Source organism: Streptomyces sp. NPDC059443 (assembly GCF_042750105.1).
GTDB lineage: Bacteria > Actinomycetota > Actinomycetes > Streptomycetales > Streptomycetaceae > Streptomyces.
Genome location: NZ_JBHYVM010000035.1, coordinates 1 through 55,608, shown reverse-complemented (window position 1 = coordinate 55,608; position 55,608 = coordinate 1). Strand labels below are relative to the sequence as shown.

At 71.0% G+C, this 55,608-nt stretch carries 53 protein-coding genes (1 of these 53 only partly in view); 18 read left to right on the top strand and 35 right to left on the bottom strand.

Annotation, left to right across the window (positions count from 1 at the left end; translation table 11 throughout):
* Both ACFXDJ_RS28500 and ACFXDJ_RS28495 read right to left on the bottom strand, forming a co-directional pair.
* Positions 1–337 carry the 5' end (the start) of an outer membrane lipoprotein carrier protein LolA gene (locus ACFXDJ_RS28500; protein WP_384650453.1) on the bottom strand. 953 nt of this gene lie to the left of the window's left edge, so the window shows 337 of its 1,290 coding nt (coding positions 1–337); it begins with the start codon at positions 335–337; the stop codon falls past the left edge of the window.
* Positions 338–613: 276 nt separating this feature from the next.
* Entirely contained in the window at positions 614–1,624 is a 1,011-nt protein-coding gene (locus ACFXDJ_RS28495; RefSeq protein WP_384650451.1) for a polyprenyl synthetase family protein, read from the bottom strand.
* Positions 1,625–1,825: 201 nt separating this feature from the next.
* Here ACFXDJ_RS28495 and ACFXDJ_RS28490 point away from each other — a divergent pair, with 201 nt between their 5' ends.
* From ACFXDJ_RS28490 to ACFXDJ_RS28480, 3 genes are all read left to right on the top strand, one after another.
* Complete coding sequence (locus tag ACFXDJ_RS28490; RefSeq protein WP_384650449.1) at positions 1,826–3,343, top strand: peptide MFS transporter; 1,518 nt, start codon at positions 1,826–1,828, stop codon at positions 3,341–3,343.
* A 76-nt stretch (positions 3,344–3,419) separates the two neighbouring features.
* The gene (locus ACFXDJ_RS28485; protein WP_384650447.1) at positions 3,420–5,426 is read left to right on the top strand and encodes a CocE/NonD family hydrolase; all 2,007 of its coding nucleotides are present in this window, start codon (positions 3,420–3,422) and stop codon (positions 5,424–5,426) included.
* Between the two features lie 13 nt (positions 5,427–5,439).
* On the top strand, positions 5,440–5,868 hold the full coding sequence (locus ACFXDJ_RS28480) for a hypothetical protein (protein ID WP_384650445.1): 429 nt from the start codon (positions 5,440–5,442) through the stop codon (positions 5,866–5,868).
* Positions 5,869–5,905: 37 nt separating this feature from the next.
* Here the strand turns inward: ACFXDJ_RS28480 and ACFXDJ_RS28475 are convergent, their stop codons facing one another.
* Both ACFXDJ_RS28475 and ACFXDJ_RS28470 read right to left on the bottom strand, forming a co-directional pair.
* On the bottom strand, positions 5,906–6,103 hold the full coding sequence (locus ACFXDJ_RS28475; protein ID WP_384650443.1) for a DUF397 domain-containing protein: 198 nt from the start codon (positions 6,101–6,103) through the stop codon (positions 5,906–5,908).
* Complete coding sequence (locus ACFXDJ_RS28470) at positions 6,100–6,936, bottom strand: helix-turn-helix domain-containing protein (RefSeq protein WP_384650441.1); 837 nt, start codon at positions 6,934–6,936, stop codon at positions 6,100–6,102. The genes ACFXDJ_RS28475 and ACFXDJ_RS28470 overlap by 4 nt, the downstream gene beginning before the upstream one ends.
* A gap of 106 nt (positions 6,937–7,042) precedes the next feature.
* On the opposite strand from ACFXDJ_RS28470, the gene ACFXDJ_RS28465 reads away from it, so the two are divergent.
* Positions 7,043–7,282: a hypothetical protein gene (locus ACFXDJ_RS28465; protein ID WP_384650439.1), complete on the top strand. Its 240-nt coding sequence runs from the start codon at positions 7,043–7,045 to the stop codon at positions 7,280–7,282.
* Positions 7,279–7,617, top strand: coding sequence for a hypothetical protein (locus ACFXDJ_RS28460; protein ID WP_384650437.1), 339 nt, complete (start codon positions 7,279–7,281; stop codon positions 7,615–7,617). Before ACFXDJ_RS28465 ends, ACFXDJ_RS28460 begins: the two co-directional genes overlap by 4 nt.
* On the opposite strand, the gene ACFXDJ_RS28455 is transcribed toward ACFXDJ_RS28460, so the two are convergent.
* Together ACFXDJ_RS28455 and ACFXDJ_RS28450 are read right to left on the bottom strand one after the other, a co-directional pair.
* A complete protein-coding gene (locus ACFXDJ_RS28455) occupies positions 7,601–9,196 on the bottom strand; it encodes a hypothetical protein (protein ID WP_384650435.1) in 1,596 nt (531 codons plus the stop codon). The two genes, ACFXDJ_RS28460 and ACFXDJ_RS28455, sit on opposite strands and share 17 nt — an antisense overlap.
* 130 nt (positions 9,197–9,326) lie before the next feature.
* Positions 9,327–10,133: an HAD-IIB family hydrolase gene (locus tag ACFXDJ_RS28450; protein WP_384650433.1), complete on the bottom strand. Its 807-nt coding sequence runs from the start codon at positions 10,131–10,133 to the stop codon at positions 9,327–9,329.
* A gap of 139 nt (positions 10,134–10,272) precedes the next feature.
* Between ACFXDJ_RS28450 and fahA the strand changes: the two genes are divergently transcribed.
* The gene (fahA, locus tag ACFXDJ_RS28445) at positions 10,273–11,499 is read left to right on the top strand and encodes a fumarylacetoacetase (RefSeq protein WP_384650431.1); all 1,227 of its coding nucleotides are present in this window, start codon (positions 10,273–10,275) and stop codon (positions 11,497–11,499) included.
* A 148-nt stretch (positions 11,500–11,647) separates the two neighbouring features.
* Positions 11,648–12,268 carry a hypothetical protein gene (locus tag ACFXDJ_RS28440; RefSeq protein WP_384650429.1) on the top strand — a complete coding sequence of 207 codons (621 nt, stop codon included), beginning with the start codon at positions 11,648–11,650 and terminating at the stop codon, positions 12,266–12,268.
* Between the two features lie 70 nt (positions 12,269–12,338).
* Here ACFXDJ_RS28440 and nuoN read toward each other — a convergent pair whose 3' ends face one another.
* Genes nuoN through ACFXDJ_RS28370 form a run of 14 tightly spaced genes read right to left on the bottom strand, consistent with a single transcriptional unit; the run spans position 12,339 to position 28,210 of the window.
* Positions 12,339–13,988, bottom strand: coding sequence for an NADH-quinone oxidoreductase subunit NuoN (gene nuoN, locus ACFXDJ_RS28435; protein WP_384650465.1), 1,650 nt, complete (start codon positions 13,986–13,988; stop codon positions 12,339–12,341).
* Between the two features lie 5 nt (positions 13,989–13,993).
* A complete protein-coding gene (locus ACFXDJ_RS28430; protein WP_384650427.1) occupies positions 13,994–15,610 on the bottom strand; it encodes an NADH-quinone oxidoreductase subunit M in 1,617 nt (538 codons plus the stop codon).
* 1 nt (position 15,611) lies between these two features.
* Positions 15,612–17,507: an NADH-quinone oxidoreductase subunit L gene (gene nuoL / locus ACFXDJ_RS28425; protein ID WP_384650425.1), complete on the bottom strand. Its 1,896-nt coding sequence runs from the start codon at positions 17,505–17,507 to the stop codon at positions 15,612–15,614.
* Between the two features lie 9 nt (positions 17,508–17,516).
* Positions 17,517–17,816 carry an NADH-quinone oxidoreductase subunit NuoK gene (gene nuoK / locus ACFXDJ_RS28420; RefSeq protein ID WP_215025182.1) on the bottom strand — a complete coding sequence of 100 codons (300 nt, stop codon included), beginning with the start codon at positions 17,814–17,816 and terminating at the stop codon, positions 17,517–17,519.
* Positions 17,813–18,625, bottom strand: a complete 813-nt coding sequence (locus ACFXDJ_RS28415; protein ID WP_384650422.1) for an NADH-quinone oxidoreductase subunit J — start codon at positions 18,623–18,625, stop codon at positions 17,813–17,815. Before ACFXDJ_RS28415 ends, nuoK begins: the two co-directional genes overlap by 4 nt.
* Positions 18,622–19,248, bottom strand: a complete 627-nt coding sequence (gene nuoI / locus ACFXDJ_RS28410) for an NADH-quinone oxidoreductase subunit NuoI (protein WP_384650420.1) — start codon at positions 19,246–19,248, stop codon at positions 18,622–18,624. Before nuoI ends, ACFXDJ_RS28415 begins: the two co-directional genes overlap by 4 nt.
* Complete coding sequence (nuoH, locus tag ACFXDJ_RS28405; protein WP_384650418.1) at positions 19,241–20,611, bottom strand: NADH-quinone oxidoreductase subunit NuoH; 1,371 nt, start codon at positions 20,609–20,611, stop codon at positions 19,241–19,243. The genes nuoI and nuoH overlap by 8 nt, the downstream gene beginning before the upstream one ends.
* Positions 20,608–23,115: an NADH-quinone oxidoreductase subunit G gene (locus ACFXDJ_RS28400; RefSeq protein WP_384650416.1), complete on the bottom strand. Its 2,508-nt coding sequence runs from the start codon at positions 23,113–23,115 to the stop codon at positions 20,608–20,610. Before ACFXDJ_RS28400 ends, nuoH begins: the two co-directional genes overlap by 4 nt.
* Complete coding sequence (gene nuoF, locus ACFXDJ_RS28395) at positions 23,112–24,461, bottom strand: NADH-quinone oxidoreductase subunit NuoF (protein WP_384650414.1); 1,350 nt, start codon at positions 24,459–24,461, stop codon at positions 23,112–23,114. The genes ACFXDJ_RS28400 and nuoF overlap by 4 nt, the downstream gene beginning before the upstream one ends.
* Positions 24,461–25,210, bottom strand: coding sequence for an NADH-quinone oxidoreductase subunit NuoE (nuoE, locus tag ACFXDJ_RS28390; protein ID WP_384650412.1), 750 nt, complete (start codon positions 25,208–25,210; stop codon positions 24,461–24,463). The genes nuoF and nuoE overlap by 1 nt, the downstream gene beginning before the upstream one ends.
* Positions 25,207–26,532: an NADH-quinone oxidoreductase subunit D gene (locus tag ACFXDJ_RS28385; protein WP_384650410.1), complete on the bottom strand. Its 1,326-nt coding sequence runs from the start codon at positions 26,530–26,532 to the stop codon at positions 25,207–25,209. Before ACFXDJ_RS28385 ends, nuoE begins: the two co-directional genes overlap by 4 nt.
* Positions 26,532–27,266 (bottom strand): NADH-quinone oxidoreductase subunit C, encoded by a 735-nt coding sequence (locus ACFXDJ_RS28380; RefSeq protein ID WP_384650463.1) that lies wholly within the window; start codon positions 27,264–27,266, stop codon positions 26,532–26,534. The genes ACFXDJ_RS28385 and ACFXDJ_RS28380 overlap by 1 nt, the downstream gene beginning before the upstream one ends.
* A 14-nt stretch (positions 27,267–27,280) precedes the next feature.
* A complete protein-coding gene (locus tag ACFXDJ_RS28375; protein ID WP_329380917.1) occupies positions 27,281–27,835 on the bottom strand; it encodes an NADH-quinone oxidoreductase subunit B family protein in 555 nt (184 codons plus the stop codon).
* 15 nt (positions 27,836–27,850) lie between these two features.
* Positions 27,851–28,210, bottom strand: a complete 360-nt coding sequence (locus tag ACFXDJ_RS28370; RefSeq protein ID WP_008738438.1) for an NADH-quinone oxidoreductase subunit A — start codon at positions 28,208–28,210, stop codon at positions 27,851–27,853.
* Positions 28,211–28,984: 774 nt separating this feature from the next.
* Between ACFXDJ_RS28370 and ACFXDJ_RS28365 the strand changes: the two genes are divergently transcribed.
* The 4 genes from ACFXDJ_RS28365 (at position 28,985) to ACFXDJ_RS28350 (ending at position 31,346) form a co-directional block, all read left to right on the top strand.
* Positions 28,985–29,830 carry a C40 family peptidase gene (locus tag ACFXDJ_RS28365; protein ID WP_384650408.1) on the top strand — a complete coding sequence of 282 codons (846 nt, stop codon included), beginning with the start codon at positions 28,985–28,987 and terminating at the stop codon, positions 29,828–29,830.
* A gap of 387 nt (positions 29,831–30,217) precedes the next feature.
* Positions 30,218–30,556, top strand: coding sequence for a hypothetical protein (locus ACFXDJ_RS28360; RefSeq protein WP_384650406.1), 339 nt, complete (start codon positions 30,218–30,220; stop codon positions 30,554–30,556).
* A gap of 104 nt (positions 30,557–30,660) precedes the next feature.
* Positions 30,661–30,903: a hypothetical protein gene (locus ACFXDJ_RS28355; protein WP_384650405.1), complete on the top strand. Its 243-nt coding sequence runs from the start codon at positions 30,661–30,663 to the stop codon at positions 30,901–30,903.
* Entirely contained in the window at positions 30,897–31,346 is a 450-nt protein-coding gene (locus ACFXDJ_RS28350; RefSeq protein WP_384850764.1) for a DNA-binding protein, read from the top strand. Before ACFXDJ_RS28355 ends, ACFXDJ_RS28350 begins: the two co-directional genes overlap by 7 nt.
* A gap of 60 nt (positions 31,347–31,406) precedes the next feature.
* Here ACFXDJ_RS28350 and ACFXDJ_RS28345 read toward each other — a convergent pair whose 3' ends face one another.
* Complete coding sequence (locus ACFXDJ_RS28345; protein ID WP_384650401.1) at positions 31,407–32,705, bottom strand: geranylgeranyl reductase family protein; 1,299 nt, start codon at positions 32,703–32,705, stop codon at positions 31,407–31,409.
* A gap of 59 nt (positions 32,706–32,764) precedes the next feature.
* On the opposite strand from ACFXDJ_RS28345, the gene ACFXDJ_RS28340 reads away from it, so the two are divergent.
* Positions 32,765–33,334 carry a GNAT family N-acetyltransferase gene (locus tag ACFXDJ_RS28340; protein ID WP_384650399.1) on the top strand — a complete coding sequence of 190 codons (570 nt, stop codon included), beginning with the start codon at positions 32,765–32,767 and terminating at the stop codon, positions 33,332–33,334.
* Between the two features lie 184 nt (positions 33,335–33,518).
* Here ACFXDJ_RS28340 and ACFXDJ_RS28335 read toward each other — a convergent pair whose 3' ends face one another.
* From ACFXDJ_RS28335 to ACFXDJ_RS28305, 7 genes are all read right to left on the bottom strand, one after another.
* Positions 33,519–34,430 carry a glutaminase gene (locus ACFXDJ_RS28335; RefSeq protein WP_384663766.1) on the bottom strand — a complete coding sequence of 304 codons (912 nt, stop codon included), beginning with the start codon at positions 34,428–34,430 and terminating at the stop codon, positions 33,519–33,521.
* Between the two features lie 6 nt (positions 34,431–34,436).
* Entirely contained in the window at positions 34,437–35,129 is a 693-nt protein-coding gene (locus ACFXDJ_RS28330; RefSeq protein ID WP_384663768.1) for a demethylmenaquinone methyltransferase, read from the bottom strand.
* Positions 35,130–35,225: 96 nt separating this feature from the next.
* Positions 35,226–35,900: a hypothetical protein gene (locus ACFXDJ_RS28325; RefSeq protein ID WP_384663770.1), complete on the bottom strand. Its 675-nt coding sequence runs from the start codon at positions 35,898–35,900 to the stop codon at positions 35,226–35,228.
* A gap of 7 nt (positions 35,901–35,907) precedes the next feature.
* Positions 35,908–37,107: a cyclic dehypoxanthinyl futalosine synthase gene (gene mqnC, locus ACFXDJ_RS28320; protein WP_384663771.1), complete on the bottom strand. Its 1,200-nt coding sequence runs from the start codon at positions 37,105–37,107 to the stop codon at positions 35,908–35,910.
* Between the two features lie 171 nt (positions 37,108–37,278).
* Complete coding sequence (locus ACFXDJ_RS28315; RefSeq protein ID WP_384663813.1) at positions 37,279–38,031, bottom strand: prepilin peptidase; 753 nt, start codon at positions 38,029–38,031, stop codon at positions 37,279–37,281.
* 308 nt (positions 38,032–38,339) lie between these two features.
* Positions 38,340–39,149: an MBL fold metallo-hydrolase gene (locus ACFXDJ_RS28310; protein WP_384663811.1), complete on the bottom strand. Its 810-nt coding sequence runs from the start codon at positions 39,147–39,149 to the stop codon at positions 38,340–38,342.
* Between the two features lie 181 nt (positions 39,150–39,330).
* Positions 39,331–40,194, bottom strand: coding sequence for a menaquinone biosynthetic enzyme MqnA/MqnD family protein (locus ACFXDJ_RS28305; protein WP_384663809.1), 864 nt, complete (start codon positions 40,192–40,194; stop codon positions 39,331–39,333).
* A 237-nt stretch (positions 40,195–40,431) separates the two neighbouring features.
* On the opposite strand from ACFXDJ_RS28305, the gene ACFXDJ_RS28300 reads away from it, so the two are divergent.
* Positions 40,432–40,635, top strand: coding sequence for a cold-shock protein (locus ACFXDJ_RS28300; RefSeq protein ID WP_112451444.1), 204 nt, complete (start codon positions 40,432–40,434; stop codon positions 40,633–40,635).
* Positions 40,636–40,828: 193 nt separating this feature from the next.
* Here ACFXDJ_RS28300 and ACFXDJ_RS28295 read toward each other — a convergent pair whose 3' ends face one another.
* Positions 40,829–42,526: a lytic transglycosylase domain-containing protein gene (locus ACFXDJ_RS28295; protein ID WP_384850761.1), complete on the bottom strand. Its 1,698-nt coding sequence runs from the start codon at positions 42,524–42,526 to the stop codon at positions 40,829–40,831.
* 300 nt (positions 42,527–42,826) lie between these two features.
* On the opposite strand from ACFXDJ_RS28295, the gene ACFXDJ_RS28290 reads away from it, so the two are divergent.
* Positions 42,827–43,636 (top strand): thioredoxin domain-containing protein, encoded by an 810-nt coding sequence (locus ACFXDJ_RS28290; RefSeq protein ID WP_384658691.1) that lies wholly within the window; start codon positions 42,827–42,829, stop codon positions 43,634–43,636.
* On the opposite strand, the gene ACFXDJ_RS28285 is transcribed toward ACFXDJ_RS28290, so the two are convergent.
* The 3 genes from ACFXDJ_RS28285 to ACFXDJ_RS28275 all read right to left on the bottom strand — a co-directional run bounded on the left by ACFXDJ_RS28285 (position 43,617) and on the right by ACFXDJ_RS28275 (position 46,445).
* The gene (locus ACFXDJ_RS28285) at positions 43,617–44,315 is read right to left on the bottom strand and encodes a biliverdin-producing heme oxygenase (RefSeq protein WP_384658689.1); all 699 of its coding nucleotides are present in this window, start codon (positions 44,313–44,315) and stop codon (positions 43,617–43,619) included. The two genes, ACFXDJ_RS28290 and ACFXDJ_RS28285, sit on opposite strands and share 20 nt — an antisense overlap.
* Positions 44,312–45,472 carry a polyprenyl synthetase family protein gene (locus ACFXDJ_RS28280; protein ID WP_384658687.1) on the bottom strand — a complete coding sequence of 387 codons (1,161 nt, stop codon included), beginning with the start codon at positions 45,470–45,472 and terminating at the stop codon, positions 44,312–44,314. The genes ACFXDJ_RS28285 and ACFXDJ_RS28280 overlap by 4 nt, the downstream gene beginning before the upstream one ends.
* 184 nt (positions 45,473–45,656) lie before the next feature.
* Complete coding sequence (locus tag ACFXDJ_RS28275; protein ID WP_384658685.1) at positions 45,657–46,445, bottom strand: MBL fold metallo-hydrolase; 789 nt, start codon at positions 46,443–46,445, stop codon at positions 45,657–45,659.
* Positions 46,446–46,601: 156 nt separating this feature from the next.
* Here ACFXDJ_RS28275 and ACFXDJ_RS28270 point away from each other — a divergent pair, with 156 nt between their 5' ends.
* Entirely contained in the window at positions 46,602–47,279 is a 678-nt protein-coding gene (locus ACFXDJ_RS28270; protein ID WP_384658682.1) for a TetR/AcrR family transcriptional regulator, read from the top strand.
* A gap of 46 nt (positions 47,280–47,325) precedes the next feature.
* Here the strand turns inward: ACFXDJ_RS28270 and ACFXDJ_RS28265 are convergent, their stop codons facing one another.
* Positions 47,326–47,853, bottom strand: a complete 528-nt coding sequence (locus ACFXDJ_RS28265) for a winged helix-turn-helix transcriptional regulator (protein ID WP_384658679.1) — start codon at positions 47,851–47,853, stop codon at positions 47,326–47,328.
* Positions 47,854–47,954: 101 nt separating this feature from the next.
* Between ACFXDJ_RS28265 and ACFXDJ_RS28260 the strand changes: the two genes are divergently transcribed.
* On the top strand, positions 47,955–49,334 hold the full coding sequence (locus tag ACFXDJ_RS28260) for an MFS transporter (RefSeq protein WP_384658676.1): 1,380 nt from the start codon (positions 47,955–47,957) through the stop codon (positions 49,332–49,334).
* Here ACFXDJ_RS28260 and ACFXDJ_RS28255 read toward each other — a convergent pair.
* Positions 49,331–51,115, bottom strand: coding sequence for an AMP-dependent synthetase/ligase (locus ACFXDJ_RS28255; protein ID WP_384658673.1), 1,785 nt, complete (start codon positions 51,113–51,115; stop codon positions 49,331–49,333). The two genes, ACFXDJ_RS28260 and ACFXDJ_RS28255, sit on opposite strands and share 4 nt — an antisense overlap.
* A 117-nt stretch (positions 51,116–51,232) precedes the next feature.
* Between ACFXDJ_RS28255 and ACFXDJ_RS28250 the strand changes: the two genes are divergently transcribed.
* Positions 51,233–52,267, top strand: coding sequence for an AraC family transcriptional regulator (locus ACFXDJ_RS28250; protein ID WP_384658670.1), 1,035 nt, complete (start codon positions 51,233–51,235; stop codon positions 52,265–52,267).
* 84 nt (positions 52,268–52,351) lie between these two features.
* The gene (locus ACFXDJ_RS28245) at positions 52,352–53,530 is read left to right on the top strand and encodes a lipase family protein (protein WP_384658668.1); all 1,179 of its coding nucleotides are present in this window, start codon (positions 52,352–52,354) and stop codon (positions 53,528–53,530) included.
* Between the two features lie 51 nt (positions 53,531–53,581).
* Here ACFXDJ_RS28245 and ACFXDJ_RS28240 read toward each other — a convergent pair whose 3' ends face one another.
* Positions 53,582–55,186: an alpha/beta hydrolase gene (locus ACFXDJ_RS28240; protein ID WP_384658666.1), complete on the bottom strand. Its 1,605-nt coding sequence runs from the start codon at positions 55,184–55,186 to the stop codon at positions 53,582–53,584.
* Between the last annotated feature and the right edge of the window lie 422 nt (positions 55,187–55,608).

The following is a 55,608-nucleotide window of genomic DNA, read 5'->3' as shown; positions in this document are numbered from 1 at the left end:
CCCGGAAGGTGTGGGTGCCGTTCGCGAGCTGCGCGATCTTGTCCTGCGGGTCGGCGGAGCCCCCCGTGACTCCGGAGCCGCCGCCGATGCCGCTGAGCAGCCCGGACGCCATGGACGGCAGTCCGAGGTCGGTGCTGATCTTGGCGCTGCCGGACAGCTGCTGGACGTCCGAGGCGGCGATCTTCTCGATGAGCTGCTGGGCAGTCACCTTCGGAAGGTCGGGACCACCGGAGTTCGCGAAGGCCGGAACCATCGCGATCGTGCCGGCGACCACACCGAACACCGCGACCGGTACGGCGTACCGAGCGGCCTTGCGGGTCTTTGCGTTCGTTGCCATGTCTGTCTGCCCTACCTCTGTGTGTACGGCGGCGACCTACCCATCTTGCTGTACACGTCCACCCCGCGCCGCCACTCTCACCCGATCTGGTGGGGATGTGCCTCTATCTGACCAAAGCGGGAAGCGGAAAGCGTCAGACCCGGGAGCCAACTCCGCGTACACCCATGGGATGACACGACGAGGGCCCGGCATCCCCTACCCGTAGGGGATGCCGGGCCCTCGCCCGTGTCTTTCGGCCAAAGCCGTGCCGTGCCGTTCGGCCAAAGCCGTCCCGCGTCAGCCCGCGCGGTGCACCACGGCGTCGCACAGCTCCACCAGGGCCGACTTCGCGAAGCAGTCCGGCAGCGGGGCCAGCGTGGCCCGCGCGTCCTCGGCGTAGCGGATGGTGTCCCTGCGCGCCTGCTCCAGGGCCGGGTGGACCCGTAGCCGTGCCAGTGCCTCGGCATGCAGGGCGTCGTCCGTCAGATCGCCGTCCAGGAGCCGTACGAGGTCCAGGTCGTCCGGGTTCCCGTCGCGGGCGGCCATCTCGCGCAGCCGCAGCACGGGCAGCGTCGGGATGCCCTCGCGCAGGTCGGTGCCCGGGGTCTTGCCGGACTCGTGCGAGTCGGAGGCGATGTCGAGGACGTCGTCGGCCAGCTGGAAGGCGAGGCCGAGCCGCTCCCCGTACTGGGTGAGGATGTCGACGGCCATGTCGTCGGCGCCGGACATCAGCGCGCCGAAGCGGCAGGAGACGGCGACCAGCGAACTGGTCTTGCCGGCCATGACGTCCAGGTAGTGGTCGACGGGGTCGCGGCCGTCGCGCGGACCGGCCGTCTCCAGGATCTGGCCCGTCACCAGCCGCTCGAAGGCCTCGGCCTGGACCCGTACGGCCTCGGGCCCGAGGTCCGCCAGGATGTGCGAGGCGCGGGCGAAGAGGAAATCACCCGTCAGGACGGCCACGGAGTTGCCCCAGCGGGCGTTGGCGCTGTCCACGCCGCGGCGTACGTCCGCCTCGTCCATCACGTCGTCGTGGTAGAGCGTCGCGAGGTGGGTGAGCTCCACGACGACGGCGGAGGGGACGATTCCAGGCGCGTAGGGATCGCCGAATCGGGAGGCGAGCATCACCAGGAGCGGCCTGAACCGCTTGCCTCCGGCGCGCACGAGGTGCTGTGCGGCCTCGGTGATGAAGGGGACTTCGCTCTTGGTGGCCTCCAGCAGACCCGCCTCGACGGCGGCCAGTCCGGCCTGGACATCGGTCTCAAGAGCCTGGTCCCGCACGCTCAGTCCGAACGGCCCGACGACGGTCACGAGGGGTACTCCTGTCTGCTGACGATCACGTTGACGATCACATGGATTGTCGATGTGTCGCTGCCATCACTCAAGCCAGCGTATCCGGTCTGTTTTCGATCACCCAGGGCGCCTGTCCGGCCACGGCGCGGCCACTACACGCGCATCGCCCGATCCACCCCGGTATGTTCTTGAGGAGCCGAAACAACCGGAGAATACGCTTTGTCCAGAATTGCGACCGAAATAGACGAGCTTCCGGACCCGGAAGCGGACCAGCCGCCGCCCAGCGACGACCACGCCTTCCTCGGACACCCCCGGGGCCTGGCCACGCTGTCCGGACTGGAGGTCTGGGAGCGGTTCTCCTTCCTGGGCATGCAGGCCATCCTCGTCCTCTACTTCGCGGACGCGGTGGCCAACGGCGGCCTGGGGATGAACCCCGGCACCGCGGCCTCCGTCTCGGCGGCCTACGGGACCATGGTCTACCTCGTCTCCGTCGCCGGCGGGTGGCTCGCCGACCGGATCCTCGGTTCCTACCGCGCCGTGCTGTGGGGCGGCATCCTGATCGCCTGCGGCCACTACGCCATGGCCGTGCCGACCCCCGCTATGACCTGGGTGGGCCTCGGCCTGATCAGCGCCGGCACCGGCCTGCTCAAGCCGAACGTGGCCAGCATGGTCGGCAAGCTCTACACGACGGACGACCAGCGGCGCGACGCCGGCTTCGCCCTCTACTACATGGGGATCAACATCGGCGCCTTCGCGGGCCCGCTGATCACCGCCTGGCTCGGCGACCACAAGGGCTGGCACTGGGGGTTCTCGGCCGCCGCCCTCGGCATGACCGCGGGCCTGATCCAGTACGTCGCCGGCCGCCGCCACCTCGCCGGGCGCAAGCACTCGGCAGAGTTCGCGCTGGCACCCGACGCGATGCGCTCCGCCGTGTGGAGGATCGTCGGCGGGATCCTGGTCTTCGCCGCGCTCGCCACTCTTCTGGCGGTACTGGGCTGGTTGACGATGGGCCGCTTCGTCGACCTGCTCACCCTGATCTCGGTGATCGCGCCGGTCGTCTACTTCGCGGTCATGTTCCGCAGCGACCGGGTGACCTCCGAGGAGCGGGGGCGACTGCGCCCGTACGTGGTGCTCTTCCTGGCCTCGGTCGCCTTCAACTTCATCCTCTTCCAGGCGTACTCGACGATGATGCTGCTCGCCTCGACGAACGCCCGCACCGAGATCCTCGGGTTCACCTTCCCGGCGGGCTGGTACGCCTCCGCGCTCGGCGCGTTCGAGGTGCTCCTCGCCCCCGTGGTGGCCGCGCTGTGGGTCAGGATGGGCCCGCGCCAGCCGCACTCCTCCAACAAGATCGCCATCGGCGTGATCCTGGGCGGCCTCTCGTTCCTGTTGATGGTCGTCCCGACGGCGGGGCACGGCGGGGACACGTACAAGATGGCCGCCTGGTGGATCATCGGCTCCTACCTGCTGCTCGGCCTCGGCGACGTCCTGCTGGAGACCTCGGGCATGTCGGCCACCACGAAGCTCGCCCCGAAGGCCTTCGCCAGCCAGACCATGGCGCTGTGGTTCCTCTCGCTGGCCCTGGCCAACGGCATCCAGGCGCAGGTGGTCAAGGTCTACGGGCAGGTCTCCAACCCCGTCTACTTCGGCGTCAACGGAGCCATCGCCGTGGCCGTGGGCCTGGCCGTGATCGCCGCCGCACCGTGGCTCAAGCGCACGATGCACCCCGTCCACTGACCGGCCGTCCCCCGACCGGCGATCCACTGACCGGCCGTCCACTGACCTCCCCGAGGCGATTGGCGAGACATCCCCGATGATCATCCGTACCGATTTCCCCTACGGGACCACCCACGAGGACGTCCGGATCCCCATGCGGGACGGCACCGAGCTGTACGCCCGCATCTGGCGCCCGGTCACGGAAGAGCCCGTACCGGCCCTGCTGGAGTACCTCCCGTACCGCCTCACCGACTGGACGGCGCCGCGCGACTGGCAGCGCCACCCCTGGTACGCGGGCCACGGCTACGCCTCCGTACGGGTCGACGTGCGCGGCCACGGATGCAGCGGCGGCGACCCGGGCGACGAGTACGACGCCCGGGAACTCGCCGACGGGGTCGCGGTGGTGGAGTGGCTCGCCGCACAGCCCTGGTGCACGGGCTCGGTGGGGATGTTCGGAATCTCCTGGGGCGGCTTCAACAGCCTCCAGATCGCGGCGCTGGCCCCCCAGGCGCTCAAGGCGGTGGTCACCGTCTGCTCCACGGACGACCGCTTCGACAACGACGTGCACTACATGGGCGGCTCGCTGCTGGCCGTGGACATGCACGCGTGGGCGGCGACCATGCTCGCCTTCACCGCCCGCCCGCCGGACCCGCTCTACGCGGGCGACGGATGGCGCAACCAGTGGCTCTCGCGCCTCGGCGCGGTCGAACCCCTGATCCACACCTGGCTGACCCACCAGACCCGCGACGAGTACTGGCGCCACGGGTCGGTGTGCGAGGACTACGGGGCGATCGGCGCGGCCGTCCTCGCCGTCGGCGGCTGGCACGACCCCTACCGCGACACCGTGCTCCGGCTGGTCTCGGCCCTGCCCGCCGACCGGGTGCGCGGGCTGATCGGCCCCTGGTCGCACCAGTACCCGGACCGGGGACTGCCGCCGGGGCCCGCCATCGGCTTCCTCCAGGAGACCCTGCGCTGGTGGGACCACTGGCTGAAGGACAAGGACACGGGCGTCATGGCCGAACCCCTCCTCCGCTCCTGGATCTCCGAGTCGCACCCGCCCGCCACCACCTACGAAACCCTGCCCGGCCGGTGGGTCGGCGACCCGTCCTGGCCCTCGCCGAACGTGGACCCGGTGACGTACGCCTTCCAGGGCGCGCCGGTGGTCGTGGCCTCCCCGCAGCACACCGGCATGGACGCGGGCCGCTTCTTCCCCTTCGGCAACGACGCCGACCTGCCGCCGGACCAGCGGGAGGAGGACGCGAAGTCGGCCTGCTTCGAGTTCCCCGTCGGGGACGGCGCCGCCCCGGTGGAGATCCTGGGCCGGCCGGTGGTGCGGCTGCGGATCCGGATGGACGTGCCGTACGGGCAGGTCGTCGCCCGCCTCTGCGACGTGGCTCCGGACGGCTCCTCGACGCTCGTCACGCGGGGCGTGCTGAACCTGTCCGCGCGTCAGGGCCGGGAGAAGGCGGTCCCGTGGCCGGTGGGCTCGTACGAGGACGTCCACTTCGAACTGAACGGCATCGGCCACTCCTTCCCACCGGGACACCGCATCCGCCTGGCCCTGTCCTCGGCCTACTGGCCGTGGATCTGGCCCCGGGCCGGCTCCGAGCGGGGCTGGATCCTGGACCCGGCGGGCAGCGCGGTGGAACTCCCGGTCCGCGACCCCTCGTCGGACGGCGAACCGATCCTCTTCGAGGCCCCGGAGCAGTCGGAGCCGCTGGGGGTGTCCTACCCCGCGACCCTGGACGCGCCGAGGCCGGAGCGGCTCGTCGTACGGGACGTCGCGCGGGGCGTCTGGCGGCTGGAGGTCGACCCCCGGTACGGGGGCACGCGGGTGTATCCGGACGGGCTGGAGTTCAGCGAGGACGCGCGGGAGATCTACGAGATCCAGGAGGCCGATCCGCTGTCGGCCCGCACCCACTCGGACTGGACCGTGCGGCTGCACCGGCCGGAACTGGGCTGGGACGTCTCGGTGATCACCCGCTCGGAGATCTCGTGCGACGAGGGCGGCTTCGTGACCTCGAACGAGGTCGTCTGCCGCGAGGGCGACGAGGTCCTCTTCCACCGCACGTGGGAACGACGGATCCCCCGCGCGGCGGTCTAGCTACGCTCTTCGGATGCTGGATTTCCTGATCGGCCTCTTCGGAGGAGCCCTGGCGACGTCGGCCGACGAGCAGCGCCGGTCCCGAAAGCGGGCCCGGAAGTTCGCGGCGGGCGAGGAAGTGTGCTTCGAGGCGTGCGTCCTGGGCGACCGCCCCTACTGCCGCCCGGAGGCCATGGTGTTCCTCTGGGCTTCCGGCGGGGAGCCGGCCCTGCACATGACGCCGACGGAGGTCCCCGGCCTCAAGCGCAGCCGGCTCCCGGCGGACCGGCTGGAGCTCACCGGGATCCGCCGAAGGGAGCGGACGGACTCCCCGCTGATGCGCGACTTCTGGCGGGTGGCGGAGTGCCGCGACGGGGACACCCGGATCCTGATCGGGTGCGATCCGGCGGCGATGACGCTGCTGAGCAGCGTCCTGGAGCGGGCCGCCACCGCGACCGGGTAGGGACCCCGGGCAACCCGCCCGGGGCCCGACCGGGCCGTCAGCCTCCGGCTTTGACGCGGTCCACGAAGGCGGAGAACGCGGCGGCGGTGAAACCGACGACCGGGCTTTCAGAGAGCTTCGAATCCCGGACGGGGACGACACCGCGCGAAGCGACGAGGTTGGTGGCGACCTCGACGCACTGACCGCCGTTGTCGCTGTAGGAGGACGTGAACCAGCGGGGGGATTCGGTCGTCACGAGGTGCCCTTTCGTAGCTGATCGATCATGGCCACGGATGCCGCCTGGGTGCATGCCTCGGCCTGGAGCTGATGGTAGGCCGTCAGCATGGGCACCACGGAGTTGTTCTCCCGCTCCAGATGGCCCCGTTGGGCGGATTCCGCGTAGGACATGATCGAGCGATCCTGCAACGTCAGCACAGTGACCGGCAGGTTGAACGGCCTCCGCTCCCCCATCTCGAACGGTGCGACCTGGAGCACCGTGTTCGGCCGTTCCGCGAATTCGAGCAGCCTCGTGAACTGCTCCCGCATGACCTCGGGTCCGCCCAGCGGCCGCCGGATGCAGCTCTCGTCGAGCACCGCGAGGACCAGCGGCGGCGGGGTCCGCAGCAGCACCTCCTGCCGGTCCGCGACGATCGCGATGCGCTCGGCCGCCTGGTCCGGGGTGCTGGCCCCGCGCTTGACCGCGCTCTCGGCGAGCACCGTCGCATACTGCGGCGTCTGGAGCAGTCCCGGTATGACGCCGACCTCGTAGAGCCGGATCTCCACCGCCCGGCTCTCGTAGCCGAGGAACTCGGGGAAGCCCTCCAGCAGGACCCCGTGCCGGATCTCGCGCCACTGGCGTTCGAACGTGTCTTCCGTTCCCGCCGTGCCGAAGACGGCATCCGCACTGCGCGAGAAGCGCAGAGTCGAAATCTTGCGCCCGGTTTCCACCGCCGAGATGTGCGTGCTGGAGTAGCCCATCCGTTCGCCCAGTTCGTCCTGTTTCCACCCCCGCTCCTCCCGTGAGCTGCGCAGACGCGCTCCGAACGCCGCTTCGGGACCCGCCTCGGGATTCAACTCCTTGCGATTCACCGGCTCATGACCAACTTTCCGTTCCGTACTGGCAAGTTGAACTGTCCCCACGGCCGCGCCACGCTGAACCCACTGAGTAGTGCATCCACTACGGAGAGGCACGGCCATGTGTGGAATGCCCATTCCCCCTCCCCCCGCCCCCGGAACCCTCATGGTGGACACCGCCCGCGACGACCGCGTCGGGGAGTTCCGGGGCCTCGCCGGCCCGTACTGGGCGCTGCGGCCCGTGCGCGGCGGACCGGAGTGGGAGGCGGAGCCGCGCGACGTGCGGCCCGCCGATCCCATGGAACGGCTCCGCGCGGAGACCGCCCGGCGCAACGCCCGGAGCGCGGAGGGGCTGCTGTGAGCGGCGCAGGCCAGGTGTGCGGGGCGGCCGGCGCGCTGTCCGGCGTACACCTGGACGCGCTGGCCCGGCTGTCCCCGGCGCACCCCGGCGCCCTGCGGGCGGCGATCGGGGCGGGCCCGGAGCTGCGGTGCGCGCTGGAGCCGCACCCCGGACCGCACTGGGACGTGCTCCACGAGGGCCCGCCGGGGGCGGCGCTGTGGGCCCGCTGGGGCGGGGCGGCCCCGGACACGGTGGTCCCCGTACGGGACTGCCCGGCCCAGCACGCGGGCGAGGGCTGCGGGCACTACGCGTCCCACCCCGGAGGGCACGCCTGGGCGGCTAGTTCAGCGAGCTGAAGACGTGCTGCCACTGTCCGATCGCCTGGGTGACCTGTGAGGACGCGCTGACCGCGGCCGTGAGGGCGGCCAGGGCGTTGCGGCCGCGGCGTCGATTGCCTCCCGCATCCGGGTCGGCCATGGCCTCGGCGACTTCGGCGACGTTCTCCAACTGCTCGGCGCGACCCTGGGGGTCGAGGTCCGGATCGGCCTGGACCGCCGCGCTCAGGGCGTTGATCGCTTCCGCGGACTGGGTGTCGCCGCGCTGCATCACAGCGGCGACGTTCGAGCCGATGTTGTTCAACGTGTTCGCGATCTGCACGACACCGGCCTGAATGGTGATGTTGCTCTTCGGGACGTTCTCACCGGAGTGATCGGCATACTCGGGCATGGATTTCAGTACCTCCACCATGTAGTTCAAGGAAAGCGACACGAATATCCGGTGCATCCGGGAGCGGATGTGCGGAGCGGCCGAGGTGTCGTCCCATCGGCTCACCGCCCGGAACCCCTCGGTCGTCCGGTCGAACCGCTGGCGGATGTCGACCGTGAGGAAGTCCTTCAGCAGGTCGGCACCCTCGCCCCAGTCCCGGGCGTCCATCGAGAAGCTGCCGGGCCGCGCCTGCACGAGACGGCGGGCATGTCGTTCGACGTACTCGGAGATCCTGTCCTCGACCGCTTCCGCGACCGTGTCCGCTCTGACCCGGGCCACCCCCGGGGGAGACAGCCGCAGCGGCGCCTCGTAGGGCGGGAGGGCCCGTAACCTGCGAGCCGCGGCGGCCAGGTCCTCGGTCAGGCGCCGCAGGAAGGTCTCCAACTCCCCGTCCGGCCGTACCGGGGTGCCGGGCGCGTCGTAGGCGCGGTCGGGGGTGTCGCACCATTTCTGGAGCTTGCCGCCGTGCTCGCGCAGGGCGCGCACCTCGGCCGCGGCCTGCTCGTGCAGGTCGGCCAGCAGTTCGCTGCGGGCGTCCGCCCAGGCGACGGCCAGCCGGACCGCGCGGTCCGCCTCCGCTGTCAGCCGCCGGCCTTGCTGGACCCGGCCCCAGCCCCGGCCGTCGGTCCTGGCCCGGTAGCGCCCGGCGGGCAGGCCGCTCGCGGCCAGGGGACGCAGCCGGGCGGCGTGGGCGTCAGCTTCCTTCGCGACGGACCGGACGAGGCCGGCCACCACCTCGGCACAGAGCCGGCGGACCTGCTCGGGGTCGGGCAGCACCAGATCGGGCCGGGAGGGAAGCGGGATCCCGACGAGGCCGAGGGGCGCCATACCGGAATCCGACGGTTCGACGGTGGCCGGGGCGGGCCGGAACGCGGTGGTTCCGCTCTGCCTCCCCTGACTCTCCCGCCGCCAGCGGAGCGCCTCGGTGTCGGCCCGCGCCTGCTTCTCGCGCTCCGCCTCGTACTCCCGCCGCTGGCGTTCGGCCTCCCTCGCCTGCTTCTTGCGCTTCGCCTCGTACTCCTGCCGCCGGCGTTCGGCCTCCCGCGCCTGCTCCTGCGCCAGGCGCTCGGGCTCCACCTTCTTCGTCCAGAACAGCGCACCACCGCCGAGCAGGGAGAGCCAGAAGTACAGTTCCGCGGCCGACTCGCCCACCATGCTGAAGACGATCATCCCGAGGCACCAGAGAACGATTCCCCCGCACGCCACCAAAGGCCAGCCCCCGTCGCCCCATACCGCGGATCAACATGGTGCAACGACCGGTCCTCGGCGTGCCAGGTCCATTCAGGCCACGGCCGGGCCGTCAGCCGAAGAGCCGTTCCAGGACCACCGCGACCCCGTCGTCCTCGTTCGAGAGGGTGACCTCGTCGGCGACGGCCACCAGCTCGCGGTGGGCGTCGGCCATCGCGACCCCGTACGCCGACCACGCGAACATCGGGACGTCGTTCGGCATGTCGCCGAAGGCGATCGTCTCGGACCCGGCGACGCCCAGGATCCGCGCCGCCACCGCCAGCCCGCTCGCCTTGTCGATTCCCGGCGGCTGGAGCTCCACCGTGTGCTCCCCGGCCATGGTGACGTTGACCAGGTCCCCGACCACCCCGCGGGCCACGGCCGTCAGCTCGTCGTCGGACAGCCGCGGGTGCTGGAGCAGCACCTTGTTGATCGGGGCGGCCCACAGCCCGGCCCGCGAGCCCACCCGGACCGTCGGCAGGTGCGGGTGCCACATCCGGTAGCCCGGCCCTATCAGCATCTCCGCGTCGAGGCCCTCCTGGTTGACGGCCGCGTAGACCTCCCCGACCTCCGCCTCGATCTTCCCGAGGGCGACCTCGGCCAGCTCCCGGTCCATGGCCACGGAGTGCAGCAGCCGTCCGGCCGCCGCGTCGTAGACCTGTGCGCCCTGTCCGCACACCGCGAGCCCCGTGTAGCCGAGGCCGTCCAGGACGTGGCGGACCTGCGGCACGGGGCGGCCTGTCACGATGATGTGCCGGGCGCCGGCCGCGCGGGCGGTGGCGAGTGCGGCGTGGCTGCGGGCCGAGACGGTGTCTCCGGCGCGCAGCAGAGTCCCGTCCAGGTCGGTGGCCACAAGTGCATAGGGGAGGGCGGAAGTCACGCGTTCAAGGATACGGACCTCGGCGGACAAGTCTTACAAATTGCGCGAATCCGCCCTCCCACACGCCCCACCATCCCCTTAACCTGTCAACCAGCCCCCGGGACACCCCCGGACCGCGTCGAAAGCGAGGCAGAACCCCATGCCCCAGCCAAGCCCCCTCGATGTTCCCGAGGGCGACCCCTTCGGGCCGCACAACCTCCCCTACGGCGTGTACTCCACCGCCGGTGAGGCGCGGCGCCGGATCGGGGTCCGCATCGGCGGGCACGTGCTCGACGCGGGGGCGGCCGCGGCCGCGCTCGGATCCCCGTACGCCGGGCTGCTCGGGCAGCCCTCGCTCAACCCGCTGCTCGCGGCCGGCCGCACCGCCTGGCACGACGTGCGCCGCGCGCTGACCGCCTGGGTCACCGACCCCGGCCACCGGCCCTCCGTGGAACCGCACCTGCTGCCGCTGGACGAGGTCACCCTCCACCTGCCGTACGAGGTCGCCGACTACGTCGACTTCTACGCGAGCGAGCACCACGCGACGAACGTCGGGCGGATCTTCCGCCCGGACGGGGACGCGCTGACCCCCAACTGGAAGCACCTGCCCATCGGTTACCACGGCCGGTCGGGAACGATCGTCGTGTCCGGGACGGATGTCGTGCGCCCCTCCGGGCAGCGCAAGGCGCCCGCCGACCCGGCACCCGTCTTCGGGCCCTCCGTCAAGCTCGACATCGAGGCCGAGGTCGGCTTCGTCGTCGGCGCGCCCTCCGAGATGGGCCGCTCGGTGCCGCTGGGCGAGTTCGAGGACCACGTCTTCGGCCTCTTCCTGCTCAACGACTGGTCCGCGCGCGACATCCAGGCCTGGGAGTACGTGCCGCTCGGCCCCTTCCTCGGCAAGTCCTTCGCCACCTCCGTCTCCGCCTGGGTCACCCCGCTGGAGGCCCTGGACGCGGCCCGGGTCGCCCCGCCGGCCCGCGACTTCCCGCTCCTGCCCTATCTCGACGACTCCGGCGCGGACCGCCCCGGCGGCTTCGACCTGCGCATCACCGTGTCCATCAACGGGCAGGAGGTGGCGCGCCCGCCGTTCGCGTCGATGTACTGGACCGCCGCCCAGCAGCTGGCCCACATGACCGTCAACGGCGCTTCCCTGCGCACCGGCGACGTCTACGGATCGGGCACCGTCAGCGGTCCGGAGACCGACCAGCGCGGCTCCCTGCTGGAGCTCACTTGGAACGGCCGCGACGCCATCGAACTCGCCGACGGCAAGCGCACGTTCCTGGAGGACGGCGACACCGTCACCCTCACCGCCTGGGCCCCGGGCTCCGACGGCGCCCGCGTGGGCCTCGGCGAGGTCACCGGCCGCATCGTGGGCAGCCACCGCTAGGCCGTCCGGGCGGGGACCGGCAGGGGGACTCCCCCATTGGGCTCCGCCCGGGTGCGGTGGACGGTGCGGGCGGACAGGGTGGGCTGACGGAACCCGGGAGGGCCGTAGCCCCGTGGCCCCGCCCGCACCCCCACCGCGAGGAGTCCCCATGCCGGCCGCCCGTCACCGTCACCGTCACCGCTACTTGAGGACCGCCCTGACCTGCGCGGCCGCCGCCTCCCTCGCCCTGGCCGCCGTCCCCGCGGCCCAGGCCGTGGACGGTCCGGCGCCCGATCCGCACAATGCGCAGGCGATGCGCGACATGGCCACGGCGATGGCGGTGACCGCCAAGTACGTGGACGAGCGGGAGGCGATCAAGGACGGGTACGTCCCGCACGGCATGGAGTGCATGACCAACCCCTTCGGGGTGGGTTCCATGGGCTACCACTACGTCAAGGAGTCCAACTGGGGTCTGCTGGACCCCGCGAAGCCGACCGCGCTCCTCTACAGCACCGCCAAGGACCACAAGGGCCGCCGCAAGCTCCAGACGGTGGAGTGGATGTACGCCGACCGGGACCAGGACCTGAAGACCACGGACGACCGGCCGAGCATGTTCGGCCTCCCCTTCGACGGCCCGATGCCCGGCCACTGGACGGGCATGCCCAAGCACTACGACCTCCACATGTGGGCCTACGCGGAGAACCCGGCGGGCCGCTTCCACAACTGGAACCCCGCCCTGACCTGCCCGAAGACCTCCGCCGCCCCCACCCACCCGGCCCACTCGCACTGAGCCCGCACGCGACGGGGCCCGGCCCCCCCTGCGGAGGGGAACCGGGCCCTGGGCCGTACTCGTCAGCCGGTCAGCGGACGAAGGTGCTCGCCTGCCCCGCCAGGTCCAGGAAGTACTGGGGTGCCAGGCCCAGGACCAGCGTCACCGCCACGCCCACCGCGATCGTCGTCATGGTCAGCGGAGAGGGCACGGCCACCGTGGGACCGTCCGCCTTCGGCTCGCTGAAGAACATCAGGACGATCACCCGGATGTAGAAGAACGCGGCGATCGCGGACGAGATCACACCGACCACGACCAGCGCTCCCGCGCCGCCCTCCGCCGCCGCCTTGAACACGGCGAACTTCCCGGCGAAGCCGGAGGTCAGCGGGATGCCCGCGAAGGCCAGCAGGAACACCGCGAAGACCGCCGCCGTCAGCGGCGAACGGCGGCCGAGCCCGGCCCACTTGGACAGGTGCGTGGCCTCGCCGCCCGCGTCGCGGACCAGGGTGACCACGGCGAAGGCGCCGATCGTCACGAAGGAGTACGCGGCCAGGTAGAAGAGGACGGACTTGATGCCCTCCGCCGAGGTCGCGATCACACCGGCCAGGATGAAGCCCGCGTGCGCGATCGAGGAGTAGGCGAGGAGCCGCTTGACGTCGGTCTGGGTCACGGCGATGACCGCGCCCGCCAGCATCGTGACGATCGCGACGCCCCACATCACCGGCCGCCAGTCCCACCGCAGGCCCGGGAGGACCACGTAGAGGAGGCGCAGGAGGGCGCCGAAGGCGGCCACCTTCGTCGCCGCCGCCATGAAGCCGGTGACCGGGGTCGGGGCGCCCTGGTAGACGTCCGGGGTCCACATGTGGAAGGGGACCGCGCCGACCTTGAAGAGCAGGCCCATCAGGATCAGCGCGCCGCCGATCAGCAGCAGCGCGTCGTTGCCCATGGTCCCGGCGAGGGCCGGGTCCACATTGGCCACGGTGCCGTCGACCACGTCGGCGATCGCCGCGTAGGAGACGGAGCCCGCGTACCCGTAGAGGAGCGCGATGCCGAAGAGGAGGAAGGCCGAGGAGAACGCCCCGAGCAGGAAGTACTTGACCGCGGCCTCCTGCGACATCAGCCGCTGGCGGCGGGCGACGGCGCAGAGCAGGTACAGCGGGAGGGAGAAGACCTCCAGGGCCACGAACAGCGTCAGCAGGTCGTTGGCCGCCGGGAAGATCAGCATCCCGGAGATCGCGAACAGGACGAGCGGGAAGACCTCGGTGGTGGTGAAGCCCGCCTTGACGGCTTCCTTCTCGCTCTCGCTGCCCGGTACCGACGCCGCCTGCGCGGCGAAGGAGTCGACCCGGTTGCCGTGGGCGGCCGGGTCCAGGCGCCGCTCGGCGAAGGTGAAGACCGCGACGATCGAGGCCAGGACGATGGTGCCCTGGAGGAAGAGCGCCGGTCCGTCCACGGCCACGGCACCCATGGCCGCGATGTGCGCCTTGGTGCTGCCGTACCCGCCCGCGGCGAGAGCGACGATCGCGGCGAAGGCGGAGGCCAGCGCGGCGACGGCGAGGAACACCTGGACGTAGTAACGGGACTTGCGCGGCACGAAGGCCTCTACGAGGACTCCGACGATCGCCGCGCCCAGCACGATGAGCGTGGGCGAGAGCTGGGCGTACTCGATGTGCGGGGCCGGGATCTTGTCGATCGGCGCCGCGGCCGCCAATGTCGCCAGCTTGCTCTGGGCAGCAGTCATGGTGCTCACTTCGCCGCCTCCCCATTCTTGGCCTCGACCGCGACCTGCGGCTTCGGGTCCGTCTGCTTCACGTCCGACATGGTGTGCTTCACCGCCGGGTTGACGATGTCGGTGAGGACCTTGGGGTAGACGCCCAGTCCGATCAGCAGCGCGATCAGCGGGGCCACCACCAGGACCTCCCGCAGCCGGAGGTCCGGCATGGTGCGGACCTCCTCCTTCAGCGGGCCGGTCATGGTGCGCTGGTAGAGGACCAGCGTGTACAGCGCGGCCAGCACGATGCCGAAGGTGGCGATGATGCCGACGACCGGGTACCGGGCGAACGTGCCGACCAGGACCAGGAATTCACTGATGAACGGGGCGAGCCCCGGCAGCGACAGGGTGGCGAGCCCGCCGATCAGGAAGGTGCCGGCCAGGACCGGGGCCACCTTCTGCACCCCGCCGAAGTCGGCGATGAGCCGCGAGCCGCGCCGAGAGATCAGGAAGCCGGCGACCAGCATGAGCGCCGCCGTCGAGAGCCCGTGGTTGACCATGTACAGGGTCGCGCCCGACTGGCCCTGGGAGGTCATCGCGAAGATGCCCAGGATGATGAACCCGAAGTGCGAGATCGAGGCGTAGGCGACCAGCCGCTTGATGTCCCGCTGCCCGACCGCGACCAGCGCCCCGTAGACGATGCTGATCAGGGCCAGTACGAGGATCACCGGCGTGGCCCACTTGCTGGCCTCGGGGAAGAGCCCGAGGCAGAAGCGGAGCATCGCGAAGGTGCCGACCTTGTCGACGACCGCAGTGATCAGGACGGCGACCGGGGCGGTGGCCTCACCCATCGCGTTCGGCAGCCAGGTGTGCAGCGGCCACAGCGGGGCCTTCACCGCGAAGGCGAAGAAGAAGCCGAGGAAGAGGAGCCGCTCGGTGTTGGTCGCCATGTCGAGCGTGCCCGCGGCGCGGGCGGCGGTGATCTCCTGGAGCGAGAAGTTCCCGGCGACCACGTACAGCCCGATGACGGCGGCCAGCATGATCAGGCCGCCGACCAGGTTGTAGAGGAGGAACTTGACCGCCGCGTACGAGCGCTGCGCGGCCGCGTTCTCATCGGACCCGGAGTGTGCCCGGTCGCCGAAGCCGCCGATGAGGAAGTACATCGGGATGAGCATGGCTTCGAAGAAGATGTAGAAGAGGAAGACGTCGGTGGCCTCGAAGGAGATCACCACCATCGCCTCGACCAGCAGGATCAGGGCGAAGAACCCCTGCGTCGGCCGCCAGCGGGAGCCCGCAGCGAAGCTGCTTTTGGCTGCTTCCGTCTCCAGGGGGTCGGCGTCGTGCCAGCCGGCCCCGATGACGAAGGGCATCAGCAGCGCGGTGAGCGCGATGAGCGCCACCCCGATGCCGTCGACGCCCAGCTCGTAGCGGACCCCGAAGTCGGGGATCCAGGAGTGGGATTCGGTGAGCTGGTAGCGGGCGCCACCGGGATCGAAGCGGACCGCGACGAGCACGGCCAGGGCCAGGGTCGCCAGTGAGAAGAACAGGGCGAGCCATTTGGCGGCGGTCCGGCGGGCGGCCGGGACGGCCGCCGTCAGGACCGCACCGACCGCGGGTACCGCGGCCGTCACCGTCAGAAGCGGGAAACTCATCTCACACCGCCCTCATCAGCAGGGTCGCGGCGATCAGGACCGCCGTGCCCCCGAACATCGAGACCGCGTAGCTGCGGGCGTAGCCGTTCTGCAGCTTGCGCAGCCGGCCCGACAGCCCGCCGACACCGGCGGCCGTCCCGTTGACCACTCCGTCGACCAGGCTGTGGTCCACGTAGACGAGGGAGCGGGTCAGGTGCTCCCCGCCGCGCACCAGGACCACGTGGTTGAAGTCGTCCTGGTACAGGTCCCGTCGGGCCGCCCGGGTGAGGAGCGAGCCGCGCGGGGCGATGACCGGGACGGGCTTCTTGCCGTACATCGCCCAGGCGATGCCGACGCCGATCACGAGGACCACCATCGTGGACGCGGTCACCGTCAGGGCGCTGACCGGCGGGTTCCCGTGCTCGTGCCCGGTGACGGGCTCCAGCCACTTGAGGAACCGGTCGCCGATGCCGAAGAAGGCTCCGGCGAACACCGAGCCGAAGGCCAGGACGATCATCGGAAGGGTCATGGTCTTCGGGGACTCGTGCGGGTGCGGCTGGTGGCCTTCCGCATCAGGCTGCCAGCGCTGCTCGCCGAAGAACGTCAGCAGCATCACGCGGGTCATGTAGAACGCGGTGATCGCGGCGCCCAGCAGGGCCACGCCTCCCAGGATCCAGCCCTCGGTGCCGCCCTTCGCGAAGGCCGCCTCGATGATCTTGTCCTTGGAGAAGAACCCCGACAGGCCCGGGAAACCGATGATGGCGAGGTAGCCGAGGCCGAAGGTGACGAAGGTGACGGGCATGTACTTCCGCAGCCCGCCGTACTTGCGCATGTCCACCTCGTCGTTCATCCCGTGCATGACGGAACCCGCGCCGAGGAAGAGACCGGCCTTGAAGAACCCGTGCGTCACCAGGTGCATGATCGCGAAGACGTAGCCGATGGGGCCCAGGCCCGCGGCCAGGATCATGTAGCCGATCTGCGACATCGTGGAGCCGGCCAGGGCCTTCTTGATGTCGTCCTTCGCGCAACCGACGATCGCACCGAAGAGGAGCGTGACGGCGCCGACCACGGTGACCGCGAGCTGGGCGTCCGGAGCGGCGTTGAAGATGGCGCCCGAGCGGACGATGAGGTACACGCCCGCCGTCACCATGGTCGCCGCGTGGATCAGGGCCGAGACCGGGGTCGGGCCCTCCATCGCGTCGCCGAGCCAGGACTGGAGCGGCACCTGCGCCGACTTGCCGCAGGCGGCGAGCAGCAGCATCAGCGCGATCGCCGTGAGCTTGCCCTCCCCCGCCCCGGACACCGAGCCGAGCACCGGCCCGAAGGCGAAGGTTCCGAAGGTGGTGAACATCAGCATGATGGCGATCGAAAGGCCCATGTCGCCGACCCGGTTGACCAGGAAGGCCTTCTTCGCGGCGGTGGCCGCGCTGGGCTTGTGCTGCCAGAAGCCGATGAGGAGGTACGAGGCGAGGCCCACGCCCTCCCAGCCGACGTACAGCAGGAGGTAGTTGTCGGCGATGACGAGGAGCAGCATCGCGGCGACGAAGAGGTTGAGGTAGCCGAAGAAGCGGCGGCGGCGCTCGTCGTGCTCCATGTACCCGATCGAGTACACGTGGATGAGCGTGCCCACCCCGGAGATCAGCAGGACGAAGGTCATCGACAGCTGGTCGAGCTGGAAGCCGAGGTCGGCCTGGAAGCCTTCGACCGGGATCCAGCTGAACAGCCGCTGGTGGATGGCCCGGTCCTCGGCCCCGCGGCCGAGCATGTCGGCGAAGAGGGCGAGGCCGATGCCGAAGGAGACGGCGGCGAGCAGGGTGCCGAGCCAGTGGCCGGCCTTGTCGAGGCGGCTTCCGCCGCAGAGCAGCACCGCCGCTCCGAGCAGGGGCGCTGCTACCAGCAGCGCGATCATGTTCTCCACAGCGACCCCTTACAGCTTCATCAGGCTGGCGTCGTCGACCGAGGCCGAGTGGCGGGTACGGAACAGCGACACGATGATCGCGAGACCCACCACGACCTCGGCGGCGGCGACGACCATCGTGAAGAACGCGATGATCTGGCCGTCGAGGTTGCCGTGCATCCGGGAGAAGGTGACGAAGGCGAGGTTGCAGGCGTTGAGCATCAGCTCGACGCACATGAACACCACGATCGCGTTCTTCCTGATCAGGACCCCGGAGGCCCCGATGGTGAACAGCAGCGCGGACAGGTACAGGTAGTTGACCGGATTCACTTCGAGGCCTCCTCGCGGCCGAGCCGCTCGGACGACCGCTGCTCCAGCGCCTTCAGGTCGTCCAGCGCCTGGCTGGAGACGTCCCTGATCTGGCCGCGGCCGCGCAGCGTCTGGTTGACGGTGAGCTCGGACGGGGTGCCGTCCGGCAGCAGGCCGGCGACGTCCACGGCGTTGTGCCGGGCGTAGACACCGGGTGCGGGCAGCGGCGGGAGCTGCACGCCCTCGCGTACGCGGCGCTCGGCGAGCTCGCGCTGGGTGGCGGGCCGCTCGGTGCGCTCGCGGTGGGTGAGCACCATCGCGCCGACGGCCGCCGTGATGAGGAGGGCGCCGGTGATCTCGAAGGCGAACACGTACTTGGTGAAGATGAGCGTGGCCAGGCCTTCGACGTGTCCGCCGGAGTTGATCCGGCCGAGCCCGTTGAAGTGGGTGAGCCGGGCGTTGCCGAGGCCGGCGATCAGCAGGATGCCGAAGCCGAGTCCGCACAGGGCGGCCAGCCAGCGCTGCCCCTTGATGGTCTCGGTCAGCGAGTCCGCGGCAGTGACGCCGACGAGCATGACGACGAAGAGGAAGAGCATCATGATCGCGCCGGTGTAGACGACGACCTGGACGATGCCGAGGAAGTACGCGCCGTTGGCGAGGTAGAAGACCGCCAGGATGATCATCGTCCCGGCCAGGCTCAGGGCGCTGTGCACGGCCTTCTTCATCAGGATCGTGGACAGCGCGCCGATGACGGCGACCGTGGCGAGGACCCAGAACTGCACGGCCTCACCGGTGGAGGTGAGGGTGGCGGCTGCGGCGACGGTGCTCACGCCCCCACCCCCTCGGAGGCGACCCCGGGAGCGTCCTCGGAAGCGGTCTCCGAAGCGGTCTCGCCCTTGGACACGGCGACCTGGCGGACCGTGCCGGGAGCCGCCCCGGTCACCAGCCCCAGGTAGTAGTCCGTGTCCTGGGTGCCCGGGAAGATCGAGTGCGGAGCCTCGACCATGCCCTCGGTCAGCCCGGCGAGCAGCTGCTCCTTGGTGTAGATGAGCGATTCGCGGCTGGAGTCGGCCAGTTCGAACTCGTTCGTCATGGTCAGCGCCCGGGTCGGGCAGGCCTCGACGCACAGCCCGCACAGGATGCAGCGGGCGTAGTTGATCTGGTAGACCCTGCCGTACCGCTCACCCGGGGAGTAGCGCTCCTCCTCGGTGTTGTCCGCGCCCTCCACGTAGATCGCGTCGGCGGGACAGGCCCAGGCGCACAGCTCGCACCCGATGCACTTCTCCAGACCGTCCGGGTGGCGGTTGAGCTGGTGCCGCCCGTGGAAGCGCGGAGCGGTGGTCTTGTGCTGCTCCGGGTACTGCTCGGTGAGTCGCTTCTTGAACATGGCCTTGAAGGTCACGCCGAAGCCGGCCACCGGGTTCTGCCACTTCTCGTTCTCAGCGTCAGACATTCTCAGCACCCTCCTCTCGGTCACTGTCAGTATTCGCCGCGCCACTGACAATCAGCTCCCGCTCACTGCGAGGCCGCCTGCGCGGTACGGGTGCCAGGTGCTGGCCGGGCTTGGGCGGTACGGGGAATCCGCCCGCCAGCGGATCGAAGGGCTCGGCGGCGGCAGCCTGTCCGGCGACTTCGGCGGCCGCCTTCTCCTTCTTGTCGCGGAAGACGTCCACGACGAAGGAGAGCAGCAGCACCGCGACGACCGCGCCGCCGACGTAGAGCACGATCTCCGAGAAGTCGTAGCGCTCGTTGCGCAGCGCCCGGACGGTGGCGACCAGCATCAGCCAGACCACGGAGACCGGGATCAGCACCTTCCAGCCGAGCTTCATCAGCTGGTCGTAGCGCACGCGCGGGAGCGTGCCGCGCAGCCAGATGAAGAAGAACAGCAGCAGCTGGACCTTGATGACGAACCAGAGCATGGGCCACCAGCCGTGGTTGGCGCCCTCCCAGTACGTGGAGATCGGCGCCGGGGCCCGCCAGCCGCCCAGGAAGAGGGTGACCGAGACCGCGGAGACGGTGACCATGTTGACGTACTCGGCCAGCATGAACAGCGCGAACTTGATCGAGGAGTACTCGGTGTTGAAGCCGCCGACCAGGTCGCCTTCGGACTCCGGCATGTCGAAGGGGGCGCGGTTCGTCTCGCCGACCATCGTGATGACGTAGATGATGAAGGACACCGGCAGCAGCACGATGAACCAGCGGTCGCCCTGCGCCTCCACGATCTTCGAGGTCGACATCGACCCGGAGTAGAGGAAGACCGAGGCGAAGGCCGCGCCCATCGCGATCTCGTAGGAGATCATCTGCGCGCAGGAGCGCAAGCCCCCCAGGAGCGGGTACGTGGAGCCCGAGGACCAGCCGGCCAGCACGATGCCGTAGATGCCGACCGAGGCCACCGCGAGGATGTAGAGCATGGCGATCGGCAGGTCGGTCAGTTGCATCGTGGTGCGCTGGCCGAAGATGGAGACCTCGTTGCCCGAGGGGCCGAAGGGGATCACCGCGATGGCCATGAAGGCCGGGATCGCCGCGATGATCGGGGCGAGGACGTAGACGACCTTGTCCGCCCGCTTGACGATGAGGTCTTCCTTCAGCATGAGCTTCACGCCGTCGGCGAGCGACTGGAGCATGCCCCAGGGGCCGTGCCGGTTGGGGCCGATGCGCAGCTGCATCCAGGCGACGACCTTGCGCTCCCACACGATGGAGAAGAGCACGGTCACCATCAGGAAGGCGAAGCAGAACACCGCCTTGACGACGACGAGCCACCAGACGTCCTTGCCGAACAAGGAGAGGTCTTCGGCAGCGATCTGAACGGTGTTCACGCGCCCACCTCCGCAGTGGCGTCGCTGCTGTCGGCCGGGGTAGCCGGACCGATGCGTACGAGGGTTCCCGGGCGGGCGCCGGTATCGGCGAGGACCCCGGAGCCGGTGGAGTTCAGCGGGAGCCAGACCACCCGGTCGGGCATCTCGGTGACCCGCAGCGGCAGTTCCACGGAGCCGGCCGGGCCGGTCACCGCGAGGACGTCGCCGTTCTTCACACCCGTCTCGGCGGCCGTCGCGGCCGACAGCCGGGCGCTCGCCTCGTGCCGGGTGCCGGCCAGGGCCTCGTCCCCGTCCTGGAGACGACCCTGGTCGAGCAGGAGCCGGTGGCCGGCGAGGATGGCCTCGCCCGCGCCCGGCCGGGGCAGCGGCGCGGTGTCCGCGGACTGCTCGGCGGCCCGCGCCCCGGCCCACTGGCCGAGCCCGTCGAGCTCCCGGCGCACGGCGTGTACGTCGCCCAGGGCGATCGGCCGGTCGGCCGCGTCGGCCAGCATGTGCAGGACGCGGGAGTCGGCGGGGGCGAGCCGGCGGGTCATCTGCTCGGGCTTCAGCGCGGCCTCGAACGGCCGGACCCTGCCCTCCCAGTTGATGAACGCGCCCGGCTTCTCGGCGGCGGCCGCGACCGGGAAGACCACGTCCGCGTGGTCGGTGACCTCGCCGGGCCGCAGTTCCAGACTGACCACGAAGGCCTCCTGGAGCGCGAGCCGGGCGCGGGCCGGGTCCGGCAGGTCGTCAAGCTCCACGCCCGCGACCAGCAGGGCGGACAGCTCGCCGGTGGCGGCGGCCTCGACGATCTGGCCGGTGTCGCGGCCGTACCGGTGCGGGAGCTCGTCCAGCCCCCAGGCGGCGGCGACCTCCTCGCGGGCCCGCGGGTCGGTGGCCGGGCGGGCCCCCGGGAGCAGGGACGGCAGCGCGCCCGCCTCGACGGCGGCCCGCTCCCCGGCCCGGCGCGGGATCCACACCAGCCGCGCACCGGTGGCGGCGGCGGCCCGTACGGCGGCAGTCAGCGCTCCGGGGATCCCGGCCAGGCGCTCCCCGACGACGATGACCGCGCCGGGCAGGCGCAGCGCTTCGGCGGCGGCGTGACCGCCCTCTTCCAGACCGGTCCGCGAGGCGAGCGCGTCCAGCCATTCGGGCTCGGTGCCGGGGGCGGCGGCCAGCAGGGTGCCGCCCGCCTTCTCCAGCCCGCGGGTGGCGAAGGTGGCGACGGCGAAGGTCCGCTGCTTGTGTTTGCGGTGGGCCTTGCGCAGCCGCAGGAAGACGCCGGGGGCCTCTTCCTCGGCCTCGATGCCGACGAGGAGCACGGCCGGGGCCGCCTCCAGGGAGGCGTTGGTGACGCCCCGCCCGTCGAGGTCCTTGCCGGTGCCGGCGACGGAGGCGGCCAGGAACTCGGCCTCCTCCGCGCTGTGCACCCGGGCCCGGAAGTCGATGTCGTTGGTGTCGAGCACGACCCGCGCGAACTTGGCGTACGCGTACGCGTCCTCGACGGTCAGCCGGCCGCCGGTCAGGACCCCGGCCCGGCCGCGCGCGGCGGCCAACCCGTTCGCGGCGGCTTCCAGCGCCTCGGGCCAACTCGCCGGGGCGAGGACCCCGTCGGCGCCGCGCACCAGCGGGGTGGTGAGCCGGTCGGGGCGCTGCGCGTAGCGGAACCCGAAGCGGCCCTTGTCGCAGATCCACTCCTCGTTGACCTCGGGGTCCTCGGCGGCCATCCGGCGCAGCACCTTGCCGCGGCGGTGGTCGGTCCGGGTCGCGCAGCCGCCCGCACAGTGCTCGCACACGCTCGGGGAGGAGACGAGGTCGAACGGGCGGGAGCGGAACCGGTACGCCGCCGAGGTGAGGGCGCCGACCGGGCAGATCTGGATGGTGTTGCCGGAGAAGTACGACTCGAAGGGGTCGCCCTCTCCGGTGCCGACCTGCTGGAGCGCGCCGCGTTCCAGCAGCTCGATCATCGGGTCGCCGGCGATCTCGTTGGAGAAGCGGGTGCAGCGCGCGCACAGCACGCAGCGCTCGCGGTCCAGCAGCACCTGGGTGGAGATCGGGACGGGCTTCTCGTAGGTGCGCTTCTTGCCCTCGAACCGCGATTCGGCGTTGCCGTGCGACATCGCCTGGTTCTGGAGCGGGCACTCGCCGCCCTTGTCGCAGACCGGGCAGTCCAGCGGGTGGTTGATGAGCAGCAGCTCCATCACCCCGCGCTGGGCCTTGTCGGCGACCTCGGAGGTGAGCTGCGTCTTGACGACCATGCCGTCGGTGCAGGTGATGGTGCAGGAGGCCATCGGCTTGCGCTGGCCCTCCACCTCGACGATGCACTGGCGGCAGGCGCCGGCCGGGGAGAGGAGGGGGTGGTCGCAGAACCGGGGGATCTCGATGCCGAGCTGCTCGGCGGCCCGGATGACCAGGGTCCCCTTGGGCACCGACAGTTCGATGCCGTCGATGGTGAGGGAGATCTGGTCCGCGGGCGGGACCGCTGCCGCTCCTCCGCCGGAGGCTCCCGTAGTGGTCACGGTCATGCGGTCACCTCCGTGTCGGCCCAGAGGGTCGACTTCTTGGGGTCGAAGGGGCAGCCCTTGCCCGTGATGTGCTGCTCGTACTCCTCGCGGAAGTACTTGAGCGAGGAGAAGATGGGGCTGGCGGCTCCGTCGCCGAGCGCGCAGAACGACTTGCCGTTGATGTTGTCGGCGATGTCGTTCAGCTTGTCGAGGTCGGACATGACGCCCTTGCCGGCCTCGATGTCGCGCAGCAACTGGACCAGCCAGTACGTGCCTTCGCGGCAGGGCGTGCACTTGCCGCAGGACTCGTGGGCGTAGAACTCGGTCCAGCGGGTCACCGCCCGCACCACGCAGGTCGTCTCGTCGAAGCACTGCAGGGCCTTGGTGCCCAGCATGGATCCGGCGGCGCCGACGCCCTCGTAGTCCAGCGGGACGTCGAGGTGCTCGGCCGTGAACATGGGGGTGGAGGAGCCGCCCGGGGTCCAGAACTTCAGCCGGTGGCCGGGGCGGATCCCGCCGCTCATGTCGAGGAGCTGGCGCAGGGTGATGCCGAGCGGGGCCTCGTACTGGCCGGGGCCCACGACGTGGCCCGACAGCGAATACAGCGTGAAACCGGGGGACTTCTCGGTCCCCATCGCCTTGAACCAGTCCTTGCCCTTGTTCAGGATCGCGGGAACCGAGGCGATGGATTCGACGTTGTTGACGACAGTGGGGCACGCGTAGAGCCCCTCGACGGCAGGGAAGGGAGGACGCAGCCGGGGCTGACCGCGCCGGCCTTCGAGGGAGTCCAGGAGGGCCGTTTCCTCGCCGCAGATGTACGCGCCCGCTCCCGCGTGCACGGTGATGTCGAGGCTGAGCCCGCTCCCCATGACGTCCTGGCCGAGGTAGCCGGCCTCGTACGCCTCACGTACCGCCTCGTGCAGGCGCCGCAGTACCGGCACGGCCTCGCCGCGCAGGTAGATGAAGGCGTGTTCCGACCGGATCGCGTAGCAGGCGATGATCATTCCCTCGATGAGGGAGTGCGGGTTGGCGAAGAGAAGGGGGATGTCCTTGCAGGTTCCCGGCTCCGACTCGTCCGCGTTCACGACGAGGTAGTGCGGCTTTCCGTCGCCCTGCGGGATGAACTGCCACTTCATTCCGGTGGGGAAGCCCGCGCCGCCGCGCCCGCGTAGACCGGAGTCCTTCACGTACGCGATGAGGTCGTCCGGGGTCATCGCGAGCGCCTTGCGCAGGCCCTCGTAGCCCTCGTGGCGCCGGTAGGTCTCCAGCGTCCACGACTGCGGTTCGTCCCAGAACGCCGACAGCACGGGTGCCAGCAGCTTCTCCGGGCTGGTGCCGTTCTCGTGCATTTCAGCGGTCACCGTCATCACTCCCCCTCCTCGGCCGCGGCCTCGGCACGCGGGTGCACGACCTTGCCGAGCTGCGGGGACTCGCCCCGCGCGATGCGCAGGCCGATCAGCGACGCGTGTCCCGCGCCGCCGCTCGCCTCGACGGCGCCGGGGCGCTCGTCGGGGAAGCCCGCCAGGATCCGGGCGGTCTCCTTGTACGTGCACAGCGGCGCGCCCCGGGTCGGCTCGACCGGGCGGCCGGCCAGCAGGTCGTCCACCATGGCCTTGGCGGACTCGGGGGTCTGGTTGTCGAAGAACTCCCAATTGACCATCACCACGGGGGCGTAGTCGCAGGCCGCGTTGCACTCGATGTGTTCGAGGGTGACCTTGCCGTCGGGGGTGGTCTCGTTGTTGCCGACCCCGAGGTGCTCCTTGAGCTCGTCGAAGATGGCGTCGCCGCCCATGACCGCGCACAGGGTGTTCGTACAGACCCCGACCTGGTAGTCGCCCGAGGGCTTGCGCCGGTACATCGTGTAGAAGGTGGCGACCGCCGTGACCTCCGCGGTGGTCAGGCCCAGCACCTCGGCGCAGAACCGGATGCCGGTGCGCGAGACGTAGCCCTCCTCGGACTGGGTGAGGTGCAGCAGCGGCAGCAGCGCGGAGCGGCTGTCGGGGTAGCGGGCGATGACTTCCTTCGCGTCCGCTTCGAGCCGCTCGCGCACCTCGGCCGGGAAGTCGGGGGCCGGCAGCTGGGGCATGCCCAGGCTGGTCGACTGGCTGGCGCTCATCGGTCGACGCCTCCCATCACGGGGTCGATGGAGGCGACGGCCACGATGACGTCGGCGACCTGGCCGCCCTCGCACATCGCCGCCATGGCCTGCAGGTTGGTGAAGGACGGGTCGCGGAAGTGGACCCGGTAGGGGCGGGTGCCGCCGTCGGAGACCACGTGGACCCCGAGCTCGCCCTTGGGGGACTCGACGGCCGCGTAGGCCTGTCCGGCCGGGACCCGGAAGCCCTCGGTCACCAGCTTGAAGTGGTGGATGAGGGACTCCATGGAGGTGCCCATGATCTGCTTGATGTGGTCGAGCGAGTTGCCGAGGCCGTCCGGGCCCATCGCGAGCTGCGCCGGCCAGGCGATCTTCTTGTCGGCGACCATCACCGGCCCCGGCTCCAGCCGGTCCAGGCACTGCTCGACGATCCGCAGGGACTGGCGCATCTCCTCCAGGCGGACCAGGAAGCGTCCGTAGGAGTCGCAGGACTCGGTGGTCGGCACGTCGAACTCGTAGTTCTCGTAACCGCAGTACGGGTCGGACTTGCGCAGGTCGTGCGGCAGCCCGGCGGAGCGCAGGATCGGGCCGGTGGCGCCCAGCGCCATGCAGCCGGTGAGGTCGAGGTAGCCGACGTCCTGCATGCGGGCCTTGAAGATGGGGTTGCCGGTGGCGAGCTTGTCGTACTCCGGCAGGTTCTTCTTCATGGTCTTGATGAACTCGCGGAGCTGGTCGACCGCGCCCGGGGGCAGGTCCTGCGCGAGGCCGCCGGGGCGGATGAACGCGTGGTTCATGCGCAGTCCGGTGATCAGCTCGAACACGTCGAGGATCAGCTCGCGGTCGCGGAACCCATAGATCATGATCGTGGTCGCGCCCAGCTCCATGCCGCCGGTGGCGATGCACACCAGGTGGGAGGAGAGCCGGTTGAGCTCCATCAGCAGGACGCGGATGACGGTGGCGCGGTCCGGGATCTGATCGGTGATGCCGAGCAGCTTCTCGACGCCCAGGCAGTACGCCGTCTCGTTGAAGAACGGCGTCAGGTAGTCCATGCGCGTGACGAAGGTGGTGCCCTGCGTCCAGTTCCGGTATTCGAGGTTCTTCTCGATGCCGGTGTGGAGGTAGCCGATGCCGCAGCGGGCCTCGGTGACCGTCTCGCCGTCGATCTCCAGGATCAGGCGGAGCACTCCGTGCGTGGACGGGTGCTGGGGACCCATGTTGACGACGATCCGCTCGTCGTCCGCGCGGGCCGCGGACTGGACGATCTCGTCCCAGTCGCCGCCCGTGACGGTGTAGACGAGGCCTTCGGTGGTCTCCCGGGAGGAGGCGTGATTGGACGTGTTCATCAGCTGTACGACCTCCGCTGGTCGGGAGCCGGGATCTGGGCGCCCTTGTACTCGACGGCGATGCCGCCGAGCGGGTAGTCCTTGCGCTGCGGGAAGCCCTGCCAGTCGTCCGGCATCATGATCCGGGTGAGGGCCGGGTGCCCGTCGAAGATCAGGCCGAAGAAGTCGTACGTCTCGCGCTCGTGCCAGTCGTTGGTCGGGTAGACCGAGACGATCGACGGGACGTGCGGGTCGCTGTCCGGGGCGGACACCTCCAGCCGCAGGATCCGGCCGTGGGTGAGCGAGCGCAGGTGGTAGACGGCGTGCAGCTCGCGCCCCTTGTCCCCGGGGAAGTGCACCCCACTGACGCCGGTGCAGAGCTCGAAGCGCAGGGCCGGATCGTCGCGGAGGGTCTTCGCCACCAGGGGAAGGTGCTCGCGGGCGATGTGGAGGGTCAGCTCCCCCCGGTCCACGACGACCTTCTCGATCGCGTTCTCGGGGACGAGGTCCTGCTCCTCCAGCGCCCCTTCGAGCTCGTCGACGACCTCGTCGAAGTACGAACCGTACGGGCGGACGCTCGGGCCGGGCAGGACCACGGTGCGCACGAGGCCGCCGTAGCCGCTGGTGTCGCCGCCGTTCGCGGCGCCGAACATGCCCTTGCGGACACCGATCACCTCGGGGCCCGTCGCACCCCTGGGGGCCGGGACGTTGTTGCCGCCGGCGGCGTCGTCACCGGGCTGGGGGCCGTTCTCCACGGCCGGGTCGTCGCTCACCGCAGGAGCCCCTTCATCTCGATCATGGGGAGCGCCTTGAGGGCCGCCTCCTCCGCCTCGCGGGCCGCCTCTTCCCGGTTCACGCCGAGCTTGGATCCCTGGATCTTCTGGTGGAGCTTGAGGATCGCGTCCATCAGCATCTCGGGGCGGGGCGGACAGCCGGGCAGGTAAATGTCCACGGGGACGATGTGGTCGACGCCCTGGACGATCGCGTAGTTATTGAACATTCCGCCCGAAGAGGCGCAAACACCCATAGAGATGACCCACTTGGGAGCGGGCATCTGGTCGTACACCTGCCGCAGCACCGGCGCCATCTTCTGGCTGACGCGGCCCGCCACGATCATCAGGTCGGCCTGGCGCGGAGATCCGCGGAAGACCTCCATGCCGAAGCGGGCCAGGTCGTACCGGCCCGCTCCGGTGGTCATCATCTCGATGGCGCAGCAGGCCAGGCCGAAGGTCGCGGGGAAGACGGATGACTTGCGCACCCAGCCCGCGGCCTGTTCGACGGTGGTCAGCAGAAAGCCGCTCGGCAGCTTCTCTTCCAGTCCCATGGAAAATTCAGCCCCTCAGTCCCATTCCAGGCCGCCGCGGCGCCACACGTAGGCGTAGGCGACGAAGACGGTGAGCACGAAGAGGAGCATCTCGACGAGCCCGAAGATCCCCAGCGAGTCGAAGGTGACCGCCCAGGGGTAGAGGAAGACAACCTCGATGTCGAAGACGATGAAGAGCATCGCCGTCAGGTAGTACTTGATGGGGAAGCGGCCGCCGCCGGCCGGCACGGGAGTGGGCTCGATGCCGCACTCATATGCTTCAAGTTTTGCCCGGTTGTACCGTTTTGGACCGATCAGCGTGGCCATGACCACGGAGAAGATCGCAAACCCTGCGCCGAGGGCGCCGAGCACGAGGATGGGCGCGTACGCATTCACGCTCCTCGCTCCTTCCAGTCGTCCTTGACCGTTGGACCGCTGCGCCGGCACTTGCATGTGAGGCAGTTCACAAGCCGGGCTGGTGCGCATCTTATGCCTGCTCGTCTGTGATCTGCGACACGGGTTACAACAACGAGTTTGTGATCTCCACCACCTGACGAACGATCATGAAGTCCGATGAGTGGTGATCTTCATACGCGAAGCATCCACATGATCACCAAAGGTGACATCCACCCCTGTAGTCGCAGGTGGAAGGTGTGTCGCACTATCAAATCGTGGCCCCTGCACGCAAATTGGCGGCATGGTGCGCGTGATGATAAAGGGATCGGCGTCCCCCGGTCGGAGGAGCTCGCGCGTACGGAGGTGGACGCGTGCGCGCGTTCACGAACTCCGGATCCGGGAGGGGCGTCCGGGAGGGTGATTCGGGAGGGGGCCCGGGAGCCGAATGCGGCGGTGAGTTCACGGCCGGGTCACAGAAGGGCCTCGGCGTCCGCTCAGTGTCCGCACAGCGTGATGTCGCTGTGACCTGTGCCACTCGGGATTCGCGGCCGCGAAAGGGGGCTTGGCCATCTGTCCGGAGGGATGGTAGGCCAAGGATCAATTCGGACTTATTGCAGAAACCCCATGATCACAGCCTTACGACGGGGTGTCCGATTGGCCCGTTGCGGCGTCAATAAGACTTCCGACGCGCCCGGTTCGTGCCCTTCGCGCACAACTGTGGCGCAGACCACGTTTCTTGAAGGGAACCGCAACGCCCTGATAGCGGTTGTACTCATGTCCCTCACCGCTCACATACCCAGCCACCGGAAGCCCCGCCGCAGCGCCTCGAAGCTCGCGGTCCGCGCCGGAGTTGCCGGTGGCGTCCTCAGCACCCTGGCCATGGCCGGCACGGCGAGCGCCACGCCCTCCGAGCCCTCCCCCGAGAGCACCCTCGAAATGCCGGTCCTGAACATGGACCTGGCCGCCGAGGTGTCCTCCTCCGTCACCAAGGCCGCGGAGAACACCCGCGCCGCCGCGGTCGGCGGCGAGCTCAACGCCCTGGAGGAGAGCGCCCGTACCGGCGCCGCCGCCGAGGCCAAGAAGGCCAAGGAAGACGCCCAGCAGAAGGCCGACGCCGAGCAGAAGGCCAAGGACGAGGCGGACCGCAAGGCGGAGTCCGACCGCGCCAGCCGCAGCACGGCCCGCACTTCGCTCTCGGCCAAGTCCTCCTCTTCCTCCGCGGGCTCTTCCTCCTCGGAGGGCTCCGGCGTCACCGCTCCGGCGACCGGCTCCGCCGCCGCCATCGTGAACTTCGCCCGCGCGCAGGTCGGCAAGGCGTACGTCATGGGCGGCACCGGCCCGTCCTCGTTCGACTGCTCGGGCCTCGTCCAGGCCGCGTACCGCCAGGCCGGCGTCTCCCTGCCGCGCATGTCGCAGGACCAGTCCTCGGCCGGCACCTCGGTCTCCCTGAGCGCCCTTCAGCCGGGCGACATCCTGTACTGGGGCTCCCGCGGCAGCGCGTACCACGTCGCCATCTACGTCGGCGGCGGCAACTTCGTCGGCGCGCAGAACCCCAGCACCGGCATCGTCGAGCGCTCCCTGAGCTACGACAAGCCGACGGGCGCCGTCCGCGTCCTCTGATCCGTTCCCCGGATCGTCCCTCAGCCGTACGCGTCCCCCGCGTCCCGAGCCGCTCTCGGTGACGCCCGGAAGGCCGGTGCTCCCCGCTCGGGGGTGAGCGCCGGCCTTTCGGTCGTCCCGGGGCGTCCCGCGGCGCCCACGGGGCCTTCAGGCCGCTTCTCGGGCGGGCCCACGGACCGCTCCACCGGGGCCGATCCCTCCGCCCCTCCCTCCGCCCCTCCCTCCGCCCCTCCCTCCGGTGATCCACCCGGTGACTCCCGCCGCCGGCCGCCGCCGCCCGCTCACGGGGGTCCGTCCGTCTGACGGTCAGCTCGTATCGAACCGGGCAAAGCCCTGCGAAGATGGCCGGGGCGCGCACGCCCGAGTCACCCCAGGAGGTGGTGATCCGTGATCACCAGGCCATCTGACAAAGCCCCCGGCCACGGTGCCGGTGCCCATCCGACCCCCGACCCCACAGCCGTCCCGGCCGCCGCCGGGCTCGGTCTCCTGTCCCTGGGAGGCTGGCTGCTGAACACCGCCCGCCCGTGGCAGAAGCCCAATTCCTCGATCACGCTCGCCCTCGACTGGACGGCATCGGCGACACTGCTGCTCTGCGGTCTGGTGCTGCTGGCCCGCTGTATCCGGACGGTCCACCGATCGGACGCAGCATCGTACGAACGAGGCCTCGACACCCCTCACGACCAGACGGGCCGCACCGGGGACAACCCCCCGGCGCAGCCCGCCTGAATCCTCCGCGCCCCGCGCCCTCGTCAGGCCTTCGGGGCCACCTTGGTTCCACCGAAGTAACCATCGGACGAGAAATTTCCTACCGCTGGTGTTACGTTTTAGGTATGAGCAGTCACGTGGCACCCCAGGCCGTCGAGCGGGCCGGTAAGAGATCCGTGTCGCTCGCCCAGTCATTGATCAAGGAAGTCGAGGAACGCGCCGGCAAGAGCGGGTTCTCCTCCGTTGTGGCCGAAGCTCTTGAAGAATGGCTCGCCGCTCAGAAGCTCCGCGAGGTCGTGACCGCCGACCGCAAGGCGTTCGGCCCCATCTCCGCCGAAGCGCGGCGGCAGGCGGAGCAGGAGTGGTAAGCAAGCGCCTCAAAATCAAGGCAAAGAGCGAGGGCACGCTCGTCCTGGACGCCCAGGGGCTTTCACTGCACGTCGACGGTGACGAGGGGATGCGTGCGCGCATCGAGGTCGCCCAGCAGAGCGGCCGGCGCGTGGCGCTGTCCGCACTGACGCCCTTGGAAGTGCGCCGAACAGGAGAAGCCGCCAAACGGCTCCAGTTCCTGCTGTCCCGGTTCGACGTGAAACCGGTCAACGACGCGGTGACAGAAGCCGCGGCAAAGCTGCTGGACGCCTCGGGCCTTGACGGACACGAATGCCTCGTGGACGCCCTCGTGGTCGCCACGGCCGCACTCTGTAGTCCCCCAGTGCTACTCGTCACTTCTGACAAGTCGCACATCCCAGCGCTGTGCAAGGCCACCGAGGAGCTTCCCGGTTCACCGAAGGTGAAGATCGTCAACGTGTGACGGCCGAACGCCACGAGCCGGGCCGCTCGACTACCCAACGAGCGGCCCGGCCTTGACCGATCAAGCGCGGGGCGCCACCTTCGAGAGGCCGTTGATGACGCGGTCCATCGCGTCGCCGCCCGTGGGGTCGGTCAGGTTGGCCAGCATCTTCAGGGTGAACTTCATCAGCACCGGGTGGGAGAGGCCGCGCTGGGTGGCGACCTTCATGACCTTGGGGTTGCCGATGAGCTTCACGAACGCGCGGCCCAGCGTGTAGTAGCCGCCGTAGGTCTCCTTGAGGACCTTCGGGTAGCTGTGCAGGGTCAGTTCGCGCAGGGCGGGGGTGGCGCGCGAGTGCGCCTGGACGATGACGTCGGCGGCGATCTGGCCCGACTCCATCGCGTAGGCGATGCCCTCCCCGTTGAACGGGTTGACGAGGCCGCCCGCGTCGCCGACCAGCAGCAGGCCCTTGGTGTAGTGCGGCTGCCGGTTGAAGGCCATCGGCAGGGCCGCGCCGCGGATGGGCTGCGTCATGTTCTCGGGGGTGTAGCCCCAGTCCTCCGGCATGGACGCGCACCAGGCCTTGAGGACCTCGCGCCAGTCCAGCTCCCTGAAGGCGGAGGAGGAGTTGAGGATGCCGAGGCCGACGTTGGAGGTGCCGTCGCCCATGCCGAAGATCCAGCCGTAGCCGGGGAGCAGCCGGTCCTCGGCGCCGCGCCGGTCCCACAGCTCCAGCCAGGACTCCAGGTAGTCGTCGTCGTGGCGGGGGGAGGTGAAGTAGGTGCGCACGGCCACGCCCATCGGGCGGTCCTCGCGGCGGTGCAGGCCCATCGCGAGGGAGAGGCGGGAGGAGTTGCCGTCGGCGGCGACGACGAGCGGGGCGGTGAAGGTGACCGGGGTCTTCTCCTCGCCCAGCTTGGCCTGGACCCCCGTGATGTGGCCGGTGCGGGGGTCGCGGACGGGCTCGCCGACGTTGCAGCGCTCGTAGAGGCGGGCGCCCGCCTTCTGCGCCTGGCGGGCCAGGGTCTCGTCGAAGTCGTCCCGCTTGCGGACGAGTCCGTAGTCGGGGAACGAGGCCAGTTCCGGCCAGTCCAGCTGGAGGCGCTGGCCGCCGCCGATGATCCGCAGACCCTTGTTGCGGAGCCAGCCGGCCTCTTCTGAAATGTCGATGCCCATCGACACCAGCTGCTTCGTGGCGCGCGGGGTCAGTCCGTCTCCGCAGACCTTCTCGCGCGGGAACGCCGTCTTCTCCAGGAGCAGGACGTCCAGCCCGGCCTTGGCCAGGTAGTACGCGGTGGTCGAGCCGGCGGGCCCGGCCCCGACGACGATCACGTCCGCGGAGTGCTCGGAGAGGGGCTGCTCGGAGAGGGGCTCGGTCACAGCGGGGTCTCCCGAAGGCTCGATAAGGGGTGCCCAACGGCACAAGACATGTGCAGTCTATGCAGCGAGAGAGATCGCGATCCGAAGGGCTGCCCACTGTGACCACCTCGCCGACCCGGCCGCTCCCCGCCGTCCAGCTCCGTGTGCCGACGGACGAGGACGCGCACGCCTGGCACCGGGTCTTCAACGACCCCGACGTCATGGAATTCCTCGGCGGGCCCGCCGAGCCGTCCTTCTACGAGGAGTTCACCGCGCGGCAGCGGCTGCACGACGCGCGGCTCGGCTTCTGCCTGTGGACGCTGACGGACGGGGACGGGGAGGTGCTCGGCTTCACGGGGGCGCAGCCGTGGCCGGCGGAGAAGGCGTGGGGGCCGGTGGGGGAGATCGAGATCGGGTGGCGGCTTGGCCGGTCGGCCTGGGGCAAGGGGTATGCGTATGCCGCTGCGCTGGCCACTGTTGACCGGGTGCGGGAGGCGGGCGTGCCGGAGGTGGTGGCGATGATCAACGACGAGAACGTCCGGTCGATCGCGGTCGCGGAGCGGCTCGGCATGCGCCTGGCGGACCGGTTCCTCCTTCCGGGCGGCGCCCGGTACGGCCGACGCTACGAGCTGACGCTCGGCCCGGAGTAGGCGGCCGCTGCGCGGAGCCGTCCCCTACCCGCCCTTCCACCGTTCCCCGGGCTCTGCCCGGACCCGGTCCTCAAACTCCCCCAGCTACCGCTGGGAGGGGCCCCCGGGACGGGCTGAAACACCCAGCCCCGCCGGCGTTTGAGGCGCGGGGTCCGGGGCGGAGCCCCGGCGACGGCGCCGCGCGTCAGAAGACGGACAGGCCCGTCAGCGTCGTGAAGCGATCCAGCGCGGCGACGGCGGCGACCGAGTTGCCCTGGGGGTCGAGGCCCGGACTCCACGCGGCCAGCGTGCACGCGCCGGGTACGACCGCCACGATGCCGCCGCCCACCCCGCTCTTGCCCGGGAGGCCGACCCGGTAGGCGAACTCCCCCGCCGCGTCGTACGTCCCGCAGGTCAGCATCACCGCGTTGATCTGCTTCGCCTCGCTGCGCGTGAGGAGCCGGGTGCCGTCGGCGCGCAGCCCGTGGCGGGCCAGGAAACGGCCCGCGCGGGCGAGGTCGGCGCAGCTCATCTCGATCGAGCACTGCCAGAAGTAGTGGTCGAGCAGCGTCGGCACCGGGTTGTCCATGTTCCCGTACGAGGCCATGAAGTGGGCCAGGGCCGCGTTGCGGTCACCGTGCTCGTGTTCGGAGGCTGCTACCTCCGCGTCGAAGGCGACGTCCGGGTTCTGGCTCTCCTCCCGGAGGAACCTCAGGAGTTCGCTGCTCGCGTCGCCCGTCAGCGTCAGCAGCCGGTCGGTGACGACCAGCGCGCCCGCGTTGATGAACGGATTGCGCGGGATGCCGTTCTCGTACTCCAGCTGCACCAGGGAGTTGAAGGGGTTGCCGGAGGGCTCCCGGCCCACCCGCTCCCAGAGGCTGTCGCCGCCCTCGGCGAGCGCGAGGGCCAGCGCGAAGACCTTGGTGATGGACTGCGTGGAGAACGGGGTCCGCCAGTCCCCCACTCCGAAGACGTTGCCGTCGAGATCGGCGATGGCCATCCCGAACTGCGAGGGGTTCACGGACGCCAGCGCCGGGATGTACTCGGCGGGGGTGCCGCTGCCCACCAGCGGGGCGATGTCGTTCGCGACCTGTTCCAGCAGCGCCTGGTAGTCCACCGGGAACTACCCCTTGACGCCGCGGTGCAGGGCCACGATGCCGCCGCTCAGGTTGCGCCAGGCCACCTTGGACCAGCCCGCCTTCTGCAGCAGCGCGGCCAGGTCCGGCTGGTCGGGCCAGGTGCGGATGGAGTCGGCGAGGTACACGTACGCGTCGGGGTTGGAGGAGACCGCCCGGGCCACCGGCGGCATCGCGCGCATCAGGTACTCGGTGTACACGGTCCGGAAGGGCGCCCAGGTGGGCTGCGAGAACTCGCAGATCACGACCTGGCCGCCGGGCTTCGTGACCCGGTACAGCTCGCGCAGGGCGGCGTCGGTGTCCTGGACGTTGCGCAGGCCGAAGGAGATGGTGACGGTGTCGAAGACCCCGTCCTGGAACGGCAGCTTCGTCGCGTCGCCCGCGGTGAGCGGGAGCCAGGGGTTGCGCTTCTTGCCCTCGCGGAGCATGCCGAGGGAGAAGTCGCAGGGGACGACGTACGCGCCGGTCGCGGCGAAGGGCAGCGAGGACGTGGCCGTGCCGGCGGCCAGGTCGAGGACCTTCTGCCCGGGGCGCGCGCCGACCGCCTTGGCGACCTCCTTGCGCCACAGGCGGGCCTGCCCGAGGGAGAGGACGTCGTTGGTGAGGTCGTAGTTCGCCGCCACGCCGTCGAACATGGAGGCGACTTCGTGCGGCTGCTTGTCCAGGGAAGCGGTGGTCACTGGCGTTGGCCCCTCGGGTGCGGATCGGCGGATGCGGCTCCATCCTCTCAGGCCGCCCCCGGCCCTCGCTCGGCGGCAGGGCCCTCGGCGGCGCCCTCAGCGGCGGCGGTGCAGCAGCCGGCCGCCGATGACCGTGGCCACGCAGGTGGTCGGGCCCCGCTCCAGCAGTTCCGCCGGGCCGGACACGGCGAAGACCGCGAACCGGGCCGGGGCTCCCGGCTCCAGGACCCCGTGGAAGGCCTCCTCGGGCGTGTCCCGTCTGGTGAACGGGTTCAGGGAGGCCGGGCCCTCGTAGGGGGCGGGCGGGAGGACGGCGAGTCCGGAGCGGACCACCGCCGTGCGCACCGCCGGGATCGCGAAGCGGCCGGTCACGGCCACCACCCCGCGCGCGAGGAGCTTCTGGGTGCCGCGCCGGGCGCTGTTGCCCCAGCGGGGTTCGGTCATCTTCAGGCCGTCCAGCGCCTCGGGGCCGCTGATCGGTTCGGTGCCGAGCTCGGTGATCTCGTACGGGTCGTCCGGGTAGTACGTCCGCTCAAGCAGCTCGTCGCCGCCGCGCACCAGCAGCCCGGGGGTCAGTACCCCGGGCCAGCTGCGGGCCCGCGCGTGCGGGTAGGCCGCGGCGAGCTCCTCGTACGGGCCCACGGCGGCGATCCGGTCCCCCTCGACCAGGACCGCGCCGCGGGGCAGCGGCGCGGTTCCGGCAGGTCCGGCAGGTCCGGCAGGTCCGGCGGTTCCGGTGACGAGGAGTTCGGCGGTGTGAATCGTGAGCACGGGCGCGTCAGTTCGTGGAGATGAGCTTCAGCTCGGGATGGGCCGTGCCGCCCTCGATCGCGGTGGAGGAGATGTGCGAGACGACGCGGTCGTCGACCGGGTCGTTCGCCGGGTCCTCGTGGACCAGGAGGTGCTCGTACGTCGTCGCGCGCTGCGCCGGGACGCGGCCCGCCTTGCGGATCAGGTCGATGATCTCCATGCGGTTGGAGCGGTGCTTGGCACCGGCCGAGGAGACGACGTTCTCCTCCAGCATGATCGAGCCGAGGTCGTCGGCCCCGTAGTGCAGGGAGAGCTGACCCGCCTCCTTGCCGACGGTGAGCCAGGAGCCCTGGATGTGGGCGATGTTGTCGAGGAAGAGCCGCGCGACGGCGATCATGCGCAGGTACTCGAACACGGTCGCCTGGGTGCGGCCCTTGAGCTTGTTGTTCTCGGGCTGGTAGGTGTACGGGATGAAGGCGCGGAAGCCGCCCGTACGGTCCTGCGTGTCCCGGATCATCGCGATGTGCTCGATGCGCTCGGCGTTGGTCTCGCCGGTGCCCATCAGCATGGTGGAGGTGGACTCCACGCCCAGCTTGTGGGCGATCTCCATGATCTCCAGCCAGCGCTCGCCGGACTCCTTGAGCGGGGCGATCGCCGTGCGCGGCCGCTCCGGCAGCAGTTCGGCGCCGGCGCCCGCGAAAGAGTCCAGACCGGCCGCGTGGATGCGCGCGATGGCCTCTTCGGCGCTCACGCCGGAAATACGGGCCATGTGCTCGACCTCGGACGCGCCGAGGGAGTGGATGACCAGCTGCGGGTAGGCCTTCTTGATGGCGGAGAAGTGGTGCTCGTAGTACTCGACGCCGTAGTCCGGGTGGTGGCCGCCCTGGAACATGATCTGCGTGCCGCCCAGCTCGACGGTCTCCGCGCAGCGGCGCAGGATGTCTTCGAGGTCGCGGGACCAGCCCTTTTCGGTGTCCTTGGGGGCCGCGTAGAAGGCGCAGAACTTGCAGGCCGTCACGCACACGTTGGTGTAGTTGATGTTGCGCTCGATGATGTACGTCGCGATGTGCTCGGTACCGGCGTAGCGCAGGCGCCGCGCGGCGTCGGCGGCCTGGCCGAGCGCGTGCAGCGGGGCGTGGCGGTAGAGGTCGAGTGCCTCTTCCTTGGTGATCCGGCCCCCTGCGGCGGCGCGGTCGAGGACAGACTGGAGATCGGCCTGGTCGGTCACCGGGGCGTCACCTTTCGGCTGGCGGGCTCAGGGGCGGTGTCAAGGGTCCGGACCGATCCAGCCTACGCCAGCCGTTGCCCTGGCCGGGCGGGGGGCGGAAGGCGGGGCGAGGTCCGGGCCGGCCGGGCCGGACTCCCCCTGCCCTGCCCCCGCCCGGCCAGGGCAACGGGCTCAGAGTCCCAGTCCGGCGCCGAGTCCCAGGCCCGCGTACACCACTCCCGCGAGGGCCCCGCCCGCCATGAAGGGGCCGAAGGGGATCGGGCTGGTGCGGTCCGCGCGGCGCAGGGCGATCAGGGCGAGTCCGTGGACCGCCCCCGCGAGGAACGCGGCGAAGGTGCCCGCGAAGAGCACGGGCCATCCGTACCAGCCGAGGATCTGGCCGACGGCGAGGGCGAGTTTGACGTCGCCGAAGCCCATGCCGCGGGGGTTGATGAGGAAGAGCAGGAGGTAGCAGCCGCCGAGGACGAGCCCGCCGAGCAGCGCGCGCGGCCAGGAGCCGCCGGCTCCGGGGAACAGGGCGGCCACGCCGAGGGCGGCGGCCGTCAGGGCGGCGAGCGGGAGGGTCAGCACGTCGGGGAGCCGGTGCACGGCCCGGTCCACGAGGCAGAGCAGCACGGTGAGCGGCGCGAGCAGCAGCCAGACGACCAGCTCGGGCCGCGCCCCGACCCCGGCCCCGAGCGCCAGACAGACGAGCGTCGTGGCGAGCACGGGCCCGGCCGCGGGCGCGTAGGCGGCGGCGCACCGCGGGCACGTGGCGCGCCCCAGCCAGCCACGGCCCGGACCGCCCAGCGGGTGCCCGGCCGGACAGGCCGACCGCCAGGGCAGCCCCGCCTCGACGGAGAGCCGGTAGCCGACCCGGGGCAGCAGCACCCCGGCCACCGCCCCCCAGAGCGCGACCCCGGCCACGAACGCCGTGATACCCATGTCAGCCCCCGCCCCACGACTTGGCGACGCACGCTAGCAGCGTCACCTGACCCCCTCAAGGAGCCGTCCGGCCGGCGCGGGGGCAGTGGGCCCTGCGGGGCTGTCCCCTACCCATCCCCCAGACTCCGTCCGGGGGGACCCCCAGTTCCACCGTTCCCTGGGGCTCCGCCCCAGACCTCGCGCCTCAATCGGGTCCGGGCAGCGCCCGGGGAACGGTGGAAGGGTGGGTAGGGGACTCCGCCCCGCAGGGTGCGTTCCGGCTCAGCCGCCGCCGACGGCATGGGCAAGGCACCGCCAGGGACAGGGGCTCAGGCGGGCTGGAAGCCGGCGAGCATCTGTTCCAGGGCCTGCTGGTCCGGGCCCACGAAGGGGTCGAGCCCCGGGGCGAGGCCCACGGTGTCGATCATCCGGGCGATGAGCCCGATCCCGGCGGCCGGCGGAAGGTGGGTGGAGAGCACGATCTCGGGATCCATCTCCTTGATCGGTGCCACGGTGGCGAGGAACCTCTCCCGGTCGGCGACGCACGCCCAGGGGCTGTCGATCGAGGCCCAGAGCAGCTGACCGGCCCGCAGCTCCTCGGGGCCGACCGCCCCGGCGTCCCCGCCGCCCGCCGCGAGCTCCCCGTCCGGCAGGGGCGAGCCGAAGCAGTCGGAGCTGAAGCAGGCCCGCGCGCGGTCGTCGTAGAAGCCCACGGTCGCGGGGTTGTCGAAGAGGGGCGGCCGGAAGGCGGTGAGGGAGCGGTCGCCCACGTCCAGGGTCTGGCCGGGGTTGAGCAGGAAGATCCGGTCCATCGGCAGCGGCCGTTCCACGGACATCTCGCCCACGCCGATGAAGGTGGTCACCACGCGGGCCCTCGGGGCGGCCTCCAGCAGGGCGAAGATCCCGCCGGTGTGGTCCCGGTCCGGGTGCGTCAGCCAGATCCACCGCACGTCTGCGGGGTCGACGGCCTCGGCCAGTGTCGTCAGGAAGTCCCGGTCGGGCAGGCCGAGGCCGGTGTCGACGACCACGGGTTCCCGGGCGTGCAGGACGAAGGCGTTGACCGGGAGGAATCCGAGCCCGGGCACTTCGAGGGCGTCCCCGAGGACGGTGATGTCCGGGGCGACTCTGCGTGTGGTCATGGCGGAGCTCCGATGGCCCCCCTGTGCGGCCCCCGGGTCCTCTTCCATCGTGTCCCCGGCCGGTCCCGCACGCACGCCCGTAAGCCGGGAAGTGAAATGGGAACGCATTACCGGTAAACAGCGGATATTCGCCTTTCCGGTATGCGGAAAAGGCGGGACCCCGCGCGACCCATAACCCGCGCTAATGCCCCACGTCGGCCGTCGCCAGAAGCTCTACCGCCACATCCGGCGCATACCCCGTCGTCGGTCCCGTCCGCCGCGCGAATTCACGTACGCCGGCCAGTTGCTCGGAGCCGAAGCGGAAGTCGAGGGTGGTGAAGTACCGCTCCAGCAGTTCCGCGTCGAAGGCCTCCCAGCGGGCCGCCTGCTCGGCGACCTTGGCCACCTCTTCGAGGGAGACGTCGCGGGAGGCGAGGAAGGCCTCGTGGACCTTGCGGACGACCTTGGGCTCGCGCTCCAGGTAGTCCTTTCGAGCGGCCCAGACGGCGAAGACGAACGGCAGTCCGGTCCACTCCTTCCACATCTGCCCGAGGTCGTGCACGGCGAGCCCGAGCCGGGGCGCGTCGTGCAGCGAGGCGCGCAGCGCGGCGTCGCCGATCAGCACCGCCGCGTCGGCCTCCTGCATCATCAGCCCCAGGTCGGGGGGGCAGGTGTAGTAGTCGGGACGCACCCCGTACTGCTCGGCGAGCAGCAGCTGGGCGAGGCGTACGGACGTGCGGGAGGTCGAGCCGAGGGCGACGCGGGCGCCGTCCAGCTGGTCCAGGGGGACCTGCGAGACGATCACGCAGGACATGACGGGGCCGTCGCAGCCGACCGCGAGGTCGGGGAAGGCGACGAGCTGGTCCGCGTTGCGGAGGAACTCCACGAGGGTGATCGGGCCGATGTCCAGGCCGCCCTGGACGAGGCTCGCGCTCAGCTTCTCGGGGGTGTCCTTGGTCAGCTCCAGGTCCAGCAGCGTGCCGGTTCTGGCCAGCCCCCAGTAGAGGGGCAGGCAGTTCAGGAACTGAATGTGGCCGACACGGGGCCGGCTGCGATAGGCGTCCACATCGCGAGACTAGCCCCCGTGTCTCCGTCAGCCGTCTGGCGGGTCTCAAACGTCCGAGTGACGTGATCTTTCCCTCTGGTCTCGGCCCCGAGGTGCGTGCTAGGCTCGACGCAAGTTGCAGTTTGGTTTCCCTTGCAGTACGAGGCCTGCGGAGAATGTGACCCGCAGGCTTTTGTAGTTTTCAGACTTCTTAGCAGGTTCTGGAGCAGGGCGACCCTTTGGCCCATAGGAGGGCTCATGGCTACCGGAACCGTCAAGTGGTTCAACGCTGAAAAGGGCTTCGGCTTCATCGCCCAGGACGGCGGCGGCCCGGATGTCTTCGTCCACTACTCCGCGATCAACGCCGCCGGCTTCCGCTCCCTTGAGGAGAACCAGCTGGTGAACTTCGACGTCACCCAGGGTCCGAAGGGCCCGCAGGCGGAGAACGTCACCCCGGCCTAGTCGCCTGGGCCAACCAATCGCGGTTGGATATGCAGTACCCAAGGAGCCCTGTCTTCTCTGCGCGAGCAGAGTCGACGGGGCTCCTGCCTTTGCCCTTGCCCTGGCCGGGTCGTCGGACGGGCCTACGGCAGCGCCCCCCGGCACCGTTGGACGGTGCCGGGGGGCGCTTTGCCGTAGGCGGGCCCTCCCGGGGTCAGGCCTTCGGGGCCGGAGCCGCGGTGATGGTGATGTCCACGAGTACGGAGACCTTGTCCGAGATGCGGAGGCGGAGGGTGTACTTGCCCGGGGTGACGCCCGTCGTGGAGAGCTCCGGGAGGGCGATCTTGCCGTCCTCGGTCGTCGCCGCCAGTTCCAGCTCCGTGAGCTTCTTGCCGTCCTTGGCCAGGAAGTACGGGGTCGCTCCCGCCGTCGCCGGGTCGGCCGGAACCCACTTCCCGTCCTTGTCCACCGTCCCGAACCCGGCCACGGCCTTCGCCCCGGCGACCGGCTTGTCCTTCGCCGTCGCCAGGAACTCGACGCCCTTGATCCCGGTCCCGGTCACCACCACGACCGGCTTGTCCGCGTCCGCCCCGGTACGGACCAGCAGGTCCGCGTCCGGGAGGGGTACCGGCTTCGCCGGGGTGACCGTGCCCGTGAACTTCACCGTGACCTCGCGCGAAGCGTCGTAGCCGCTCGCGCGCAGGACGAACGTGCCCGCCTTCTCGCCCGCCTTCAGCCTCGGGATCTTCACCAGGCCGTCCGCGTCGGTGTGGAGCACCACGAAGTTCTTGCCGTCGGCCGCGAAGACCGTCCCGGCGGTGGTGTCCTCGTCGATCGACAGCACGACGATCTGGTCGGTGGCCGGCTTGCCGTCGCTGAGCACCGCCTTGACCTGCGGGGCCTGACCGAACACCGTCCCCGCCTCCGCCGTGAGCTCGGTGTCGCCGACGGGCACGAGCTTGTCCAGGCGCGCGGTCGGAGTGGGCGTCGGGGTCGGGGTCGGGGTGGGCGTGGGAGTCGGCGTAGGAGTGGGTGTCGGAGTCGGCGTGGGAGTCGGCGTCGGCCTCGGCCTCGGCGCGGGCGGGGTCGGCGGGGTCGGCAGTACCGGCGGGTTCGGGGTCGGGTAGTTGCCTGCCGGCGGGTTCGGAACCCCGGCCGCGCCGTCCCCGGCCTGGTACTGCCGCATGTACCCGAGCACGGTGTTCACGTACTCGCGCGAGTTGTTGTAGCTGAGGACCGCCTTGTCGAGCTGCGCCGTGTCGGAGAGGTTCCGTCCTCCCGCGCACAGGTAGAGGCCCGCGCCGAGCGCGGCGTCGTAGATGTTGTTCGGGTCGCGCTTGCCGTCGCCGTTGCCGTCGGCGCCCCACGTTGCCCAGGTGGAGGGGATGAACTGCAGCGGGCCGACCGCGCGGTCGTACACGGCGTCGCCGTCCCACTCGCCCTTGTCGGTGTCCTTGATCTCGGCGAACCCGTTGCCGTCCAGGCGCGGTCCGCGGATCGGCTTCTCGGTGTACCCGTCCATCTTGAGCCCGTACCCGGAGGCGTGCACGGACTCGACCCTGCCTATGCCGGCGAGCAGTTGCCAGGGCAGGTGGCAGCCGGGGAGCGCGGCGGCCACCGATACCTGGGCCCGCTTGTACGCGTCGAGGGCGGTCGCGGGTATCCCGCTGACCGCCCCTCCGGGGCTGGCCGCGCCGGGCGGCAGCGGCGGATCGGCGACCAGGTCCGGCAGCTCCAGCCGGGCGTCACCGCGATCGGTGGCCTGGGGGCTGTCGGGGGTCGGTTCGGCTTCGCCCGCGCCCGCGATGGGCGTGTTGGTCACGACCGCGGCGGTGGTCAGGCTGGCCGCGAGGGCGGCCGTGCACATGACCTTGCGCGAGGTGTTGACGAGATGACGGTGAAGTGGCTTCACAGTGCGGCAATCCCCCCAGGGCGACCGGTCCGGGCCGCCGTAAAACGTATACGCGCCCAGCTGTGCATCGGGCTACGTGCCCAGCTGCGCGTACGACTACACGTACGACCGGTCGGGCCGTGGATGTTAACTGTCTATCAGGTCTTTGGTCCCGACTCGCCGTTCCCCCGAGAGATGTGGCCCACCATTCGTCTCGTCTTCACCGGTGTCCTGTCCGGTAATAAACCAAGGACTTAAGTCCCTGCCCCATTCGCCCCAATGGCACATACTTGACCGCTCTACGGTCTTTATTCTTGTGTGATGGCATCCAGCAAGAAGGACCAGCGGCGCGAGGCCCGCGAGCGACTGCACGAAGAGCGCCAGGCACAGGCCCGGCGCGCGAAGCTGCGCGGGCGCGTGCTCATCGGCGGCTCGCTGGTGGCCGTACTGGCCCTCGCGGTCGGCATCGGCCTCTACGCCGCGAACTCCTCGGGCTCCTCGGGCTCCGGCGACGAGGCTGCAGGCAAGCCGTTCGTCCAGCCGGCCAACACCACCGGCAAGGACGGCATAGTCGTCCCGTACGGCAAGGCCGACGCGAAGAACGTCCTGTCGGTCTGGCTCGATCCCCGCTGCCCCTACTGCGCGGGCGTCGAAATCGGACTCGGCAAGACCATCAAGGAGCAGGCGGACGCGGGCACATACCGCGTCGAGTACCACTTCGCCACATTCCTGGACAAGGCGCTCGGTGGCGGCAAGGGCTCCAAGCGCGCGGTCAACGCCCTGGGCGCGGCGGTGAACGAGAGCCCCGAGAAGTTCATGGATTACCTCCAGGTGCTCTACAAGAACCACCCGGAAAAGGAATCCGACGACAAGTTCGGCTCGACGGCCACCCTGCTGGAACTCGCGGACCAGGTCCCGGGGCTGCGTACGCCGGCGTTCAACCGGGCCGTCAAGGAACTCACGTACATGCCGTGGGTCGAGAAGGTCGGCCAGGCCTTCTACGACCAGAACATGCAGGGCACCCCGGACGTGTCCATCAACGGCAAGAAGCTCACCGTGAACAGCGGAAACGGCATCGACTCGATCACCCCCGAGGCGTTCACCAAGCTGATCACGGAGAATCTGAAGTAGGCAGATCCACGGACAAATCCATGGACAGGGCCTCGGTGATCGTGGCGATGTGCTCGTAGGCCCGCTGGGCGGCGGCCAGGACGCGGTCCTGGGGCCCGGGTTCGGTGAGTACGCCGTTCAGGCGCGCGGTGAAATCCGCCCAGCGTCCGCGGTCGCCGCTGCCGTAGTAGGCCACGCCGTCCGTGGCGTCGAGCCCGTAGGCCTTGGCGACGTACGGGCGCAGCACCAGGCCGCCGAGCGTGGAGCCTTCCATGACGTACAGGATCCCGAGCAGCCCCTCGGATTCCGCCACCGCGGTGGCGCGTATCTCCCGTACGAACGCCTCGGCCTCGGCGGCCGCCCGCGCCGCTCCCGGAGCGTCGGCGAAGTACTTCACATCGCTCTCCACGAGCGCGAGTTTGTCCAGATCCGCCGACCACACCGAGCCGACGGGCAGGCTGGTGGCGCGCGAGAGTTCGCCTTCGAGCACCTCCAGCACCACCTGGTAGGCGGCGAGCTGCCCCACGTAGCGGTCGAGCGGGAGGGTCCCGGCGATCATCGCCGTCGCGAACCCGGTCGCCTCCAGGCGGTCGTGCCAGGCACGGGTACTGGACCGCAGGCGCTCGGTCAGGGTGGGAGCGCTGGGAGCGCTGGGAGCGCTCGCGGCGCTGGGGGCGCTGGGGGCGCTGGGGGCGCTCACGCGCCGCTCCGCTTCCGTATCGCCTGGTACAGCCGGTCGATGAGGTGTCCCTTGCGTTCGATCGTCACGTCGAAGTACGCCGCGCTGCGCTCGGAGCGGCAGACCCCGTACACGGCCTCCTTCGCCGCCCGCTTGAGCTCGACCGCTTCGGCGGCGAGTTCGAGGAGCGTCTCCTCCAGCTTCGGGTGACCGAGGACGAAAGGTTTCAGCCAAGCGCCGTCCGACTGGCGCTCCGCCGAGGGCGCGGAATCGAGGAGTTCCAGGAAGACCCGGTTGCCCAGTCCGTCGAAGTCCTCGTGGGCTTTGGCCCCGCCGATCTCCGGCACGATGTCGCTCAGGTCGTTGAACAGCTGGCTCGCCAGGCCGAGTTTGCGCATGGCCCCGTCCAGCGTGCGCCGCTCGTCCTCCACGACGTCCAGGGCCGCCACGGCCGCGTCGAGCGGCATCCAGAACAGCGTCCCCGTCTTGAGCGCGGCCGTCGACTCCCAGAACTCCACCCGCGCCTCACGGGACGCGGCCATCAGCTCGGCGCGGGTCTCCGCCGAGCGCGCGGATATGTCCACGGCCTGCCCCGTCAGACCCAGGCCGACCGCCCGCACCAGGCTCCGTACGACGGCCGGATCGGCCGCGTGGCCGAGCGCGGCCGTGATCAGCCAGGAGCCGGCGTTGAGCGCGAGCGGTACGCCGTGGGTGACGTGGAGCGCGGCCTCGCCGTAGCGGACGCCGCTGCCGTCCTGGATGTCGTCGAGCGCGACGGCGGCCTTCAACAGGATCCGCACCGCCACCGCGGCCCGGCGGACCGCCGCCAGGTCCGCAAGCTCCGCCGACTCCGCCGGGGCGCCCTCGCCGCCGCCCAGCTCATCGGGGAATCCCCGGTAGTTGCGGTACGCCCAATAGACCATCGACGGCCGCAGCGGCGCCGCCCTGCCGCCCTCCGGCGCCCCGACGGCGGGCGGCACAGCTGGCGGCAGGGCCTCCTGTCCCACCTTGGACCCGACGGCGTCCGAGACCGGCCCGTACAGGGAGCGCCGCAACGCGCCTTCGTACACCGACGCTTCCCCGCCCGGCCGCGCGGTGGCGAGGGACCCGAGGAACTCGGCCAGATCGTGTTCGAGCAACGCGGCATCCCCCCGCACCACCGCCTCGACCTCTGACACATCCACCTTCTCGGTCACTACGCCTCCGACTCCAAACATCACGCGCGTCAAACGTCAAACAAAAGCCTCAACAGCCATGAAGAGGGCAGCGTGATCGTAAACGCCCGGCGCCACAAGCCTGCGTCCGGATCCCGGGCAGGGACAGTGCGATTCAGGACACCTCCGGTGTCCCCCGCGTCGCCTGCTACCCCAGGTTCTTCTCCTCCCCCGCCGGCGTCAGGTCTACGAGCTTCCCCGCGACGCCCTGCGCCTCGAACGCCTTGACCAGCGACTCGATGTCCTCGGAGTAGATGTTCCAGCTGTCGGTGTGCAGCGGGACCACCTTGCGGGGGTCGAGGTCCTTCGCGACCAGGGCCGCGTCCTCGGAGGTGAGGGTGAGCGGGGCGTTGTCGAGGATCGCGGGGGTGCGGGCGGCGCCGGCGAAGAGGACGGCGGTGTCGATGGGGCCGAACTCCGCCTTGATGCGGTCGCCGGCCTCCTTGGCGACCTTGACCGAGGCGTTGTCTCCGGAGACGTACGTCGTGGGGACGTCCGTACCGCTGATCACGAAGCCGGTGACCTCCCCGTCCTCGCCACGGTCCACTCCGTCGGGCCCGTGCAGGGCGGGCACGGCGGTGACCGTGACGGCGCCGCCGGCGCTCTTCAGCTCCCGGGACTCCCAGCTCTCCAGGCCCGTGACGTGCGCGCCGAGCCGCCGGCGCGCGCCGGGGGTGGAGAGCACGACGGGCACCTCCTTGAGCAGCTCGCGGCCGGCGTCGTCGAGGTTGTCGTCGTGCTGGTCGTGGGAGAGGAGTACGGCGTCGATCGCGCCGATCCCCTCGGTCCCGAGCGCGGGGGCCAGGGTCTTCTCCAGGCCGCTCGGGTACTTCCCGGGCTGGTCGAAGGCCGGGTCGATCAGGATGCGCAGGCCGGCGATCTCCAGGATCGCGGTCGGCCCGCCGATGTGGGTGACGGTGAAGCGGTTCGGGCTCATGGGAATGACCAGCTCTCTCGCTACGGACGTACGAACAACCGGGAACGTGTTCAACGCTAACACATCACGTAAGCATTGATCACAAACCCCTGCGCTCGCAGCCCACCGACCCCCATCCACCCAGGCCAGAACTGTTAGCGCTGCTACCATGGGCCCATGTCGACGGCACGAGAGCGCATCCTGGAAGCCACCGCGGAACTGCTCGCGACCAAGGACGCGCTGGCGATCTCGACCCGGGTCATCTGCGAGCGGGCCAAGGTCGGCATGCCGGAGATCTACCGCCAGTTCGGCGACAAGGAGGGGCTGCTCACGGCAGTCGCGGACCTCGGCTTCGAGCGCTTCCTCGCCAACAAGCGGCGCAATCCGCTCACCGAGGACCCGGTGGCGGACCTGCGCACGGCCTGGGACAGCCATGTCGCCTTCGCGCTCCGCAACCCCCACCTCTACCGGCTGATGTTCACGCCCACGGGAGAGGTCAAACCGCAGGGGATCAAGGAAGCACAGGCCCTGCTCCTGTCGGCCGTGGAGCGCTGCCGCGACGCCGGGCGGCTGCGCACGGCCCCCGAGCTGGCCGGCCAGTCGATCCTCTCGGCCAATGTGGGCGTCTGCCTGATGGCCCTGTCCTTCCCCGAGCCGTTCGGCAGCCTCGACATCTCCCAGTCGGTGCGCGACGCCGTGATCGGCAAGGTCACCGGCGACGAACGGGAGGACTCGCGCATCACGGCCGCCACCGTCCTGGCCCAGGCCCTGGTCGGCACCCTCACCGGAACGGCCCCGGCGGACGAGGCGGCCGTGGCCGACCTGGCCCGCGCACTGCGTCCGAAGGCCCCGTAAGGCCTCGTAAGCCCCGCAAGACCCGTAAGCCCCGTAAGGCCCGGGTTCAGGAGCCTTCGACCGGCCCGGCCTGGTCCCATCCGGGCACCCGCACGTCGATCGTGAAACCTCCCGACCGGACCTCCTCACCACAGGTCCGGCACGTGGACATCAGATCGAGGTCGTGCTCGGCGTGGTCCCCGGAGCCGGGTCCGCCGCAGTGCCGGAAGGCGACCGGCGGGCTGTCCACCGCCCAGCGGTCGCCCCAGGCCAGCAGCGCGCGCATCACCGGCGCGAGATCGCGGCCGGCTTCCGTGAGGTGGTACTCGAAGCGCAACGGGCGTTCGCTGTAGGCGCGACGCTCGACCACGCCCGCCTCCTCCAACGCGCGTAGCCTGGCGGCGAGTCGGTCACGGGGGGCGCCGGTGTTGCGGACGATCCGGTCGAAGCGCCGGTTGCCGTAGAAGATCTCGCGGACCGCGAGGAGGGCCCAGCGTTCGCCGACGAGTTGCAGCGCGGCGGCCACGGAGCACGGCCGGCCGGGCACTTCGGGGTGCGGGACCGGGTTCTCGCCCTGCTTCGCGTTCGGGGTCACGTCTCCATCTTCCCCCTAGTCCGTTGTGTTTTCAAACCCACATGACTAACCTCCGGTCCATGACAGTTGGAATATCAAACCCACCAAGAGCGTCCCGGGCCGTGTTCGCGACGGTCGCCGCCGCGGTCTTCATGTCGAACCTCGACCTCTTCATCGTCAACGTGGCCCTCCCCGAGATCGGCCGCTCGTTCGGCGGCAGCGGCCTCGGCTCCCTCTCCTGGGTCCTCAACGGCTACGCGATCGTCTTCGCGGCGCTCCTCGTGGTCGCCGGCCGCCTCGCCGACCGCTCCGGCCACAAGCCGGTCTTCCTGACCGGACTGGCGGTGTTCACCCTCGCCTCGGTCGGCTGCGCACTGGCTCCCAACGTCGGGGCGCTGATCGCGGCGCGGCTCGTACAGGCCGCCGGCGCCGCGCTGCTGATGCCCACGTCGCTGGCGCTGCTGCTCGACTCGACGACCCCCGAGAAGCGCGCCGGGGCGGTGCGGGCCTGGGCGTCGATCGGCGGGATAGCCGCCGGACTCGGGCCGGTGGCCGGCGGGCTGCTGGTCCAGGCCGGATGGCACTGGGTGTTCATCATCAACGTGCCGGTGGGGATCGTGACGTTCGCACTCGGTCTCAAGGCGCTGCCGTCGCCCGGACGCGCCGGGGCCGAGAAGAGCCCGCTGCCCGATCTGTTCGGCGCCGCCCTCCTCACCGGCTCGATCGCCACGCTCGCGCTCAGCCTGGTCAAGGCCCCCGACTGGGGCTGGACGAGCGCCGGCACCCTCGGCGGCCTGGCCGGCGCCGTGCTGCTCGGCGTCTGGTTCGTCCTGCGCTCGGCCCGCCACCCCGTGCCGATCGTCGAACTGCCGCTGCTCCGGGTCCCGGCGTTCGCGTCCGCCGCGGCCGCCCTGATGCTGTTCACCGTCGCGTTCGCCGGAATGCTGCTCGGCGCGGTGCTGTGGTGCCAGGGCGTGTGGGGCTACTCGGCCCTGCGCACCGGACTGGCCATCGCGCCGGGACCCCTGCTGGTGCCGCCGGTCGCGCTGCGGATCGGCCCCGCCGTCGCCAGGTTCGGTGCGGGCCGCATAGCGATGGCGGGAACCGTCCTGTTCGCGGCCGGCGTCCTGTGGTGGGCCGCGATGCTCGACACCGGCTCGTCCTACGCCGCTTCGCTCGTGCCCGGCATGCTGCTGACCGGCCTCGGCGTCGGCATGACGCTCCCGGTCCTGACCGGGGTGTCGGCGGCCGCCCTGCCGCCGGCCCGCTTCGCCACCGGCTCGGCCATCACCTCGATGGGCCGCCAGATCGGCGCGGTCCTCGGCGTCGCGCTCCTGGTCGGCCTCCTGGGCACCCCGGCCCCCGGACACGTCGTCGCCGCGTTCCAGCACGGCTGGTACGCGATCGCCGCGGCCTCCCTGCTCGCCGCGTGCGCGACGATCCCGCTCGCCCGCAAGCCGCGGCCGGCCGTGGCCAAGACGGCCGAGGCCGCAGCGGCCTAGGACTTGCCGTACAGCTCCTCGATCTCTCGCGCGTACCGCTCCGCCACCGCGCGGCGGCGGAGTTTGAGGGTCGGGGTGAGGGTGCCCGCGTCGACCGTGAACTCCTCCGGGAGGATGCGGAAGGCCCGGACGCGGGCCGGGCGGGACACCGTGGCGTTGGCCGCGGTGACCGCCTCCTCCACGAGGGCCCGTACCGCCGGGTGGTCGCCCGGCGCGGCAGCCGGGTCCAGGTCGATCGACTCGCGCGCCGCCCAGGCGGCGATCTCCTCCGCGTCCAGGGTGATCAGGGCCACCGGGTGGGGGCGGCGGTCGCCGATCATGACCGCGCGGGAGACGTAGCGGGAGCGCTGGACGGCGAACTCCAGCTCGGTGGGGGTGATGTTCTTGCCCGCCGAGGTGATGATCAGCTCCTTCTTCCGGCCCGTGATGGACAGGTAGCCGTCGGGGTCCAGCTCGCCCAGGTCCCCCGTGTGCAGCCAGCCGCCCCCGTCCAGCGCCTCCGCCGTCGCGGTCGGGTTGGCGTGGTATCCCGGGAAGATCATCGGACCGCGCGCCAGGACCTCGCCGTCCTCCGCGATGCGGACCTCGCACCCGGCGATCGGCCGGCCCACCGAGCCGTAGCGGATCCCGGCCGGGTGGTTGAGGCTGATGACCCCGCCCGACTCGGTCATCCCGTAGCCCTCGAACACCGCGATCCCGCAGGCCCGTAGGAAGTCGAGGGTGGCCGGGGCGATCGGGGCCCCGCCCGTCAGCGCCCACTTCAGGCGGCCCCCGAAGGCACCCCTGACCAGGGAGTACAGGGACTTCTCCGCCGCCTCGTAGGCGTCGCGGGACCCGTCCGGCAGCCGGCCCTCCGCCGCCAGGAGCCCGAGGCGGACCGCCTCGGCGAAGCGGTCCGCGCCGCCCTCCTGGGCCTCCGCGAGGGAGAGCACCACCGAGTGGAGCTTCTCGAACAGGCGCGGGACGGACGGGAGATGGGTGGGTCGGGCCTCGGCGAGCTCGCCTATGACGTCCTCGATCCGGCCGCCGAAGTAGCAGAGCTCGCCGCCCTCCAGGAGGGTGGTGAACTGGATCAGCTGCGCCAGCAGGTGGGCGAGCGGGAGGTAGAGGTACGTGGAGTCCCCCGGGCCGCCCTTGATCAGCGGGAGCGTCGCGTCCTGGATCGCGCCCAGGTTGCCGTGCGTGAGGCGGCAGCCCTTCGGGAGGCCGGTGGTGCCCGAGGTGTAGACGATCGAGGCGTCGGCCCCGGGGACCACCGAGGCGGCGCGGGCGAGGAGTTCGGCCTCCGGCGCGGCTCCGGGCAGGGAGCGAAGCCCGTCCATGGCCACCACCGCGCGCAGCTTCGACAGCTTGCCGCGCAGCGCCTCCACCCGGGCCGCCTGCGCCGCGTCGTCGCAGACGGCCACCACCGCCTCCGAGTCCGACAGCACCCAGGCGAGCTCCTCCTCCCCCGCCGTCGGGTACACCGGCACCAGGACGGCCCCCGCCGCCAGGACCCCGAAGTGCGTGTACGTCCACTCCGGGCGGGTCTCCGCGAGCACCGCGACCCGGTCGCCCGGGGCCACCCCGAGGCCGAGCAGGGCGCGCCCGGACTCCCGTACGCGGGCGCGCAGTTCCCCGTAGGAGACGGTGGACCAGCCGCCCGCCGCGCCCTTGTGGCGCAGCGCGGTCTCGGCCGCGTACCGCTCGCCCGTCCACTCCGTGAACACCGCCAGTGTCCGTGGCCGCAGCACGGCTTCGTCCGTCGCGTCGTCCGTCGCGTCGCTCATCGCGTCGCTCATGGGCCCGCCTCCCCCTCGGTCGTACCGATGACGCTAGGCACCGGGAGGGCGGATGCGGCATGACCGGAAGCGTCACCCCCGCTGACCGCAGCGCTCAATGCGGCTACCGTCACCCCCATGGGGAGGCGGACGATCACCGTGCACCACGTGCGCGCCGTGCTCGCGGGCGCGCGCCGCAGCGGCATCGACACCGTGCCGCTGCTCCAGGAAGCCCAGATTCCGCCGCTGCTGCTCGGCGACGACCGGGCGCGCGTGACCCCCGCGCAGTTCGCGCGGCTGTTCCGGGCGCTGTACCGGTCCACGCAGGACGAGTTCCTGGGCCTGTCGGCCGTACCCAGCCGCCCCGGGACCTTCGCGATGATGTGCTACGCCGCGCTGGGCTGCCCCGACCTCGGCGCGGCGGTGGAGCGGTCGGCCGCCTTCTACGGGCTGTTCCCGGGCGGGCCGGAGCTGGCGCTCGAAGTCGAGGGCGGGCAGGCGCGGTTCACCGTACGGAACGACTTCGCGCGCGACGAGGAGCGGTTCCTCACCGAGTGCGTGCTCGCCATCTGGCACCGGCTGAGCAGCTGGCTGATCGGACGGCGGATCCCCCTCCTGTACGCCTCCTTCGCGTATCCGGCGCCGCCGCACGAGGAGGAGTACGAGCTCCTCTTCGACTGCCCGGTCCGCTTCGGCGAGCAGCGCACGGGCGCGGCCGTCGCCTTCGACGCGCACTGGCTGACCGCCCCGCTGGTCCGCGAGGAGCCCGCCCTCGACGCGATGCTGCGCCGGGCCCCCTTCGACCTCCTCTCGCGGCCCGCGTACGGGACCACGGTCGCGGAACAGGTCCGCCGGACCCTCACCCAGGCCCTGCGCACCTCCCCGCGGCTGCCGGAGCTCGGGGAGGTGGCGGGCCGCCTCGCGGTGTCGCCGGCGACGCTGCGGCGCAGGCTCCAGCAGGAGGGGACCTCCTTCCAGCAGCTGAAGGACCACGTCCGGCGGGACGCGGCGATCGCCGGCCTGGCGGAGAGCGGCGAACCCATCGCGGAACTCGCGGCCCGCCTGGGCTTCTCGGAGGACACGGCCTTCCACCGGGCCTTCCGCCGCTGGACGGGCACGACCCCGGGCGCGTACCGGATCGCGGCGGTTGAGGGCCCGGGCCAGGAAAGGTGAGCTGCGCGGTCAGCGACGTTCTGACCGGTCGGTCACTACGGTCTCCTCACCTACCCCCACCGGACCCCTTGGGAGAGCCGCCCCATGCGTATCCGAAACTCCGCGCGGACCGCTCGCACCGCCCGCACCGCCCTGGCCGCCGTGGCCGCCCTGGCCCTCTCGGCCGCCGTGCCCGCCACCACCGCCCGGGCCGAGGAGGCCACCGCCCGCCCCGGCGACCTCGTGAGCACCGCGCCCTCCGCGTTCCATCCGCTGCCCGGCCAGCCCACCAACACCAAGGCCTGGAAGATCCTCTACCACTCGACCACCGCCGAAGGCGCCCCGAACGTGGTCTCCGGCACCGTCATCGTCCCGCAGGACGGCCGCACCGGCCCGCGCCCCCTCATCACCTACGCCGTCGGCACCGTCGGCCTGGGCGACTCCTGCGCGCCGAGCAACAACCTCCCGTACGGCACCGCCATGGAGGCCAACCTCATCCAGCAGCTCACCCTGCGCGGCTGGGCCGTGGTCGTCACCGACTACGAGGGCCTCGGCACCCCCGGCCTGCACACCTACACCGTCGGCCCGTCCGCCGGCCACGCCATGCTCGACGCCGCCCGCGCGGCCACCCGCCTCCCCGAGGCCGGGCTCGCGGCCAACACCCCGGTCGGGATCATGGGTTACTCCCAAGGCGGCCAGGCCAGCAGCTGGGCCGCCGAGCTGCAAGGCTCGTACGCACCGGAGTTGCAGGTCAAGGGCACGGCGACGGGCGGTGTCCCGGCCGACCTGCTGAAGGTGGCCGACTTCAACAACGGCTCCTACGGCTCCGGCCTCATCTTCATGGCCGCCGCCGGCCAGGACGCCGCCTTCCCGGAGCTGAACCTCGACTCCTACCTCAACCCGGCCGGAAAGGCCCTGGTCAACGGCATGAAGGACGGCTGCGTCGCGATCGACTCCATCGCCGGCTCCTTCAAGCGGATCTCCGACCTGACCACCCGCGACCCGCTCGCGCAGCCGGACTGGCAGGCCCGCCTGAACCAGAGCAAGCTCGGCCGGACCGCTCCGGCCGCGCCCGTGTACCAGTACCACGCGCTCGGCGACGAGCTCATCCCGTACGCCGTCGGGCGCCAACTGCGCTCCGACTGGTGCGCGAAGGGCGCGAACGTCGAATTCGACACCATCTGGGTCGGCGAGCACGTCAGCGGCGTGATCACCCACTCCCTGGAGGCCGGTAACTGGCTCGCGGACCGGTTCGCGGGCCGCTCGACCCACCCCAACTGCTGACCGGCCCCGACCGGCCACGGCAGTACGGGGTTCCGCCCCGCCGGGGGTTCGCTACTCCCCGGCGGGGCAGGCCCGCGTCCCGGACGGCAGCCGGCCGTCGATGAGGAAGTGGTCCACGTAGCCGCGTACGCAGGGCGAGGCCACGTAGCCGGTGTGCCCGTCGCCCTTGTAGTCCAGGACCACGGCGTTGCCCAGCAGCTTCGCCGTCTCCTCCGTCCACTCGTACGGGGTCGCCGGGTCGCCGCGGGTACCGACGAGCAGCATCCGCGGGATCCCGGCCGGGTGGTCGATCTTCCGGATGAAATCGGTGCCGGCCGGACGCCCGTAGCAGGCCAGGACCGTCATCAGCTGGCGCGGCCCGAAGATCGGCGAGGCGGCGACGAACGCCGGGTCCAGCGCCTCGATCTCCCGCTCGATCGCCGCCGGGGACGCCTTGTCGTTGCTGCGGTCCGGGTCGTCGGCGCAGCTCACCGCTACGAGCGCGGCCGCGGCGTTGTCGGCGGGCACCTTGCCGGCCTTGTCCCCGCCGCCGGTGTCCGGCGGGGGCTTTTCGGCCGGGCCGCCGAGCTGCATCAGGCCCACCGGGTCGCCCTTGCGCTCGACGAGGGCGAGCGCGTCCGCGAGCCGGGGCCACAGCTCCTGCGAGTACAGGGCGGTCCCGATGGCCTCGGCCACGTCCTGCCCGGTGAAGCGGACACCGCCCTCGCCGACGAGCGGCTCGGCGTCGAGTCGGGTGACGAGGGCCTCCACCTTGTCCTCGGCGGTACGGGAGTTCGTGCCGTAGACGCAGCCCTCGCGGCGCGCGCACCAGGCGAGGAAGTTGTCCAGGGCCCGCTGCTGGCCGACCGCCGAGCTCAGGGCCTGCTCGGCGAGCGGCTCGCTCAGCGTGTCGACCCCGTCGAGGACCATCCGGCCGGTGTGCTGCGGGAACAGGGCTGCGTAGACCGCGCCGAGGCGCGTCCCGTAGGAGAAGCCGAGGTAGTCGAGCTTCTTCTCACCGAGGGCCTGGCGGATCACGTCCATGTCGCGGGCCACGCTGACGGTACCGACGTACGGGAGCACCTGCCCGGAGTACCGGGCGCAGCGCTTGGCCTCGGCACGCAGGGCGGCGAGGGTGGCGGCCCCGCTGTCCCCGGCGGAGCCGGTGCCGTCCGAGTCCCCCGCTTTCGGGGAGCCGCCGCAGCTGACGGGCTCGCTGAGGCCGACGCCGCGGGGGTCGAAGACGACGATGTCGTAGCTCTTGTTGAGCTGCGTGAAGGCGTAGGGGTAGGCGGCGAGGGTAGAGACGCCGGGGGCGCCGGGTCCGCCGAAGTTCATGACCAGCGAGCCGAGCGGCTTGCGGCCCGAGGAGGTTTCGGTGGCGGGGAGCTTCGCGAGGGCCAGCTTGACGGTGCCCTTGCCGGGGGCTCCGTGGTCGAGGGGCACGCTCAGGGTGCCGCAGCGCATCTCCGCGGGGGCCGACTTCTCGGGGCAGTCGCCCCAGCGGATGCGAGGGGCGCTCGCGCCGGCGCTCACACTCGGAGCCGGGCTCTGCGACGGGCTCGGCGAACTCGGGCTCGGCCCTGCCGCGAGGCTGCCGCCGAGCAGCAGGACGGCGGCGCAGCCGCCGGCGGCTATCCGCCGGCGGGAGCGGGAACGGGAACGGGAACGGTGCACTGCACCCTCCTCGGGCGACCCCCCGAACCAGTCAGCTCACCATAAGCGGCTCCTAGCCGCCCCGCTGCTTGACCTCGGCGATCTCCACTTCGGGCTGCGCGGGCGCCTCCCGGCCGGGCGCCCTACCCCGCAGGCGCCGAAGCCGCCCCCGGGCACCCTCGCACCCCCGGCGCCGGGCCCCTGGCCCTGGCCCCACAGCCTCCGCTGCGCGGGGCCTGCCCCTCCCCGCCCTTCGCCCGTTCCCAGGGCTGCGCCCTGACCCGCCGGGGCCGGGCTTCGCCCGAGCCCCTGGGGCTCCGCCCCAGACCCCGCGCCTCAAACGCCGGCGAGGCTGAAATTGCCCTGCGGGGCAATCCAGCCCCGCAACATCCAGCCCCGCCGGCGTTTGAGGCGCGGGGGTCCGGGGGCTGGCCCCCGGCAAC

What these genes read in the sequence shown, in the direction of transcription:
- ACFXDJ_RS28485 (WP_384650447.1), top strand. Translation starts at nt 3,420, where the DNA reads ATGATCATCCGTACCGATTTCCCCTACGGGACCACCCACGAGGACGTC.
- ACFXDJ_RS28480 (WP_384650445.1), top strand. Translation starts at nt 5,440, where the DNA reads ATGCTGGATTTCCTGATCGGCCTCTTCGGAGGAGCCCTGGCGACGTCG.
- ACFXDJ_RS28465 (WP_384650439.1), top strand. Translation starts at nt 7,043, where the DNA reads ATGTGTGGAATGCCCATTCCCCCTCCCCCCGCCCCCGGAACCCTCATG.
- ACFXDJ_RS28455 (WP_384650435.1), bottom strand. Translation starts at nt 9,196, where the DNA reads ATGATCGTCTTCAGCATGGTGGGCGAGTCGGCCGCGGAACTGTACTTC.
- fahA (WP_384650431.1), top strand. Translation starts at nt 10,273, where the DNA reads ATGCCCCAGCCAAGCCCCCTCGATGTTCCCGAGGGCGACCCCTTCGGG.
- ACFXDJ_RS28440 (WP_384650429.1), top strand. Translation starts at nt 11,648, where the DNA reads ATGCCGGCCGCCCGTCACCGTCACCGTCACCGCTACTTGAGGACCGCC.
- nuoN (WP_384650465.1), bottom strand. Translation starts at nt 13,988, where the DNA reads ATGACTGCTGCCCAGAGCAAGCTGGCGACATTGGCGGCCGCGGCGCCG.
- ACFXDJ_RS28430 (WP_384650427.1), bottom strand. Translation starts at nt 15,610, where the DNA reads ATGAGTTTCCCGCTTCTGACGGTGACGGCCGCGGTACCCGCGGTCGGT.
- nuoI (WP_384650420.1), bottom strand. Translation starts at nt 19,248, where the DNA reads ATGTCTGACGCTGAGAACGAGAAGTGGCAGAACCCGGTGGCCGGCTTC.
- ACFXDJ_RS28400 (WP_384650416.1), bottom strand. Translation starts at nt 23,115, where the DNA reads ATGACCGTGACCACTACGGGAGCCTCCGGCGGAGGAGCGGCAGCGGTC.
- nuoF (WP_384650414.1), bottom strand. Translation starts at nt 24,461, where the DNA reads ATGACGGTGACCGCTGAAATGCACGAGAACGGCACCAGCCCGGAGAAG.
- nuoE (WP_384650412.1), bottom strand. Translation starts at nt 25,210, where the DNA reads ATGAGCGCCAGCCAGTCGACCAGCCTGGGCATGCCCCAGCTGCCGGCC.
- ACFXDJ_RS28385 (WP_384650410.1), bottom strand. Translation starts at nt 26,532, where the DNA reads ATGAACACGTCCAATCACGCCTCCTCCCGGGAGACCACCGAAGGCCTC.
- ACFXDJ_RS28375 (WP_329380917.1), bottom strand. Translation starts at nt 27,835, where the DNA reads ATGGGACTGGAAGAGAAGCTGCCGAGCGGCTTTCTGCTGACCACCGTC.
- ACFXDJ_RS28365 (WP_384650408.1), top strand. Translation starts at nt 28,985, where the DNA reads ATGTCCCTCACCGCTCACATACCCAGCCACCGGAAGCCCCGCCGCAGC.
- ACFXDJ_RS28355 (WP_384650405.1), top strand. Translation starts at nt 30,661, where the DNA reads ATGAGCAGTCACGTGGCACCCCAGGCCGTCGAGCGGGCCGGTAAGAGA.
- ACFXDJ_RS28340 (WP_384650399.1), top strand. Translation starts at nt 32,765, where the DNA reads ATGCAGCGAGAGAGATCGCGATCCGAAGGGCTGCCCACTGTGACCACC.
- ACFXDJ_RS28315 (WP_384663813.1), bottom strand. Translation starts at nt 38,031, where the DNA reads ATGGGTATCACGGCGTTCGTGGCCGGGGTCGCGCTCTGGGGGGCGGTG.
- ACFXDJ_RS28310 (WP_384663811.1), bottom strand. Translation starts at nt 39,149, where the DNA reads ATGACCACACGCAGAGTCGCCCCGGACATCACCGTCCTCGGGGACGCC.
- ACFXDJ_RS28300 (WP_112451444.1), top strand. Translation starts at nt 40,432, where the DNA reads ATGGCTACCGGAACCGTCAAGTGGTTCAACGCTGAAAAGGGCTTCGGC.
- ACFXDJ_RS28290 (WP_384658691.1), top strand. Translation starts at nt 42,827, where the DNA reads ATGGCATCCAGCAAGAAGGACCAGCGGCGCGAGGCCCGCGAGCGACTG.
- ACFXDJ_RS28275 (WP_384658685.1), bottom strand. Translation starts at nt 46,445, where the DNA reads ATGAGCCCGAACCGCTTCACCGTCACCCACATCGGCGGGCCGACCGCG.
- ACFXDJ_RS28270 (WP_384658682.1), top strand. Translation starts at nt 46,602, where the DNA reads ATGTCGACGGCACGAGAGCGCATCCTGGAAGCCACCGCGGAACTGCTC.
- ACFXDJ_RS28255 (WP_384658673.1), bottom strand. Translation starts at nt 51,115, where the DNA reads ATGAGCGACGCGATGAGCGACGCGACGGACGACGCGACGGACGAAGCC.
- ACFXDJ_RS28250 (WP_384658670.1), top strand. Translation starts at nt 51,233, where the DNA reads ATGGGGAGGCGGACGATCACCGTGCACCACGTGCGCGCCGTGCTCGCG.
- ACFXDJ_RS28245 (WP_384658668.1), top strand. Translation starts at nt 52,352, where the DNA reads ATGCGTATCCGAAACTCCGCGCGGACCGCTCGCACCGCCCGCACCGCC.